Below are 55,084 nucleotides of genomic sequence, written 5' to 3'. Positions count from 1 at the left end.
AGTGTCCTCGCCGCGGGCGTGCTTCTCGAGCAGCTCGTTGAGGTCGCCGAGCATCTCGCTGATCGCCTGCCGGTCCTCGTCGGTGGCGTTCTCGAGCGCCTGCTTCATGCCGGCGAAGCGCTGGTCGAGCAGCTCGCGGCCGAGCAGGTCCTTGATCTGCTCGAACGCCTCGCGAGCCTCCCGCGACTGCCAGTCGTAGTCGCCGAGCTCGGTCACCGCGGCGGCCGGCGAGTCGGGCAGGCTCTGCAACCGCATCTCGCGGAAGGCACGGTCGCCGTCGTCCATCATGGCGTCGCGGGCGAGCTGCTTGCGCTCCTCCAGGACCGCCCTGTCGAGCAGCTCACGCACCTCGTTGAGCGTGCCGTCGAGGTGGTGTCGCTGCAGCAGGTCCCGGCGCCGCTCGGCGACGCGGCGGGCGAGATCGTCGAGGCCGGCCTGGTCGGCACCACCCCGGCGCAGGAACTCGCGCATCGCGCGCTCGGGGCTGTAGCCGGCCATCACGTCCTGACCGATGGCGTCGAGCGCCTCGGCGATGTCGACGGGCGGGGCGAGCGGGTCGCCGCCGTCGTACCTGCGGTAGCGGCTCACGTCAGCACCCGTCGTACGTCGGCGCCGGCGCGGATCGCCCGCGGGATCTCGGCGACCTCCTCGACCACCTCGAGCAGCAGCTGCACCGACTCGGACGGCGCGGGGCTGTCGAGGGTGATGGCGTAGGTGATGCCGGTCGACGTCCCCACGTCGTCGAATCCGCCGTCGGCGGTCACGGCGACCCCGTGGACCAGGACCTCCAGCCGTCGGGCCTCGCGGTAGGTGTCGTTGAGCACGCACAGCGCCACGGACAGGTGCAGTGCCTGCGCCCCGTTGGTGACCGGCGCGGCCAGCACCCCTGCCTCCGTCCACGCGTGCGGAAGCACCACGCCGTCCCCCTCGCGCAGGGAGCCGGACGCGACGCGCACGCCGAACGAGGACAGGTCAGCCATAGACCGTCTCGGATCCGTCGGAGTCCTTGCCGATCTTGCGGGCCAGGAAGAGCCCCTCGAGCGCGAGCTCGATGGCCGCGGCGCGCTCGCCGTCGGTGCGGCCGCCGCCCTCTGCCCCCGGAATCGAAGGACAGACCCGCTCGCAGACCTGGTCGTAGAGGTCGGACTCGCCGAGGACGGGCAGGCCTGACAGGACGTCGCGGGCAGTGACCTGGCCGCCGGTGACGACGGTGGCGCCCTCCTCGATCGCGTCGACGAGCAGCGCGAAGTCGAGACCGCGGAACCTCTCGCGGACGGTCTCGGCGGTCGCCGTCCGCAGCAGGTGGGTGAGGATCTCCGCCTCGCGCCCCTCCTCGCCGGACTCGAACTCGATCTTGCCCCCGAGCACGTCGACCGCCGTCTCCAGGTCGACGACCCGCGCCACGGCGCGATCCTCGCCCTGGATCGTGGCGCGCCGCAGTGCCGCGGCCGCGATCGTCTCGGCCCCGGCGATCGCGAACCGGGCCGAGACGCCGGAGCGCTGGTCGACCGCGCTGGACTCGCGCAGGTTGCGGGTGAAGCGGGCCAGGATCTCGACGAGGAAGTCGGGGACGTCGACCCGGTCGGGCAGGAGGTCCGCCTCCTGCCGGACGACGGCGATCTCGGCCTCGAGGGCCTTCGGGTAGTGGGTGCGGATCTCGGCACCGAAGCGGTCCTTGAGCGGGGTGATGATCCGACCGCGGTTGGTGTAGTCCTCGGGGTTCGCCGAGGCGACGACGAAGACGTCGAGCGGCAGCCGCAGGACGTAGCCGCGGATCTGGATGTCGCGCTCCTCCATCACGTTGAGCATGGCGACCTGGATCCGCTCGGCGAGGTCCGGCAGCTCGTTGATGGCGACGATGCCCCGGTGGGAGCGCGGGATCAGGCCGAAGTGGATGGTCTCGGGATCGCCCAGCGACCGGCCCTCGGCGACCTTCATCGGGTCGACGTCACCGATCAGGTCCGCCACGCTGGTGTCGGGCGTGGCCAGCTTCTCGGCGTACCGCTCCTCGCGGTGGCGCCAGGAGATCCGCAGGTCGTCGCCGTACGACGCCACGGCGGCCTTGGCCGTCACCGTGACCGGCTCGAAGGGGTGCTCCCCGAGCTCGGAGCCGGAGATCACCGGTGTCCACTCGTCGAGCAGGTCGACCAGGGTGCGCAGCAGCCGGGTCTTGCCCTGGCCGCGCTCGCCCAGCAGCACGACGTCATGGCCGGCGATGATCGCCCGCTCCAGCTGTGGGATGACGGTGTCCTCGAAGCCGTGCAGGCCGGGCCAGGGGTCCTCGCCGGCCGCCAGCCGGGCCAGCAGGTTGTCGCGGAGCTCGGCACGGAGGGTCTTGAGCCGGTGGCCGGAGGCGCGGAGCTGGCCGAGGGTGGAGATCGTCGGCGCGGTCGTGGAAGCCGGAGTGGTCACCGTCTCACGCTACTGCGACCCGCAAGAGGCGTGCTGGCCCTAGTCTGTCGAAGGTGGCGATCGTCGTCGGGGTCCTGGGCGTCCTGCTGCTCGGCCTGGTGCTGGCGTTCGCCCGCGACCGGGGACAGCTGCAGCGCCAGCTCGCCGACACCCGGGCGCACGTCGCCCAGCTCGAGGCCGACCTCGACGCCGCGCTGCGTCCCCCGCCGCCGAGCAACTCGGCCGAGCGCGCCGTGCGCCGGGTGATCCGGACCGCCTCGAAGGTGCGCTCCCACGGCATCGGCGGGCTGATCCAGAGCACGGTCGAGGACCTGCAGAGCTGGGCCAGCGACGACGAGCGGGCCGACATCCTCAACATGGCCGCCTCGGACGGCACGGTCACCCTGTTCTTCTCCGACATCGAGGACTCCACGCCGCTCAACGACCGGCTCGGCGACGCGACCTGGGTGCGCGTCCTCGCCGCCCACGACCGGGTGCTGCGCGGCCGGATCGAGCGGTACCGCGGGCAGGTCGTGAAGACCGCCGGCGACGGCTTCATGGTCGCCTTCCGCGATCCCGAGGCCGCCTGCCGGGCCGCCCTCGGCATCCAGCGCGACCTTCCTCGCGACGTGACGCTGCGCCGCTACGGCCCGATCCTGGTCCGGATCGGCATCCACACCGGGCAGGTCGTCGCCCGCGACGGCGACTACTTCGGCCGCAATGTCGCCATGGCCGCCCGCGTCGCCAGCCTCGCCCACGGCGGCGAGATCCTCGCCAGCGACGCGGTCAGCGCGGCCCTCGACGACGACGCGGCCCTCACCCTCGTGGAGCGCGAGGCCGTCGAGCTGAAGGGCCTCGCCGGCGAGCACGTGGTCTGGGAGATCCTGCCGCCAGGAGGGACTAGCGGCAGGAGGGACTAGCGGCAGGAGGCCGCGACGTCGCTCTGGGCGCTCGCCGCCGCGGCGGCGGCCGCCCTGGCGGCGGCCTTCGCCTTCTTGAGCCGCTTGGCGAGCTGGCGCGCCTGGGCCGCGCGATGGGCGGCGCGGGCCTTCTTCAGCGCCTTCTTCAGCTTCGCGACCCTCGCCTCGGCCGTCGCCAGCGCGGTCGCCGCGCCGGCGCTCGCCGACTGCGCGGTGAGGCAGGCCGGCGCGGCGAGTACCGCGCCCGTCGGGGCGGAGGTCGCGGTCGCGCTGGTGTGGTCCTTCTTCGCAGCCGTGACCCGCACCGCCAGCCGCCGGCCCACGTCCGCGGCGACGGGCGTGTACGACGCCGCGGTGGCCCCGGTGATCGGCTTGCCGTCGGCGAGCCACTGGAAGGTCCGGGTGGCGTCGGCCGGGCTCCACCGGCCACCGTCGTTGGACAGCTTCTGGCCGACCTGCGGGCTGCCCGTGATGACGGGCAGGGACGTGCTGGACACCACCGGCACGGGGACCTGCAGGGTGAGCTTGGCCGTGTCGACCGAGCCCGCCGAGTTGCTGGCGCGCACCACGAACGCATAGCTGCCGGGCTTGTTCGGAGTCCCGGAGAGGACGCCCTTCGAGCTCAGCGTCAGACCACCGGGCAGCGTCCCGCTCGCCTTGCTGAAGGTGGGCGCCGGCGTCCCCGACGCCTTGAAGGCGTAGCTGTAGGCCACACCGTAGGTCAGCCGCGTCGGCGGGGCCGCCGCGGTGAACCTCGGCTTGACGGCGGCCGCGCCGCAGGTGTCGGCCTTGATGGTGGTGCCGCTCCAGGTGCCGTTGCTCCACCCGCCGGTGCCGCTCGGTCCGCTGGCCTTCATGTCCGGCGCGCCGCAGATCCGGGTCTTGTTGACCGAGTCGAACGGGAGCTCGTACTGCGGCTGGCTCCAGGGGCAGTTGGGCTTGCTCCAGATCCCGAAATGGAGGTGGGCCACGCCGTTGTTGTTCACCGCGCCCGCGGCCGCCACCGTGCCGACCTTCTGACCAGCGGTGATCGTGCCCGAGGTCTTCGAGGCGTTGATGTGGGTCAGCGTGTAGCTGCGACCGCCGCTGATGTTGACGCAGAGGTTGCCGTGGCTGACCTGCCAGTAGGAGACGGTTCCCGAGAGCGGCGCGATCACCCCCGCGCCGGACGTCGAGGTCTTGCTCGTGCTCCGCGTCAGGTCGAGCGCGTAGCCACTGGCATGCGTGCCGGACCGGTAGCCCTGGTAGACGAACCAGCTCTCCCCGTTCGCGAACGGGGCCCTCATGTTGCCGGGCGCGGCGGCCGTCGCGGGCGAGGTGACTCCGACGACGGCCAGCGTCGCCAGCACCGTCAACAGCGCCGTCATCAGCACCGTCGCCGGCACGGACGAGATCCCGATCCTGGCGAGCCAGGAGCGGCGTCGGCGTGGAAGAAGCAGGTCCATGGCGGTCACCTCGTCGAACCAAGGAAGCGTTGGTCAGGTCGGTGTCACCCTAGGGACGCCACGCGCACCGCGATACCGATCTGCTGTCGAACGATCCGCGGACAGAACCCGTGCCGGCGCGGCCGATTCAGCGCGTCAGCACGACCGAGGAGCCGTGGCCGAAGAGCCCCTGGTTGGCGGTGATGCCGACCTTCGCGCCCTCGACCTGCCGGCCCTCCGCCCGGCCCTGGAGCTGCCAGGTGAGCTCGCAGACCTGGGCGATGGCCTGGGCGGGGACGGCCTCGCCGAAGCAGGCGAGGCCGCCGGACGGGTTGACCGGGATCCGGCCGCCGAGGGTGGTGTCACCGGCGCGGAGCAGGGCCTCGGCCTCACCGCGCTTGCACAGCTGCAGGTCCTCGATCCAGTCCAGCTCGAGCGCCGTCGAGAGGTCGTAGACCTCGGCGACGTCGACGTCGGAGGGGTCGATGCCCGCCTCCTCGTACGCCGCTCGGCCGATCGCCTCCTTGAAGGTCCGCTCCGGCACTCCGGTGACCGCCGACGAGTCGGTCGAGAGCAGCGGCATGTCGATCACGGTGTTCGGGAAGGTCGGCGTGACCGTCGAGACCGCGGCGACCGTCACCGGCGCCGTGATGCCGTGCCGCCGCGCGTAGTCGGCGCTGGTCAGCACGACCGCGGCCGCACCGTCGGAGGTCGCGCAGATGTCGAGCAGGTGCAGTGGGTCGGAGACCATCGGCGAGGCGAGGACCTCCTCGACCGACGACTCCTTGCGGAAGCGTGCGTAGGGGTTCTCCAGCCCGTGCCGCGCGTTCTTGACCTTGACCTGCGCGAAGTCCTCCGAGGTCGCGCCGTAGAGGTCCATCCGCCGGCGCGCGTAGAGCGCGAAGTAGGCCGGGTTGGTCATCCCGAGCAGCCGGAACCGCAGCCAGTCGGGGTCGTTCCAGCGCTCGCCGGCGTTGGGGGCGAGGAAGCCCTTGGGGGTGGTGTCGGCGCCGACCACCAGCGCCACCTCGCTCATCCCGGCGAGGATCCGGGCCCGCGCGGTGTCGATGGCCTGGGCGCCGGTCGCGCAGGCGGCGTACGACGTCGCGATCCGCGCGCCGTTCCAGCCGAGGGCCTGGGCGAAGGTGGAGCCGGCCACATAGCCGGCGTACCCGTTGCGGACCGTCTCGCCGCCGACGACCAGGTCGACATCGGCCCAGGCGACGCCGGCGTCGGCGAGGGCCTCCCGGGCGGCGTGCACGCCGTACTCGGTGAAGTCGCGGCCCCACTTGCCCCAGGGGTGCATGCCCGCACCCGCGATCACGACGCTCATGCCGTCGCCTCCTGTCCGGCGACCGGCCTCCAGCGGTAGATCGTGCGCTCCCCGGTCTCGTCGACGTTGAGCGTCTCGACGACCAGCTCGACCTCGGCACCGACCCTCAGGTCGCCCACCCCGAAGCCGTCGGCGACCTGGCCGAGCACCACGAGCCCCTCGGGCAGCTCGACCGCGGCCAGCGCGAACGGCCGGAACGGGTCGGAGGCCGGGAGGTACGGCGCGGGCGGCTGGTACTGCGCGTCGGTGTAGGACCACACCCGACCGCGGCGGGAGAGCTCGACGCTGTCGTGCTCCTGGCCGTCGCAGGCGGGATTGCGGCAGTAGAAGGCGGCAGCACCGGCGTCGGAGGACACCGGCGGGAACACCACGTTGCTGCACCGGGTGCACCGGGAGGCGAGCAGCCGGGGCTCGGCGCCGGTGGTGAACCAGCCTTCGATCACGGGGGTCATGGACGCATGCTACCAAGCAAGTGCTTGGTGTGTCGGACTCAGTCGCCCGGGTCGGGGTTCCCCTCGGCCGGCGGTTTCGGCTTCTCGCACTTCACCGTGTCCGACGGCGTGTAGACGGTGTGGAACTTCTCGGTGTGGTCGACGGCCGACTCGCCCTTCTTGCGGAAGATCCGCGTGACGTCGACCTGGAAGCCGGACCAGCCCGTGTGCGGCTCGCAGTCGGCGGTGGTCAGGGTGCGGGTCGCCGGCGGCACCTGGGCGTAGCGGTTCGACGTCGTGGAGTCGATGTCCCAGATCTTGGTGGACCACATCTGCACGGTCACCTTGCCCTGGCGCGACCAGGTGCTGGGGACCACCCAGGCGCGGACGAGGACGCCGTACTCGGTGTCGTTCTGGAAGCGCAGGTCGACGGTCGGCCAGGCGACGGTGGCCTCGCGGCCGACCGGGTAGCGGTCGATGTAGAAGGAGTGCGGCTTGTGCTGGATGTCCTTGAGTCCCGCGAAGAACATCGCGTTGAAGGCGGTGGTGGCCATCTGCGAGACGCCGCCGCCGAGGTCCTTGCGCAGGATGCCGTTGCTGATGATGTAGCCCTCGGTGAAGCCGTTCGCCGCGGTGCGCTCGCCGACGATGCCGTTGAGGGAGAACTCCTCGCCGGGCTTGAGCACCGTGCCGTCGATCAGCTCGGCGGCGCGGCCGATGTTGATATTGCGATAGTCGGCGTGCGGGTAGTAGGTCGAGAACTCCGACACCTTCTCGACGATCTTGAGGTTCTCGGCGTCCTGGGTCGTGAAGGCCGCGTCGACGACCTGCGCGGTGACCGGACCGCTGCGGGAGCCCTCCGGCGCGGTCAGCAGCCCGAGGAAGACCTGGGCGGCCTCGCCGGAGTCGAAGCTGACACCGGGCTTGGCCGGGACGACCTTCGGCCTGCCCTTCTTGTTCAGCTTCACCGTCGCGTCGACCGGCTGTCCGCTGGCGGTGGCGCCCTTGACCAGCTCGGCGAGGGCAGCCTCGTCGACGGCCGGGACCAGCGCGCCGTTCTCGGGCTTCATCGAGAGCACCGGAGCGAACCGGCGGGGCGTGAGCTTGACGTCGTTCTCGCCGAACTGGAGGGTCACGGCGTTCGCCATCGCCGGGTTCGCGAAGGCGTCGAGCGCCGCGGCGACGTCGGCGGCGTCGATGTCGGGCTGGGCCGGCGCGACCTCGAGCTCGACGGCCGTCTCGCCCGCGAGGAAGGCGTCGGTGATCGCGGCGCGGGCCTGGTCGCGGTCGACCGCCTGTCCGGCCTGCGGCTGGGTGGTCTGCACACCGTTGGCGGTGAAGGTGACGGTGCCGTCCTGCGGAGGGGTACCGAGCCCCTCGGAGAGCTCGGTGAGCTGCTCGTCGAGCAGTCGCTCGTCGACGTCCACGACCGCGTCGACGTCGTCGCCGCCGGTGAAGTACTCCCACTGGCGGGCCGGGCTCCACGAGTCGCCGGCCCCGGCCGCGTCCACCGACGCGGCGTAGTCGATGGCGAGGCCGATGTCCCCGGGCTCGACCTCGGCGTCGTTGGCCTTGCCGGTCTGTCCCTGATGCCCGACGCTGACGGTGATCGGGCGCTGGGCCCGGGGCCCGAAGGTCTCCTCGAGCTTGTCGATCGCCGCGTCGCGGGTCAGCCCGCCGACCGCCACACCGGAGATGGTGGTGCCGGTCGGCACCTTGTCGCCCGCCACCGCGTGCGCGGCGACGTACCCGCCTCCGGCGAGCAGCACGAGCAGGACGATGACGAGGACGACGAGCCTGCCGCCGGGGCGCTCGGCCTTGCCGCCCGGGTCCGCACCCGTGCCCCCGCCCGTGTCAGAGTCCCAGAAGGTCACACGCGTCATCCTAAGGAGGGGTTGCTCACCCGTCCGCATCCGCAGCCGCAGGCGCGGCGGCCGCGGGACGCGACACCAGCCCCACGAAGCCCGCGCCGAGCACGACGGCGCCGGTCGCCATCAGCAGGTACCCGGACGCGTCGCTGGAGATCACGTAGTCCCCCTCGGGTCGCTGGGCGGTCGCCACGCCGAGGATCGCGGTCCACCCGAGGGCGAACGCGAGACGGCGCCACCAGCCGCCCGGCAGGGCCACCAGGGTGGCCGCCGTCGCGGCGACGCCGAGGCCGAGACCCCAGCCGTAGCCGTGCAGCAGGACGGTCGCCAGACCGACGGCGGCGCCGAGGAGCAGGCAGGCGAGCGCGACCAGCGCGCGCACCGGACCCGCGCTCACCGCTCCGGTACGCCGGCGAAGAGGTCGCTCTCCCAGCCGGTCTCGGGGTCGAGCGGCCCGGCGGTGCCCTTGACCAGCCGGTACTGCTCGCGCCCGAACGCCTGCGCCCCCTGGTTGTTGGAGAGCGCGAAGAACGGGCCGTCGGTGGTGATCTGGGTGGCGTGCGCGCGCAGCGCGTCGAGCTTCTGCTCGACGTGGGCGCTGGCGTCGACCTCGCAGGAGATGTCCTCGTCGGGGCGGAACATCGGCGGCAGGTCGCCGTCGGGGTCCATCCCCTCGAAGGTCGTCGTGTCACCCGCCTCGCGGATCCGGCGCAGCCCCTCGCGGATCCGGCTCTCCGAGATGGCACCCCAGTAGATCTTGGCGATCTCGACGGGCTCGCCGAGGTCGCGCCGGTACGACGGCACGGCGGCCAGCTGGGCGGCGTACATCGCGACCCGGTGGGCCTGGATGTGGTCCGGGTGGCCGTAGCCGCCGAACTCGTCGTAGGTCACCAGCACCTGCGGGCGCACCTCGCGGATGACGGCGACCAGGTGGTCGGCGGCCTCGGTGAGGTCGGCGTTCCAGAAGGCGTTCTCGTGGATGGTGTCGCCCGCGACCGCGTGGCCGTCCTCGTGCCACTTCATGCCGGAGTCGCGGTAGGTGCCGAAGCCGCCCAGGAACCGGTGGTCGGTGACGCCGAGCGCCTTCATCGCGGCAGCCAACTCGCCGCGCCGGTGCTCCCCGAGCCCGTCCTCCTTGTCGGCGGCGAGGTGCTCGAGCTCGGGCACCAGGATCTCGCCCATCTCCCCCGCCGTACAGGTGACGAGCGTGACGCCCCGGCCCTCCGCGACGTACTTCGCCATGGTGGCGCCCTGGCCGATCGACTCGTCGTCGGGGTGGGCGTGCACGAGGAGCAGCCGGTGGGCGGCAGTTGCGGTCATGAGGACGAGCGTAATGATGGGCTCCATGCGGATCCGCTGGCGCCTGGCACCGGTCGCGGCCCTGGTCCCCCCGCTGGCCGGCGCCGCGCTGTCGGGCTGCGCCCTGCTCGACGGGAGCTCGCGGCTCGAGGAGGCGCTGGAGTACCTGCCCGCCGACGCCGCGACCGTCACCTTCCTGGACCACGCGGCCGGCACCGACCCGGCCTACCGGGCCGGGCCGGACACCGGCACGAGCGCCCTCGCGGACGCGGGGCTGACCGACGCCGACATCGCGTGGGAGGCATCGGCGACGAACGGCGGCGGACCGGGCCGACTCGACCGGGTGTGGAAGCTGTCCGACGACGTCGATGCCGAGGTTGTCGCCGCGGCACTCGGCGACGCGGGCTATGCGCGCAGCGGCCCGCGCGATCGGCCCACCTTCACCGCGGGCGAGATGCGCCTCGCCCTCGACCCCGACGAGCAGGTCCTCGTGTCCGGCTCCGACGTCGACGCACTGCTCGACGTCGTCGCCGACGACGCCGACTCCCTGGCCGACACCGGCCGGTTCGGCGACCTGCTCGACCACGCGGGCGACCAGGACGAGCTGGCGTACGCCGCGCTCTCCCTCGACGCCGCGTGCGACACCACCGCGACCGCCCTGTTCGTCCCGGACGACGGCCCGGTGCGCGCCGTCCTCGGGACCGGGGACGGCGACGCGCAGGTCGAGGACGACTTCGCTGAGCCGGCGGACGCCGTGCGGGCGTTCGTCCTGCGGGAGGAGCCGTTCGGCTGCGCGGGGACACCCCGCGGGGCATGATCGCCTCCCATGGCTCCCTCTCCCGGACAGGTGGTTGCCGCCTCGGCCACCCTCCTGGTTGTCACCCTGACCGGCTGTGCCAGCGACGACGCCGCTGACGGCGCACGGCCCGACGGTCCCCCGGGACCGCGCCTCGAGCACGCTCTGAGCTACGTGCCAGCCGACAGCCGGGCCGTGGTCTTCACCGACCGGGCGGCCATCGCCGACCGTCTCGATATGGAGCAGATCGAGACCGGTGCTTCCGAGGCCGACACCGCGCGGTGGGCTGACGCCTTCTGGGCCGAGGGCTACCGGATGGCGGTGAGTGTGCGGTCGACTGCCATGCGCAAGGCCGCGTTCAGCGAGCTCGACGTCGAATGGGAGGTGCTCGGCGGCCCCGACGGGGGCGGGATCGGCCTCTCGGCCAGGGACACCCACATCTGGCGGATGTCTGAGGACCTCGACCTCGCCGCCGTGGCCGACGATCTCGAAGATGCGGGACTGAAGCGGTCCGGCCCCGACGAGCGACCGGTGTTCGAGCCCGACTTCAGCGCGGTGGACGAACAGAACACCTATGGGGGTCGATATCCCATGGAACTGGGGCACCTCACTCTGGTTCCCGACGAGCACCTGATCCTGATCGGGCTCGAGACCGATGCGGTGCTCGACGTCATCGACGGCAAGGCCGACTCCCTCGCTCGCGCGGGCACGTTCGACGAGTTGCTCGCCCATACCGAACCGGACGGACTCGAGTTCGCACTCTTCGGCGTGGCCGGCCCGTGCACCCGCGCCGGCCGCGTCCCGGACGGTCGGGCCGCGGGCCTGTTCGTCCACCCCGACCAACCGGCCCGAACACTTCGTCTCTTCGGATCCGCAGAAAGTGCGCAGGCGGATGCCGCGCTACTCGAGCGGGAGCTCTCCGGCCGCCCCACGACCATCGGCGTGGAGGATGCAGCCGTTCATATCGACGTGCCCTTCGCCGACCGGGTCACCGCGGCGAAGACCTACCTCGGAACCGACGGCCCGACCGCCTGCCCCCGCTGATGGTCATTCCGGGCGCTTGATCCGCTTCGGCGCGTCCGGGAGCGGCAACACGAAGCCGGCCTTGGTGGGCGGTTGCGTCGCGACGGAGTCCTCGTCGTCGCGGTCCAGCCACCCGTCGTAGGTCTCGACGAGCATCTCGAGCTGCACCTCGGGGGCGTCGGTGACGACGGCCCACGGGTGATCCTCGTCGTCGTCCTCCCCCGCGAGCCGCTCGCGGAGCACCTCGGCCGAGAAGCCGCCGCGCACCAGCACCAGCGCGGCCGCCCGTGCGTCGTCCTCGTCGAAGAAGATGCCCCGCATGCGCCCATCCTTCCAGATCCGGACGCGCCGACAGCCCGCCAGGACGTGCGTCGGGCGGGTGCGGGGCGGGGTGGCTACTCGTCGGGTGGCGAGGTGGTCTGGATGGTTCTGATGGGGTGGGTGCCGCGGTGGTCGACCCGGAACCGGTGCCCGTTGGGGCTGGTCCACACATAGGTCGCCGCCATCGGGATGTCGTAACGCCAGGTCGAGTGGGTCTTCGCACGATGGTGCCGCCGGCACAACGCGACCTCGTTGCACGGACACGTGGGACCACCCTCGCCATACGGACGGGCATGATCGACATCGCAGGCTTGGGCCGGTCTCGTGCAGTGCGGGAACCGACACGTCTGGTCCCGCAGCACCACCCGGGTGCGATGGCGGTCGGGGATCTCATAGGACCCGACGGGGACATGGTCGGCCAGGTCGATCACCGGACGCACGATGATGGTCGTGTTCTTGGACTGCAGCCATTCCCGGATCTGCGCGGAGGTGATCGGACAGCGGCCCTCCTCCCACCGGCCGACCGGGTTCGCGAACGGGTTCTGGCCGGTCAAAGTGGTGTCGGTGACGTGGACGTTGAGGACCACCTTGCGACCAGGGACCGTGTCCACGATCTCTCCGGTGTCGGGTTCGGGGATCAGCAGGTCGAGGGCGAGGTCCTGCCTCGCGAGCTCGGCGGCGGCCTTCGACCGCCGCACATCCAGAGAACTGTCATCACCGAGTCGGCCCAGGACCTCCGCGCGTCGGGCGACGGCGAGGTTCAGGTCGTGTCCGTCGGCGGCGTCGAGGAGGCCGTCGAGGTGGACCAGGCCGTGCTCGTCGGTGTCGCTGATGTCGAAGTGCCGACCATCAGCAGCGGCCTGCCGTTCGGTCTCCGCCTTCTCCGGGTCGAACCGCACGATCGCTTCGGCGACGAGGCGTTCGAGTTGGGCCCAGCCGACGCCGGAGGCATCCCAGAGCTGCCGGTCCACGAACGCCGCTGCCTCAGCCGAGAGGGGACGGGTGAGGTCGGCGATCCGTTCGGCCCGCCACGGCGCCAACCGGCCCGAGGTGACGGCGTTGTAGACGTGGGGGAGTCGCCAGGCGCACTCGATCACCCGCCCGACATACGCCCGACCACCGTCCGGGGAGCGTCCGAGGACCGCGACCAGCTCCATCAACCCGAACTCCGACACCAACGGTGCACCGGGCCCGGCGATCGGGACGCCGGTGTCGAGGTAGCCCTCGGTGATGGTCGCGACCCCCTCGGAACCAGCGATCACATGCTCACTGGCCCATTCGACGATGCCGGACCACTCACGGACCAGGGAGGCTTCCCGACCTTCGACCTCGGCGCGCAGCCCGGACAGCAGCGAGGCTGTCGAACGGGCGTCGGTGGCGAGATCCATGACTGGATTCTCCCACCTGCCCACGACACTTCAAAGTGTCGCAAACCCGCCTGTGGACAGGCGAAACCCGATCCCGGGGGTGTGGAGAATCAACGTCACGATCGGTGACAGAGGGTGTGTCCGCGAACCGCAGCCCGACCGCCGAACCCAGCCCCCTCCCCCACCTCCTCGTCGCCGCCCTTTCGGAACCCGACCGACTACGCAACCGCAGCTTTCGGACAACGTCGACAGCTTCACCCCACCGGCGGATCGACGTACGCCGACCGACGAGGGTGGCCTCGGCTAACGTGGCCGCCGTGCCCGGACTGCACCTGACCCGCACTGCCGAGAACGGCGACGAGATCGAGGCGCTCGCCGCCGCCCTGTCCTCCGACGGCGGCGGCCGGGTCGGGCTCGCTGCCATGGCCCCGGACCTGCCGCTCCGGCTGCGCCCGACCTTCGCGCCGCACCCCCGGCTGCTCGGCCTGAAGGTCAGCCGCGCCTGGACCTGGGAGGCGGCCGACCGCCGCGACCGGAACTGGTATCCGCAGGGAATCACGACCTCGGCGCAGACCGGCTTCCGCGAGCGGCACGGCCACGACGTGCTGGTGACCTCGTGGTACGCCCGCAACGCCGGCGGCTCCCGGATCAGCGTCGTCGACCTCGCCCGGCGCCGCTACGGCCATGTGCTGCTCGTGGTGCCGACGCTGGAGGGCGGCCGACCCGGCTTCCGGCCGCTGCGGGTGCACGCCGGTGGGATCGTGTGGCACGGCGACCTCCTCCATGTCGCGGCGACCGGTGCCGGGCTGCACAGCGCCCGTGTCGGCGACGTACTGCGAGTGCCTGCCGGATCGCCGTTCCGCACCTTCGGGCACCGCTACGTGCTCCCGATCCGGTTCAGCCAGCAGGGCGGGCACGACGAGGGCGTCGAGCGGCTGCGCTACTCCTTCCTCACCCTCGACCGCAGCCAGGAGCACCCCGCCCTGCTCGTCGGCGAGTACGGGTCCGCGGCCCAGACCCGCCGGATGGCGCGGTTCGCGATCGACCCGACCAGCGGTCTGCCGCGCAACGCCGCCGACGGCCGCTCGGTCCCCGAGGTCGACGACCGCGGCGTCCCGCGGACGCAGGGGGTGGCCGCGATCGACGGCACCTACTACCTCACCCGCTCCCGCAGCAAGCACCGTCTGGGATCGGCGTACGTCGGCCTGCCGGGCGCCTTCCGCGAGCACCGCTGGGCGACACCGCCAGGCCCCGAGGACCTGGTCTGGTGGCCCGAGACCGGCTGCCTGTGGTCGGTCAGCGAGCACCCGCACCGGCGCTGGATCTTCGCGATGCGGCGCCAGGACCTGCCGGGCTGAGCCCCGGGCCGAGCCGGGCTAGCGGCCCATCTCCTCGCGCAGCGCGGCGAGGAAGGCGTCGACGTCCTCCTCCGTGGTGTCGAACGCGCACATCCAGCGCACGTCACCGGCGGCCTCGTCCCAGAAGTAGAAGCGATGCCGCTTCATCAGCCGCCGGCTGACGTCGTGGGGCAGCCGGGCGAAGACGCCGTTGGCCTCGACGGGGTACAGGATCTCGACGCCGTCGATCTCGCGGACGCCGACGGCGAGCCGCTGCGCCATCGCGTTGGCGTGGTCGGCGAGTCGCAGCCACAGCCCGTCGGCCAGCAGCGCCTCGAACTGGACCGAGACGAAGCGCATCTTGCTGGCCAGCTGCATCGAGAGCTTGCGCAGGTGCTTGAGGTGGCTGACGCCGGCGGGGTCGAGGACCACGACGGCCTCGCCACCGAGGGCGCCGTTCTTGGTCGCCCCGAAGGAGAGCACGTCGACACCGGCGTCGGAGGTGAACTCCCGGACGGGTACGCCGAGCGCGGCGGCGGCGTTGGCCAGCCGGGCGCCGTCCATGTGCAGCCGCATGCCGAGCTCGTGGGTGTGCTCGGCGAGGGCGCGGACCTCGTCCGGGGTGTACCGGGTGCCGACCTCGGTGGACTGGGTGATCGAGACGACCTGCGGCATCGCGCGGTGCTCGTCCTCGAAGCCCCACGCGTGCTTGTCGACCAGTGCGGGGGTGAGCTTGCCGTCGGGCGTCGCGACGGTGTGCAGCTTGAGCCCGCCCATCCGCTCCGGGGCGCCGCCCTCGTCGACGTTGATGTGGGCGCCCTCGGCGCAGATCACGGCGCCCCAGCGGTCGGTGAGCGCCTGCAGGCCGATGACGTTGGCACCGGTGCCGTTGAAGACCGGATAGGCCTCGACGCCCGCGCCGAAGAGTCCGGCCATCAGGTCCTGGAGATGCTCGGTGTAGGCGTCCTCGCCGTACGACACCTGGTGGCCGCCGTTGGCGAGCGCGAGCGCCGCCATCACCTCGGGGTGGACGCCCGCGTAGTTGTCGCTGGCGAACTGGCGTGCGTCGGGGTCGTGCCGGCGCTGTGCTGCGGTGTCGGCCACGGGTGATGTGCTCCGTTCGGTCAATCGGTCAGGCTGCGGCACGGATGCCGCGGGTCTCCGCGATGACGTTCTTGAGCTTCTTCGCCAGCGCCTCGAAGAACATACTCAACGGAAACTCGTCGGGGAGCACATCGTCGACGAGCTCGCGGGGCTGCTTGGTGAGGTCGAGGGCCTCGGCGCCGCGTGCCCACTTCGAGGCGGGGTGCGGGGCGAGATAGCGGCTGACCAGGGCGTAGCCGGCCTGCCAGTGCACCAGCTTGGGCCGGTCGATCCCGTCGCGGTAGAGCTGCTCGATCTCGGTGCACAACGCACCGGTCGCCTCCCGAGCCAGCTGCCAGTCGATCCGCAGCGTGTTGTCGGTCCAGCGGATCGCGTCATCGCGGTGCAGGTACGCGAAGAGCAGCTGGCCGCCGAGGCCGTCGTAGTTGCGGCTGCGCTCGCCGGTGACCGGGAAGCGGAACATCCGGTCGAGCAGGATCGCGTGCTGGACGTCGATCGCCTGTGCGACGCCCTCGGACTGGAGCTCGACCGCGGCCTTGAAGGCGGTCAGGTCGCAGCGCAGCTCCTCGAGGCCGTACATCCAGAACGGCTGGCGCTGCTTGATCATGAACGGGTCGAAGGGCAGGTCGCCGTGACTGTGCGCGCGGTCATGGATCAGGTCCCAGAGCACGAACGCGTCCTGGCTGCGCAGCTGGTCGTCCATCAGGCCACGGACCTCGTCGGGCAGGTCGACACCGAGCAGCTCGACCGCGGCCCGGCTGACCCGGCGGAAGCGGGCGGCCTCGCGGTCACAGAAGATCGCGCCCCAGCTGAACCGCTCGGGCACCTCGCGCACCGCGACGGTCTCGGGGAAGAGCACGGCCGAGTTGGTGTCGTAGCCGCTGGTGAAGTCCTCGAACGTGATGCCGCAGAACAGCGGGTTGTCGTAGCGGGTCGCCTCGAGCTCGGCCAGCCAGTCGGGCCAGACCATCCGGAAGACGACGGCCTCCAGGTTGCGGTCGGGGTTGCCGTTCTGGGTGTACATCGGGAAGACCACGAGGTGCTGGCGGCCGTCGGTGCGCTCACGCGCCGGCTCGAACGCCAACAGCGAGTCCAGGAAGTCCGGTACGCCGAAGCCGGCGTCGGCCCAGCGGCGGAGGTCGGCGACCAGCGCGCGGTGGTAGTCGGTGTCGTGCGGCAGCAGCGGGGACAGCTCCTCGACGGCGGCCGCGATGGCGCTCACCGCGGCCGCGACGCTCGCACGCGGGGGCGCACCGGCCGCGTCCAGATCGACGGAGCCGTCGGCGCGCTGCCAGGTGCGGATCTCCTCGACGGCGGCCTTCAGGCTGCGCCAGGCCGGCTGCGCCACGACGGGGGCGCCGCGGGAGTCGTTGCGGTCTGCGAGAGAAAGAACGTCCGTCATGACTCCCATTAGACAGGAAATATTCCTGTCCATCCAACCCGTGATCGACAGTCCTGGCTCACCATCAGCCCCGGGCGGCCTGTCGTCCGGCGACGAACGCGGCCACACAGCGGCGCACCTGGTCCTCGGTGTGGGCGGCGGAGAGCTGGACCCGGATCCGCGCCTCCCCGCGCGGCACGACAGGGAAGCTGAACGCGGTGACGTAGACGCCGTGCTTCTGCATCTCGTCGGCGATCCGGGCGGTCAGCGCGGCATCGCCGAACATGACCGGCACGATCGGGTGCTCGCCGGGCAGCAGGTCGAAGCCCTCGGCCGCCATCAGCTCCCGGAACAGTCGGGCGTTGGCCCGCAGCCGCTCGCGCAGCTCGCCGGAGCCCTCGACCAGGTCGAGTGCCCGCAGCGTGCCGGCGACGATGGCCGGAGCGAGGGTGTTGGAGAACAGGTAGGGCCGCGAGCGCTGGCGCAGCAGCGCGACGATCTCGCGGTGCGAGGCGACGTACCCGCCGGACGCGCCGCCGAGCGCCTTGCCGAAGGTGCCGGTGTAGATGTCGACCCGGTCGGCCACGCCGCACAGCTCCGGGGTGCCGCGGCCGCCGGCGCCGATGAAGCCGACGGCGTGGGAGTCGTCGACGAACACCAGCGCGTCGTACCTCTCGGCGAGGTCGCAGATCTCCCGCAGCGGCGCGAGATAGCCGTCCATCGAGAAGACGCCGTCGGTGACGACGACCCGGAAGCGCGCGTCGGCGGCGGCCTTCAGCTGCTCCTCCAGGTCCGCCATGTCCCGGTTGGCGTAGCGCAGCCGGCGGGCCTTGGAGAGCCGGATGCCGTCGATGATCGAGGCGTGGTTGAGGGCGTCGGAGATGATCGCGTCCTCGGGCCCGAAGAGCGTCTCGAAGACACCGCCGTTGGCGTCGAAGCAGGACGAGTAGAGGATCGTGTCGTCGGTGCCGAGGAAGTCCGAGAGCCGCCGCTCGAGCTCGAGGTGCTGCTCCTGGGTGCCGCAGATGAAGCGCACGCTGGCCATCCCGTAGCCCCAGGTGTCGAGCGCCCCGCGGGCGGCGTCGAGCAGCCGCGGGTCGTCGGCGAGCCCGAGGTAGTTGTTGGCGCAGAAGTTGAGCACCTCCGCGCCGTCCGCCACGATCTCGGCCTTCTGCGGGCCGCGGATGCCGCGCTCGCGCTTGGTCAGCCCGGCCTGCTCGATCCCGTCGAGCTCCGCGGTGAGATGGTTCCTGAAGTTCTGATACATCACAGCTCCGTCCAGTCCAGCACGACCTTGCCGACCCCGGCGGACGCCGCGATCTCGAATCCCCGCTCCCAGTCGCGGGCGGGCAGCCGGTCGGAGATGACCGACCCGATCGCGTCGCGCAGGGTGCCACTCGTCTGCAGCATCGCGCCCATCGCGTTCCAGGTCTCGAACATCTCCCGGCCGTAGATCCCCTTGAGGGTCAGCATGTGGGTGACGACCTTGCCCCAGTCGACGGCGAACGGCGAGCTGGGCAGCCCGAGCATGGCGATCCGGCCACCGTGGTTCATGTTGTCGATCATCTGCGGCAGTGCGGACGGCGCACCACTCATCTCGAAGCCGATGTCGAAGCCCTCGCGCATGTGCAGCGTGCGCTGCACGTCGGCGACCGATCCGGTCGTCACGTCGACGACGGCGTCCGCACCCATCCGCCGGGCCAGCTCCAGCCGGGCCGGGCTGACGTCCGTGCCGACGACGTACCGGGCGCCGACGTGACGGGCGATCGCGATCGCCATCAGCCCGATCGGCCCGCATCCGGCGACGAGGACGTCCTCGCCGACGAGCGGGAAGGCGAGCGCGGTGTGGACGGCGTTGCCGAGGGGGTCGAAGATCGCGCCGAGCTCGGGCTCGACGTCGGGATGGTGGACCCAGACGTTGCTGGCCGGGAGGCTGAGGTACTCCGCGAAGGCCCCGTCGCGCTGCACACCGAGCCCGATGGTGCGGATGCACATCTGACGACGGCCCGCGCGGCAGTTGCGGCAGGTGCCGCACACGATATGCCCCTCCCCGGAGACACGGTCGCCGACCGCGACATCGGTGACGAGCGGGCCGACCTCGACCACCTCGCCGTAGAACTCGTGCCCCGGGGTCAGCGGCGTCCGCACCGCTCCGGCCGCCCAGTCGTCCCAGCGCAGGATGTGCAGGTCGGTGCCGCAGATGCCCGTGCGCAGCACGCGGATGACCGCGTCCGCCGGTCCGCACACCGGATCCGGGCGCTCGACGAGCGCCAGCCCGGGACCGGCCTCGGCCTTGAAGAGCGCCTTCATGGCTCCATTGCAGCGCCCGCCGACCGTACAGAGCAACGGCCACTTCCTGCAGCGTCGGTTAAGTGATCACTTCACCGTAGTCTGGCCGGGTGGAGGTCCATCAGCTCACCATCCTGCGCGAGCTCGGCGCCCTCGGCAGCGTCACCGCGGTCGCCGAGGCGCTGCACGTCTCGCCGTCCGCGGTCTCGCAGCACCTGGCCGCGCTGCAGCGGCAGTTCGCGACGCCGCTGACCCGACGCGACGGACGGGTGCTCACCCTCACCGACGCCGGCCGGGTCCTGGCCCGCGCGGGTGCCGGTGTCATCGACGCGATGGCGGCGGCGCGCACGGCGGTCGAGGAGTTCGAGGACTCGCCGGGCGGCACGGTCACGCTGAGCAGCTTCCACAGTGCCGGGCAGGCGCTGTTCGGACCGTTGCTGCGGGAGCTCGGTGCCGGCCCCGGCCGGCCCGGCTCCCCCGACCTCCGGCTGACCGACGAGGACGTCGCCCAGCGCGACTTCCCGGCCCTCGCCGCCCAGTACGACCTCGTCCTCGCCCACCGGATGGAGCACAGTCCGCCCTGGCCCACCGACGACCTGCACGTCGTCACCCTGGCCCGCGAGCCCCTCGACGTCGCCCTCCCGGCCGGCCACCCGCTCGCCTCGCGCGAGCGGCTCCGTCCGCGCGACGTGGTCGGCGAGCGCTGGGTGACGAGCCGGGTCGGCTACTCCCCCGACGACGTCCTCACCGCCGTCGCCGCCCTCACCCGGCGCAGCGCCGACGTCGTCCACCGGGTCAACGACTACGGTGCCGTCGCCGCCCTGGTCGCCGCCGGCTCCGGCATCGGCCTGCTGCCCCGCTACACCTCCCCCCACCCGTACGACGACGTCGTCCTCCGCCCGCTGCACGGGCTCAGCACCAGCCGCACCATCGACGTACTCGCGCGGCCGGAGACCCTGCGCCGCCGCTCCGCGCAGCACGTCGTCCAGGCGCTGCGCCGGGTCATGGATCGGCTCGTTGCCTCGCAGGGAAGCGCCGCACGCGGTTGAATGGCGTCATGAGCGAGCATGCCTGGCTGGTGCGCGCCGTCGACCTGGCGACGAGCAGCGTCGCCGAGGGCGGCGGTCCGTTCGGCGCCGTCGTCGTCCGTGACGGGGCCGTGGTCGCCGAGGGCCAGAACCGCGTCACCCGCGACCTCGACCCGACCGCCCACGCGGAGGTGGTCGCGATCCGCGCGGCGTGTACCGCGCTGGCCTCCTTCGAGCTGCGTGGGTGCACGCTCTACACGTCGTGCGAGCCCTGCCCACTGTGTGTCTCGGCCTCGCTGTGGGCGCGTCTCGACCGGGTCGTCTACGCCGCCGACCGCGACGACGCCGCCCGAGGCGGCTTCGACGACCGCGCGTTCTACGAGCTCTTCGACCGACCCCGCACCGCGTGGGCCATGCCCGTGACGCAGGTGGTGACCGCCGAGGCCGCCGCGCCCTTCGACGCCTGGCTGGCGAACGCCGCCCGCACCGCCTACTGATCCGCGGGTCACCGGGTGGCGTACTGGCTGAGGTAGGCGTCGGCCATCCAGGTGTCCCGCTCGGTGCGCAGGGCGCTGCCGGTGAACTCCCCGTCGCGGATCATCAGGTACCGGGTGCCCGACGAGGCGGCCCACGGCCCGCCGGGGTCGTTCCAGGTCACGTCCACCGCGCGCCAGCTGTCGCCGATCTTGACCTTGTTCCACGCGTGACCGCCGCCGTCGGCCAGCTCCCCGGAGATGACGACCGACTCCAGGCCGGCCTCCTCCGCGACCGCGTGGAAGGCGTAGGCGTAGCTCATGCACACCCCCAGGGCGTTCACGAGGATGCCGTCGGTCTCCCACGCGTAGCGATAGTCGGCCGGGATGTCGGAGCGGTACTTCCCGGAGGCGGCGATCGCCGCGTCGTCGTAGTCGGCATGGTCGACCAGATACCGGTTGATGGCGCTGACCTTCTCGGAGACGCTCATCCCTGCCGAGATCTGGCTGTCCACGACCGCCTCGGCAGCGTCCGCGATCTTCGCCTGCCGGGCCTGCTTCTCGGCCGGCGGGTACGCCGCCTCGACGTGGATCACACTGCCGTCGAAGGAGAACTGGTCGAAGTAGGCCATCGCGTACGGGTTCTGGTAGACGGCCTCCTGGAGCGCGTCGTCGTAGGCGGGGATCCCCGGCTGGTCGAGGAACTCGGAGATGTCGATGGCCGTCGAGCCGGCGATCAGCTGGCCGGCGATGAACCGGGTGAGCTCGTTGCTGCCGAAGACCGGGTAGTCGGGCGGCGGCAGCTCCGGGCTGGGCTGCTGCGGCAGGTCGGTGCGGATCACGATGCCCGTCTCGCGCAAGCCGGCAGGCGGATAGTCGCGCTGCGCCCGCTCGTTGAACGTCGCGACCGCGGCGTCGATGTCGTCGACCGCCGCGGCGGGGATGAGGACCGGGTCCACCAGCCGGGTCCCCTGGCCCCGCAGCGGCACCACCCAGTCGGGTCCCTGGCGGCGCACCTCGGCCCGGTCGACGAAGGCACCGGTCGCCCGGGTCGAGCCCTCGATCGAGACGTACAGGAACCGGCTCGGCAGTGCCTCCAGGCCGCGACCGGCGATGTCCGCGCCGGCGTCCCACTTCCGGTCGGACCGGACGGGGAGCGCCTCCAGACCGCCGAAGTCGATCGGCGTCATCACCGACGCCTTCCGGTCCACGACGGCGATGACGCCGAGCCGGGCGTCGACCTTCTCGGCGACCAGCTGCGGCAGCCCGAGCATCGTCGACGCGTCGACGGTGGTCAGCTTCAGGAGGTCGTTCTGCGTGCAGGAGTGGTGGCACTTCTTCGTCACGGCCGAGGACCAGTTCGTGTCCGTCGTGCGCCCGACCACCTGGACCGTGTCGTTCAGGCTGCTGTCCTTGTGCTGCTGCAGGACGACGAGGTACTCCGTCGCGTCCGGGACCCGCGACCACTGCAGGAAGGCGTCCCCCTGGGGCGTCACCGACGACGTGATCTGCGCCGGGGCCGGCGTCTCGGCGGTGAAGTCGACCTGGGTCACGAGCGGCCGGACCCGCTTGCTGCCGTCCGGCTCGAGGTACTGCACGACGTACACGTGGGGGTTGAGGTTCCAGTACGTGCCGAGATCGGCGAGCGTGCCCTTCGCCCGGCCGTCGCGCCGCGTGATGTGCGACCGCTTGAGACCCAGCGGCGTGATCGCCAGGCGCGGGTCCGTGGTGGAGGAGGTCGGGTCCGGCAGGATGAGGATCGGCACCGGCCGGGTCAGCGCCTGGTCGGCGTACACCTCGATCTTGCCGGGGTCTCCCTGCCACGGATCCACGGCGTCCGCGTCGTAGGTCGCGGGGATGATCAGGTCGTCGTCGACACCGACGCCGCTGATCGGAGCGGTGTAGTCGTAGCCCGGGACCGCCTCCTCGGCCTGAGCGGTGGTCGGCAGCTCCGCACGCTCCCCCTCCAGAAGCCGCTCACGCAGCGCCTCCGACCTGCTCGGTCGGTCCTTCGATGGGTCGTCCTCGTCCAGCGCCAGGACCACGGTGACGCCGACGACGAGCACCAGGACCAGGGCGAGGGAGCCGAGCACCGCCAACCAGGGGAATCCACGCCGCCCGGGAGGTGCCGGCGGGTGCGGCGGGTACGGATGCTGCCCCGCCATCAGTCCTCGTCCATCCAGCTCGGGTGCTCCAGCGTCGGAGCGGTGACCCGCGGGACGGGCGCGTCGTCCTCACGCCGGGGCAGCACGTCCGCGCAGGCCTCGATGACGGCGCCCTGCGCGCGGGGGATCTCGCCCTGCTGCGCCGTGAGCTCGGCGGGCAACGTCGTCTCCGGCCTCTCCCCGCGACCCAGGGCGTCCATCATGGACTGCTTCCACTCACCGATCGCCCGGTAGTACGACACCACGACCGAGGCCTCCGCCGAGACCAGCTCCTCGATCTCGTCGTCGCGGATATCGGCGAGCGCCGCGTCGTACATCTCCTGCAGCTTCTCCGGGTCGAACTCGGTCGCCGCCCAGATCTCGCTGCTCCACACCACCTCGGCGTAGGTCTCGCACGACGCCTGCCGGTCGCCACCGCCCGCCTTGTCGTCCGAGTCCGCGGAGTCGCCACCACGGACCACGAGGGCGACGACGCCGATCACGGCCAGCACCAGCACCAGGCCCGCTGCCAGCCAGACGAGCGTGCGCCCCGTCCCCGATCCCCTCGGCGGGGGTCCCGCCGGCGGCGTCCAACCCTGCTGGTACGGCGGCTGACCGGGCGGGGGCGGCGGGTAGCCGCCCTGGCCGAACGGGGGCGTACCGGGAGGGGGTTGGTTCATCGGGGCGGGTCCTCATCTGCGCCGGGGCGCACTCACAGGCGGTGGAGCCAGACCAACTGGCCCGTGAACCCTTACCACGAAGCGGCAGGTTCACACCTGGTGTGACGAGCGGCGCACGAGCGCGACGGCCACCGCCAGCGCGATCGCGGCGGGCTCCTTGCCGGCGAGGCCGGGCGCCCCGATCGGCGTACGGACCCGCGCGATCGCATCCTGGTCATGGCCGAGCTCGGCGAGCCGGGTGCGGAAGCGTGCCCACTTGGCGCTGGAGCCGATCAGCCCGATCGACGCCGGCGCGTCGGAGCGGAGCAGCGCGTCGAGCAGGGCCAGGTCCTCGGCGTGGTCGTGGGTGAGGACGAGGACGTCGGTGCCGACGGGCAGGTCGGCGACCACGAGCTCGGGCAGGACCGGCACCCGGTGCGCCCGGACGTCGGCCGGGCCGGTCAGCAGCGGCGCGAGCCGGGCCTCGGCGAGCTGATCGGCCCGGGAGTCGACGAGGTGGAGCTCGAGATCGTGGCGGCTGAGCAGCAGGGCCAGCTCGAAGCCGACATGCCCCATGCCGAAGATCGCGACCGAGCGCCGGACCGGCACCGGCTCGTAGAGGAGCATCACCCGACCGCCGCAGCACTGCACGCCGTGCTCACCGGGCGCCCGGTCGGACAGATCGTGGCGCTCGGTCGCGGGTGCGGCGTCGGGGTCGTCGAGGAGCACCCGCGCCCGGCGGACGGCGGTCTCCTCGAGGTTGCCGCCGCCGATCGAGCCCCAGGTCTCCCGCGGGGCGACGACCAGCTTGGCGCCGGCCGCGCGCGGGGCGTGGCCGTGCACCTCGACGACGGTGACGAGCACCGCCGGCGTCCGCGTCGCGCGGAGGTGCTGGAGCGCACGCAGCCAGTCCATGCTCACCTGGTGCTCACCTCCGCACGCTCTCGATGGCCCACCAGACCGCCTCCGGGGTGGCCGGCGAGGCCAGCTCGACGGGTGTGCTGGGTGCGCCTGTCGGGACCTCGAAGGCGGCGACCGCGTCGCGCAGTGCCTCACGCACCGAGAACGCCAGCATCAGCGGCGGCTCGCCGACCGCCTTGGAGCCGTAGACGACGCCGTCCTCGGTGGCCCGTTCCAACAGCGCGACGCGCAGGTCGGCGGGCAGCTCCGACAGGCTCGGCAGCTTGTACGTCGACGCGGACTGCGTCGCGAGGCGCCCGCGGCCGGGCCCGTCCGAGCTGTCCCAGCGCAGGTCCTCGAGGGTCAGCCAGCCGACGCCCTGGAGGAAGCCGCCCTCGACCTGGCCGAGGTCGACGAGCGGGGAGAGGCTGTCACCGACGTCGTGGACGATGTCGACCCGGCGCACGGCGTAGGCACCGGTGAAGCCGTCGACCTCGACCTCGGCGGCCGCGACGCCGTAGGCGAAGTACTTGAACGGGTGCCCGGTCATCGTCGTCGCATCCCAGGACAGGCCCTCGGTGCGGTAGAAGCCGGCGGCCCAGAGCTGGATTCGGTCGAGGTACGCCGTGCGCACGATGTCCTCCCACGCGGCCTGCGACCCGAGGCGCTCACGCACGGGAACGAGCCGCGCGAGGATCTGGTCGCACGCGTCCTTGACCGCGGCGCCGTTGAGGTCGGCGCCGGAGCTCGCGGCCGTGGCGGAGGTGTTGGGCACCTTGTCCGTGCGGGTCGGGGCGAGCCGCACTCGCTCGATCGGCAGGTCGAGCGCGGTGGCGGCGACCTGGAGCATCTTGGTGTGCAGGCCCTGGCCCATCTCGGTGCCGCCGTGGTTGATGAGCACCGAGCCGTCCTTGTAGACGTGCACGAGCGCGCCGGCCTGATTGAAGGAGGTGAAGTTGAAGGAGATGCCGAACTTCACCGGCGTGATCGCCAGACCCCGCTTGGCATGGGGGGAGCCGGCATTGTGGCGGTCGATCTCCTTGCGCCGAACGGCGAACTCGCCGGTGTCGAGCACCTGCTGCCAGGCGCGGTCGAGGCGCGCGGCGTGCCGCACCGGCTGGCCGTACGGCGTCGCCTGGCCCTCGACGTAGAAGTTGCGGCGCCGCAGCTCCTCGGGCGCCAGCCCGAGCGCGGACGCGCAGCGGCCGAGGACGTCCTCGATGACGAGCATCCCCTGCGGGCCGCCGAAGCCGCGGAACGCGGTCTGGGAGGTGGTGTGGGTGCGGGCGATCCGGCCGCAGACCCGGACGTGCGGGATCCAGTACGCGTTGTCGATATGGCACAGGGCCCGCGAGAGCACCGGCTCGGAGAGGTCGAGGCTCCAGCCGCCGTCGGAGGTGAGGGTCGCGTCGAGCGCCTGCAGCCCGCCGCCGTCGTCGAAGCCGACCCGCCAGCTGGCGTGGAAGCCGTGCCGCTTCCCGCTCATCGTCAGGTCCTGCTGCCGGGTGAGCCGGACCCGGACCGGACGGCCGGTCAGGGTGGCGCCGAGGGCCGCCACGGCGGCGTACCCGTGGGGCTGCATCTCCTTGCCGCCGAACCCGCCGCCCATCCGCAGGCACTGCACCGTCACCTGGTGGCTGGCCAGGCCCAGCACGTGGGCGACGACCTCCTGGGTCTCGGTCGGGTGCTGGGTGCTCGACGACACGCTCACCTGGCCGTCGTCGTCGACCTGCGCGAAGGACGCGTGGGTCTCGAGATAGAAGTGCTCCTGCCCGGCGAGCTCGGTGACGCCCTCGAACACCCGCGTGCTGGCGGCGAATCCGGCCTCGATGTCGCCACGCTCCATCGTCGGTCGCGCGCCCTGGAAGGAGGCCGCGGCGATCGCGTCCGCGATGGTGACCAGCGACGGCAGGGGGTCGTACGCCACCGCGACGGCCGCCGCGCCCAGCCGGGCGGCCTCCAGCGTCTCGCCCAGCACCCAGGCCACCGCCTGGCCGTGGAACATCACCTCGTCGGGGAACAGTGGCTCGTCGTGCTTGGTGCCGGAGTCGTTGGTGCCGGGGACGTCGGCGGCGGTCAGGACCCGCACCACGCCGGGGACCGCGTAGGCCGGCGCGGGGTCGAGCCGCGTGATCCGGGCGTGCGCGTGCGGCGCCTGGACGGGGTGGGCGTGCAGCAGGCCGGTCGCCTGCAGCGCGAGGTCGTCGGTGTAGAGCGCCCGGCCGGTGACGTGCAGTGCCGCCGCCTCGTGGGGCCGGGCCTCGCCGACGCTCATGACGCCTTCCCTCCCGGCTGCTCGGCGAGCAGCCGCGGGAGCGCCTGCCCGAGCATCGCCGCACGGTACGCGGCACTCGCCCGGTGGTCGTCGAGCGGCGTGCCCGCGGCGGCCAGCGCGGCCGCGGCCGGGCCGATGCCCGCAGCCGTCCAGGCACGGCCGACGAGGGCCTGCTCCGCGGCCGTCGCGCGGATCGGCGTGGCCGCCACGCCCCCGAGCCCGATGGCCGCGCCGCGGACGACGCCGTCGACGACGTCGAGCGCGAAGGCGACCGCCACCGAGGAGATGTCGTCGAAGCGGCGCTTGGCGATCTTGTGGAACGCGGTGGTGGTGGCGAGCGGCAGCGGCACCCGGATCCGGGCGATCAGCTCGCCGGGCTCGCGGACGGAGCGGCGGTAGCCGGTGAAGAACGAGGTGAGCGGGACGGTCCGCTCACCGGCCGGGCCGACGAGCACCAGCTCGGCGTCGAGGGCGAGCAGCGCGGGCGGCAGGTCGCCGATCGGGGAGCCGGTGCCGAGGTTGCCGCCGAAGGTCGCGCCGTTGCGGATCAACCGCGACGCGAACTGCGGGAAGACCGCGTCCAGCAAGGGGATCCGTCCCGCCAGCCGCCGCTCGACCTCGCTGAGCGTCAGGGCCGCGCCGATCTCGACAGCATCGTCGCCGACGCTCAGGTCGCGCAACTCGTCGAGCCGGTCGACGGCCACGAGGAGAGCGGGCCGGGCACCACGCAGGTTGGCCTCGACGCCGAGGTCGGTCGACCCGGCGATGGCGACCGCGCCCGGCTCGCCGAGCAGGGCCAGCGCCTCGGCGAGGCTCGCCGGCCGCACCCAGCCGGGCAGCGTGTGGGGTGGCGCGGGCGGCGGCGGGGCCGTCGTACGGACGGCGAGGGGGTCGCCGGCGGCCGGGGCGCCGAGGGCCTCGGCCGCCTCGACGATCGGCCGGTAGCCGGTGCAGCGGCACAGGTTGCCCGACAGCGCGTGGGGGTCGAAGGTCTCGCGATCCGGGCGGTAGAACTCGGCGGCCATGCTGCACACGAAGCCGGGCGTGCAGTAGCCGCACTGCGATCCACCGTGGACGGCCAGCGCGTGCTGCACTGGGTGCAGCGCGGCGGGGGTGCCCAGGCCCTCCGCGGTGACGACCTCCTGGCCGGCCAGCGCGGCGGCGGGCAGCAGGCAGGCGTTGATCGCGGTCCACGCGGTGGGGACGCCGGATGCGGGGTCCGGTGCCGGCCGGGCGAGCAGGACGGCGCACGCACCGCACTCCCCCTCGGCACAGCCCTCCTTGGCGCCGGTGAGGCCGAGCCCGCGCAGCCAGTCGAGCGCGGTGAGCGGCGGCTGGGCGTCGACGAGCGCCCGGGCGGCTCCGTTGACCGTGACGGCGGCGCCCGGCCCGACGGCCGGCTCCGTACTCATCGCGACCAGCCTAGAGGAGTTCGGGCCGTCCGCTCAGCCGATCACCGCCAGGGCGAGCGCACGCGCCCGGTCGAGCGCGGTGTCGTCGCCGAAGAGCTGGCGCCGGGTGTCCGCGGCGGTGAGATAGGCGTCGATCCGGAAGGCGTCGTCGACGGGATCGGCGGCACCCGCCGTCGTCAGCTCGGTCTCCAGCAGGTCGAGCCACTCGCGCTTGAGCCGGCGCACGGCGTCGGCGACCGGGCCCCCGCGGTGACCGAACTCGACGGCGGTCGCGGTGACGAAGCAGCCGCCCGGGAAGACTCCCGCCCGCTGGTAGTCGACCCAGGAGTCGAGCAGGGCCCGCAGCCGCGCCCGCCCGGGCTCGGCGCCCCAGGCGGGCTCGATCACCGTCGCGGCGTACACGCGGCGAGCCTCGGCGACCGCCGCGACCTGGATCGCCTCGCGGGTACCGAAGACCGTGAGGATGCCGCTCTTGCTGAGCCCCGTGGCGGTCGCCAGCCCCCCGACCGAGATCGAGTCGAGTCCGTGGGTGGTGGCGAGATCCGCCGCGTGCCGCGCCGCGCGCCGCCGGGTCGCGTCGCCACGCGCCCGGCGCCCATCCACCGGAGCCGCCTCTCCTGCCATGGCCGACAGTTTATACGACCGACTGGACGTAAAGATCTCCGGCGACTACGGTGCCCATCAATGCGACCGACCGGTCGCACAGATCAACCGGGGAGGACCCATGGACCAGCAGCTCGAGGACTCGATCGCGATCGACGCGCCCCCGGCCCGGGTGTGGGCACTCGTCAGCGACGTGCGGCGGATGGCCGAGTGGAGCCCGCAGGTCACCTCGACCCGGCTGGCCGAGGGCGCCGAGCTCGGCGAGGGCGCGGCGTTCACGAACCGCAACCAGCACGGCGAGCTGGAGTGGACCACCCACGCCCGGATCGTCCGGTTCGCGCCCGAGGAGGAGATCGCCTTCCGGGTCGAGGAGAACTGGGCCGTCTGGTCCTTCCACCTCCGCGCCGAGGACGACGGCACCCTGCTCACGCAGCGCCGCAGCACGCCCGACGGCATCTCCGACCTGTCCCGCGAGCTCACCGAGGGCTTCCTCGGCGGCATGGACGTCTTCACCACGGCACTGCGCGAGGGCATGCGGCAGACGCTGACGGGGATCAAGGCCACCGCGGAGGCCTGACCGGCTCAGCGCAGCCCCGCGCGCGCCGCGCGGCGCACATCCTCGCTCAGCGCCACCAGTGCCGGGCTGTCGAGGCGCCAGCGCTGCCAGAAGAGCGGGACGACGACCGGGCGGGCGCCGGGCAGCCGGACCACCTCTCCCGCCGCGAGGCTGTCGGCGAGCTGCGGGTCGAGGAGCATCCCCCAGCCGAGGCCGGCCCGGATCGCCTCGTGGAAGGCGGCGGTGCTGGGCACCCGGTGCACGACGGCCGGTCGCCCCGCGCCGTGGGCGGCGAGCAGGTCGTCCTGAAGGTGGTCCTTCTCGTTGTAGACGACCAGCGGCATCGCCGCCCAGTCGACGCCCCGGCCCCGCCGGTGCCGCTCGACCAGCCGGGGCGCGGCCGCCGCGGTGTAGCGGATGCCCCCGATCCGCTCCACGATGCAGCCCTGCACCGGCCGCGGCTCCCCCGTCACGGCAGCCAGCACCTCGCCGCGCCGCAGCAGGTCGTCGGAGTAGGCCTGGTCCTCGAGGTGCAGCCGCAGCGCGGTGCCCGGCCGCCGCGCGACCGCGGCCAGCACCGGACGGAACCAGGTGGCCAGCGAGTCGGCGTTCACCGCGACCGCGAGGTCGACGACGTCATCGCCACCGAGACTCGCGGCCGCCTCGGTCCCGAGCAGCCGCAGTTGGCGGCCGAGCCGCACCAGCGGCTCCCCCGCCGGCGTCACGGTCGCGGGCGTCGTACGGCGCACCAGGACCTGGCCGGCCGCCTGCTCCAGTGCCCGCACCCGTTGGCTCACCGCGCTGGGCGTCACATGGAGGCGCCGGGCCGCGGCCTCGAAGGTCCCCTCCTCGGTGATCGCCACGAGCGTCTCCAGCTGGGCGGGGTCGAAGCGCATTCCCTCAGGTTAAGTGACGCTTAGGTTCCTGCAGGAACATTCGCTGGCCTTCACGTGGAGCCGATCCTAGGTTCGACCGTGTGCTCGCTCCCACCGTCGCCGGCCTGCTGACGACGGCGTCCCTCATCGTCGCGATCGGAGCCCAGAACGCCTACGTCCTACGCCAGGGGCTGCTCCGCTCCCACGTCGGGGTCGTCGTACTGATCTGCGCGGCGTCCGACGCGATCCTGATCGCGGCCGGCATCGCCGGCGTCGGTGCCCTCGTCGACCGGGCGGGCTGGGCGCTCGTGCTCGTGCGCTGGCTGGGCGTCGCCTTCCTGCTCGGGTACGCCGCCGGCTCGCTGCGCCGCGCCGCGCGGCCGGAGTCGCTGGCGGTGGTCACGGGCGAGGGCGGCGTCGAGAGCCGCCGCGGCGTGGTCACCCGCACGATCCTGCTCACCTGGCTCAACCCGCACGTATACCTCGACACCCTCCTCCTCATCGGCTCCGTCGCCGCCGCTCACGACGGCGGCGAGCCCGCCGGCCGCTGGTGGTTCGGGCTCGGGGCGGCGGCGGCGAGCGTGCTGTGGTTCTGCGGGCTCGGGTTCGGGGCCCGGCTGCTCGCCCCCCTCCTGGCGCGTCCGCGCGCGTGGCAGGTCGTGGAGCTGTGCATCGCGGCGACGATGGTCCTGGTCGCCGTGAGGCTCGCGCTGGGCTGAGCACTACATGTGCTCGGCCCCGGCCCTGATCGCGTCCCGGATCCGCGGGTAGGTGCCACACCGGCAGACGTTGCGGATCGAGTCGAGGTCGTCCTCGGTGATCGCGCGGCGCTCGGCCCGGACCCGCTCGACCAGCGCGACCGCCGCCATGATCTGCCCCGGCTGGCAGTAGCCGCACTGCGCGACGTCGTACTCCAGCCAGGCCTCCTGCATCGGGTGCAGCCCGGCACCGGGGGCGGTGTCGGCGAGACCCTCGATCGTGGTGATCTCGTCGTCCGGCCCGATCGCCCCGACCGGTACGGCGCACGGGTTGAACGCCTTGCCGTTGATGTGCGACGTGCAGGCCTTGCAGACGTTGATCCCGCAGCCGTACTTGGGTCCGGTCACGCCGAGGACGTCGCGCAGGACCCAGAGGATGCGGACGTCGTCCTCGACGTCGACCGTCACGGTCTCGCCGTTGAGCTGGAAGGTGTGCGTGGGCATGACGGCGACCTCAGGAGACGTGGTCGAGGCCGTTGACCGGCGACTCGGGAACGGAGGGGACGAACGGCTTCGGCTCGAAGTGGAGGGGGTCGTGGAAGTTGATCGGGAACTCCGTGGGCATCGTCCCGGTGGCCCGGGCGTAGGCGCAGGCCACCGCGGCCATCGACGCCGCGACGCCGGCCTCGCCGATACCGCCGGGCTCCCTGCGGTCGGAGTCGAGCACCTCACAGCGGAAGTCGAAGGGCGTGTTCCACTGCCGCGTGTAGGCCGAGTTGTCCCAGCTGGCCTCGAGGAAGTGGCCGTCGACGAGGTGGTTGCCGTAGCTCAGCGCCTGGGCCAGCCCGTCGGAGAAGCCGCCCATCATCTGGGCCTCGATGCCCAGCGGGTTGATGGCGAGTCCGCAGTCGACCACGACGGTCGCCCTCGTGACCCGCGGGCCGGTGACGGCGTCGCGCACCGTCCGGTTCACCGTCTCGGGCCGGCAGTCGATCTCGACCAGGACGGCGGTCGCCCCCTTGTACTCCTTGTGGATCGCGATCCCCTGCGCGGTGCCCGCGGGCATCGCGCGGCCCCACTCGCCCAGCTCGGCCGCCCGCCGCAGGACCCGCTTCACGATGCCGCTCTTCGCGTACCTCAGCCGGAACGCCACCGGGTCCAACTTCAGCTTGGCGGCCAGCCGGTCGACGATCAGCTCGTTGGCGCACCGCACGTCGGGTGAGTAGATGTTGCGCACGGAACTGGTGTTGAACCTGTCGACGTCGTAGTTCGACTCGTTGAGCAGCTGGGTGACGACCCCGAAGTCATAGGGCAGCTCCTGGCTCAGCAGGAACACGGTCTCGGAGAACCCGAGGTTGCCGAGCCCGGTGGGCAGGGCGGCGACCTCCGCGGTCAGCCGCTCGCCCAGGCCGTGGGTGAAGTCCGTCGACACCGAGGTGTGCCGCTGCTCGAAGCTGATGACGCTGCCCAGCAGGACCGTGGCCCGGATCCGCGAGGTGGCCATCGGGTGCACCCGGCCCTGCCGCGGCTCGTCGGCCCGGTGCCACATCAGTTTGACCGGCGCGCCGAACGCCTTCGAGGCGTGCGCCGCCTCGATCGCGGCGTCGCTGAACAGCTTCCGGCCGAACGAGCCGCCGCCCTGGACGACGTTGACGGTCACCCTGCCCTGCCCCATGCCGAGCGCCTTGGCGACCTTGGACTGCGCGTCGATCGGCGACTTGAGTCCGCCCCAGATGGTGGCGGAGTCGGCGCGCACGTCGGCGATCGCGCAGTTGGGCTCGAGCGCCGAACCGCTGCGGAAGTGGAAGACGAACTCGCCCTCGACGGTCGTCGCGCCGAGCTTGGGCACGGCGAGCGGCAGCTCGGCCCGGCGCAGCTGCTTGAGGATGTCGGCCGACGACCGGCCCGCGACCGTGCCGGCGTTCCACCCGACGTCGAGGGCGCGCACGGCGTCGATGCACTGCCCGAAGGTGCGCGCGCGGACGGCGACCCCGGTCGGGATGATCGCGACGTGGGTGACGCCCGGCATCGCCTCGACCGCCGCCTGGTTGCGGACCTCCTTCGCCGTGCCGTTGAGGTCTGGGGCACGACATACCATGGTCGGCAGCGCGCCCGGGACGTCGAGGTCCATGGCGAACCGCTTGCGGCCGGTGACCGCGTCCCGGGCGTCGACCCGCCGCTGCGGCGTACCGACGATCGCGTGCTCGGACTCCTCCTTGAGCTCGACCCGCACCTGGCGCGTGGTCTCCGGCGCGGCGAGGACCGACGCCTCGCCGTACGTCAGGGTGTTGCCGAGCAGGTCGGCGATCACCCCGCCCTTGACGGTCAGGGTCGTGACCAGCGCGCCGAGCTGGATCGCCGCCGCGTCGAGCAGCGCCTTGCGGGCCACGGCGGCGGCCACCCGGATCGGGGTGTACGTCGAGATCGTCGTGTTGGAACCGCCGGTCAGCTGGTTGAACAGCAGTTCCCGGCGCGCCGGGGCCAGCGTCACGTGCACGCGGTCGAGCGGCAGGTCGAGCTCGTCGGCGATGATCATCGCCGTCGAGGTCGTGATGCCCTGTCCGACCTCCATCCGCGGCAGCGCGAAGTGCGCGTCGCCCCGCTCGTCGATGTGGATCGCGATCAGCGCCGAGGTCGGCAGCGCGCAGTGGGTGAGGAAGTCGTTGAGGTCGTAGAGCTCCGGGACCTGCGGCACCGACGGGATCGGCAGGCCCGCGGCCTGCGCCGGCGCGGCGCCGAGCGCGAGGTCGGCGGCCACGACGAGGCCGGTCCCGCCCAGCACGTATCCGACGAAGGAGCGGCGGCCGATTCCGACAGTGGAGGGTGGTCCGGCGTTCGGTGGTGCGGGCGCGCCGGCAGGCCCGAGTGACTTCCCCATGACTGACTCTCCCGAGATGAGATGACGGTCACCCCAGGACAGCAGCAGAAGATTGGCCGAAGGTTGGTCCGCCCGGGTCGCCGAGTAGCCTGCAGGACGTGGACCAGGATCGCTACGGCGCGCGACCGCGCTGGCAGAAGCTGCTGCTCGGCCTGCCTCCGGCGGTCCTCCTGCTGCTGATCGGCGGCTACTGGACGCTGCTGTCGTGGGGCGTCATCGGCGACACGAAGTCCGAGACGTTCTCGGTCATCGGGCCGATCATCGCCGGGTTCGGCGTGGCCCTCGGCTGGGTCGTGCTGCAGCGCCGCCACTGACGGCGTCGAGGAACCGCGCGACGTCGCGGCGGGTGCGCAGCCGGTGCCAGGCCGGGCCCGTTCCCGTGGCCTCGCCCATCGCCGTGGCGTACCGCTCCCGGGTGCCGCGGTGCGTCGTCCAGGCCCACCACACGACGGAGTCCGCGCCGCGCCAGAACATCAGGCCACGCCAGGTCTCTCGGTTGCCCGACCACAGCTCCTGACCGGTGGCCGCACGGCGTGCGGTGCGACTGATCGACTGCCACATCGCCCGCCAGCGGGGCGGGTCCAGCCAGACCACGGTGTCGGCGCGCTCCCAGACCTGGGTGCCGAGCTTGCTCTGGTAGTTGCCGTCGACGACCCAGGCCTCACCGGCGGTGGCGAGCCGGGCGCGCTGCCGGAGCTGCTCGGCCGTGGCCGGCGTCCAGTCCGGTCCCCAGAACAGACTGTCGAGCTCGACGTACTCGACCTCGAGGGCCGCCGCGAGGCGGCGCGCGAGCGTCGACTTGCCGGACCCGGAGCTGCCGACGACGGAGACCCGGCGCATCAGCCGGCCCGCACGTGGGGCGTGATCAACGCGGTGCGCACCGATATGCCGAGATCCCGGTGTCGCAGGGTGGTGATCCGCCGGCCGGGCTGCACCGCGTCCTTCACCGGCGACGTCCGCCCACCGAGCAGCGCTGCCGCGGCCTCGATGTCCACCACCGTGTGGGTCAGGCCCCACAAGGTCGACGGTTCGTCTCCGGTCTCGTCGGGTGAGCCGACGACCTCGAGGATCACCTCGCCGAGACGGAGGAACAGCTGTCGCACCGGGGCCCCGGCGAGAAGGCCGTCCCGCTCCCGGCGTACGTCGAGCCCGATCGCCTCCAGTGCGGCCCGCGTCCGGGCGACATCGGGCGAGAGCAGGACGACGTGGTCGAGGTGCGTGACCCCGTTGGCGTGGGTCGCGGGCGTGGACGGTGGCGTCACCGAGGACGCCGTCGGAACGCCGTCCACGTCGGTCGCGGCCGCGTCGCCGGGCAGGTCGCGCAGGGACCAGCCCACGATCCCGGTGCCGCGCGCGCGGCCGACCAGGCGGATCCGGACGCTCCCGACCCGGCAGGTGCCGTCGTCGTCGACAGTGAACCCGGCGTCGCGCCAGGCGTGCGGAGGGTCGGCGACGTGGATCTCGTCGAGGGTCACGGCCACGCTCCGACCCTAGCGACGGCGCGGCCCGGTCAGGCCGAGACCGTGCGTGCGCTCACCCGTGGCGGCGGTCAGGCGGCGGTGTGGTCGAGGACGAAATGGGTGACCATGATGTCGGTGCGGGTGGGTGTGTCGTCACCGGTGGTGGGGGTGACCCGGCGGGTGCCGGTCGGGTCGATGAGGTAGTGGGCCCCGTAGGGATCGCGCCAGATCACGATCCCGGGGAACGGATGTCGCACCTGCCAACCGGCGTGGGTCTTGACCCGGTGATGGGTACGCGTCAACGGCCCCAGGTTGCCGATGCTGGTCGGCCCGCCCTCGCTGTAGGGGACCGCATGGTCCAGATCGACGTCGCGGGTGGTGTTCGCAGCGTAGGGGAACACGTCGGCGGGGTGGATCAGGTGCACCGCCTCACGCAGCCGGGCGGGGATCTCGTAGGCATCGACCGGTGCCTGGCCAGGTAGATCGATGACGGGGGTGATCCGGGTCCTGGCTCCCGCCTCACCGAGCAGTCGCATCATCCGGGCGATGGTGACCGGGCCATGGCCCTCCAACCGGGCGATCGGGGAATCGGCGTACAGGTGCAGGTACACCGTGGCCCGGACCTTCACCGGCCCGACCGAGAGGTCCAGGTCGGCGTGTGCGGTGGGATTGAGCAACAACGCAGCCGCGGCGACCCGACGGTCATTCACGGCCGCGTCCGGCTGCTGTTCTTTCAGTTTCTCCGCGACCGCGCTCACCGCGGCATCGATCCCCGCGATCGTGACCGCGTCCGCCTTGATGGTGAACGTCGCCATCCCGTGCCGGTTGACCCGCGACATGCGAGCACACCGCTCTTTCGCCGCAGCCTCCTCCCGGGCGCGGGCGAGCTCCGGCGCAGCGGCGGCGACCTTGCCGTCCACCACGGTCTCGAACCGGGCCCACGCCAACCGGCCGTCCGCGACCTCATGGACCTCGGCGTCGACCCAGGCTGCTTCCTCAGGAGTGAGGTCGCGGGTCGCGGCCGCGACGTGGCGGGCATGCGGCACCCGCACGGTGCCGGCCCGGACACCGGCCCACAGCCTCGGGAGGCGGAGGTGGAGGTCGACCGCATCCGCGATCAACCGGCGTGCACCATAGGGGCTGGTCTGGACCCGGGCCCCGAACGCCGCCGCGGCGTGCTCGGTGACCAGCGGCGTGCCAGCCCCACCCACACGACGAGCCCGCGACCGGCCCCGCCGATCATCGACCGGGAGCCGGTCGGGATGGTGCAGCACCGCCCACTGATACGCGGCCTCGAGGATGTCCCGCTCCGCCTGGAGGCGGGCAGCGTGACGGGTCGCGACGAACTCGAGAACCTCACCGGCCGACAAGTCGACCACCGCCCGATCACTGACCATGCCTCACCCCATCAGAGGGGTCCGACACAAAGCCCCGGCTCCCGTGCGGCAGGGTGATACCCGTGACCGGAGGCGCCGTCGAGATCCCCGTTCCCACGCTCGGGGAGAACCCGCAGGGGTTCACGACAGCGACGGTCCTGCTCGCCCCCGACACGCTGCTCACCTCCTGGGTCGAGGGCACCTCCGCGGTGCGCGTCGGCATCCTGGACCTCTCCGACCAGACCTGGCAGCTCCTGACGGGCGTGCGTGGCATGCTGCGCGGCGCCGTCGCGCTGCCCGGCCGGCGGGCCCTGCTGCTCACCGAGTACGGCCTGTTCGAGACGGATCTCCAGACACCCGCGGTGACGCGGAGGCTGACCGCGAGGATCGGCAAGCACAACGACGAGATCCGCCACCAGCACGACGGTCTGGTCGCGATCGGGCAGCAGGCCAAGACCACCGAGGCACTCGTGTCGATCGCGACACTGGAGTACGCCGGGCGGCAGCGCCGTACCCCGGCTCCGGGCCGGTCGATCGAGGTGGCCGCCGCCCGCGCCGGTGTCGCCCGCGTCCTCACCGAGCGCGGTGGGCTGCTGGTCGGCGCCACGAGTCCGCGCCCGGGCGAGCACGACCAGCGCCTCCTCGTCCTGGACGCCGCGCGCGAGGTCGTCGTGTCGGTGGCGATGCCGTGGGGTGTGGCGAGTGCTCATCTGTGGCGCGACGGGCTCGTCGCCGCTCCCCTACGCCTCGGGCGCGGGATCCCGCTCCTGGCGCTACCGGTGCTTCCGGGGCTTCCGGTCTAGGCGGGCCCCTCGCCGGCGGCGACGTGCTGGGCGAGGTACTGCTGGACGCCGACGCGGCCCATCGCGTCGATCTGGCTCTCGAACCAGTCCGCGTGCTTCTCCTCGTCGCGGACCATCTCCTCGAAGACCGCGGCGGTCCCGTGGTCCCCGAGCTGGTGGCACTCCTCGGCCGCCGCGTTGAACTGGGCGACCGCTGCGCGCTCACTGGCCAGGGCGAGGTCGAGCATCTCCTCGGCCGTCTCCCCTACCTGGATGGCATTGAGCCGCTGGACGTTGGGGTGGCCGTCGAACATCAGGATCCGGTTGATCAGGTCGTCGGCGTCGCGCATCTCGTCGATCGAGAGGTCGTAGAACACCTTCCCGAGCTTCGGCAGGCCCCAGTTGTCGAGCATGCGGGCATGCAGGAAGTAGGTGTTGGTGACCGTGAGCTCGAACGTGAGCGCCTCGTTGAGGAGCTCGACGACGCGGGGATCGACTGGCTGCATGACGCACCTCCGGGCGGGGATCCTGCCGCCGATGCTGGCACACGCCACCCGGGGTGAGGACAGACTCAGTTGGCCGGCCACGGCCGGTCCCGACCCTCGGACCCGTCGGTCAGCTCGCGGCGCCGTCCGCCCGCAGGTGCGCGCACTCGCGCTCGTGGTGCTGCTGCACCAGCGCCTTCACCGAGAAGATGCAGGACCCGCAGTCCTGGGCCGCACCCGTCGACCGGCACACCGCGCCGACCGACCGCGCGCCGTCCGCGAGGGCAGCATCGACGTCACGATCCGTGACGACGCGGCACTGGCAGACGATCATGGTTGTAGGTTAGCCGAACCTAAGTCCACTACCGAAGCCGCGTCTCACTCTGCGTCATCGGCCCCGTGGGCGTCGCGAGCGCGGCCCCATCCTTCATTCGGCCGTCCGGAGACGCTCGTCGCCCGTGTCGAAGAAGGTGTCGAGATAGTCGTCGGGATTGAGCTCACTGCTCCGCATCAACGAGAAGACCTCGGCACCCTCGCCGGGCGCGTCGTACATCTCGTAGGACTGGAACAGCGGCAGCACCTCGCCGCCGTCGAGACCCTCGACGTACTCCGCGGCCTCGGCCTCCGCCCTGGCGATCGCCGCTTCCGCGGGCGAACCAACTCATGAGCGGATCGTCGCAGGTCGCCCAAGGGGCCGCGGCCGGACCACGAAGACGCGATTTGTTATAACAACATGATGTAATGGAGCGGTGAGCAAGGACGCCCCTCTCTACGCGCAGGTCGAACGGTCCCTCGTCGCGCGACTCGGCGTGAGTCTCCATCCAGGCGATCGGCTCCCCACCGAAGACGAGCTGATCGCCGAGTTCGGCGTCAGCCGGATCACGGTGCGCCGGGCGATCCAGAACCTCGCCGCGCGCGACCTCGTCGTCACCCGGCGCGGACGGGGGACCTTCGTGACCTCCCCCAGCTTCAGGCAGCCCCTCACCGCCCTGACCGGCTTCGTCGAGGACATGGACGCGCACGGCCTGCCCGCGCGGGCACGCGTGGTCAGCATCGACGAGGTCGTCGCGCCCCCGGAGGCGCGTACGGCGCTGGAGTTGCCGCTCGGAGCGATGGCGACCCGCATCCAGCGCGTGCGCCTCGCGGTCGGGCGGCCGGTGTCCTTCGACGACACCTACCTGCCCGTCGATCTCGGCAGGCGCGTTGCGCAGGACGACCTGGAGAACGAGCAGATCTTCACCCTGCTGGAGTCCCGCCACGGCACGCCACTGGTCGAGGCCGCCTACGCACTCCGGGCGAGTACGGCGGACGCCGTCCTCGCCGATGCGCTGGAGGTCGCCGAGGGAAGCGCGATCTTCCGCGTCGAGCGGACGTCGTACACCCTCGGACAGCGGCCCGTGGACTACGAGGTGCTGCACTATCGCGGCGACGCGATCACCTTCACCACCCGCCTGCCTCGGGCACGCACACCGGGACGGGGGCAGTGAGCCTCGGGCTCTTCTCGGTCCTGTTCGCCGGATCGCTCGCGGCCGGTGCCCTCGGCGGTGCCCTCGGCATGGCCGGAGGCATCTTCGTCGTGCCGCTGCTGACCCTGGTGGCCGGCGCGTCCTTCCCCGACGCGGTGGCGGTCAGCCTCGTCTCGGTCGTGGCCTGCTCGTGCGCCAGCGCCCCTCAGTTCCTCGAGGCGGGCCTGACGAACCTGCGCCTGGCTGTCGTCCTCGAGGTGGCGACCGCCCTCGGGGCGCTGGTCGGCGTGACCCTGATCGGCGCGATCCCTCGCTCGGCGCTGTACGGGATCTTCGCGGTCGTCCTGTTCGGCTCCGCGCTGCAGATGGCGGCCGGCCGCAGCGATCACTCCCGGCCCGCGCCATCGCATCATCGACCTCGGCGTCTGGATGGCGGGTTCACCGAGCACGACGGAAGCGTGGTCACCTATCAGGTGGTCCGGCTGCCCTGGGGAGCGGCGCTGATGTTCGCCGCCGGATCGCTCTCGGCGCTGCTCGGGATCGGGAGCGGCGTCCTCAAGATCCCGGCGATGGACGCGGCCATGCGACTGCCCATCAAGGCCTCGTCGGCCACCGCGAACCTGATGATCGGCGTCACCGCGTGCGGCGCGGCGGCCGCCTACTTGCTCTCCGGCAGACTCGACCTCGACCTGTCGGCACCGGTCGTCCTCGGCTCACTCGCCGGATCGGTGCTCGGAGCCAGGTTCCTCGTCCGCACCGCCGCGCGGTGGCTGCGCGCCGTGTTCACGACCGTGCTGCTGGTCGTCGCCGTGCCCATGGCGGCGAACGCGTTCGGCCTGCACTGGGGAGTCTCGGCATGACCGCGGCTGCGGCGTCCGCCGCCGCGGACCAGGCCCTGGCCGGCCGGATCGCCACTCTGATGCGCGTAGGCACGGCCCTCGCCGCGACACTCCTCGTCGCCGGAGCCGGCCTCCGCCCGATAGGGGCGGCCGGGACCGCGACAGTCCTCCTCGGCAGCGGATGCGGTCTCCTGGTCCTGCTGCCGGTGCTCAGGCTGGTGCTGATGGCGGGCCACTTCGCCCGCCTCGCCGAGAGGTCCTACGCGACGATCAGCCTCGTCGTCCTCGCCCTGGTGATCGCAGCAGTCGTCGTCGGAGTCATGGCCTGAACAGACAGCCGCGCCTACAGATCCGCTACGACGCGGCACTCAACCGTCGGGGCCATCAGCGAGTCCGGGCTCAGCGACTCGCCGAACTGCACCGTGGTACCAGGTGGAATGGGGTCGGTGATCGTAGACGAGGAACCGCCGACGATCTTGTCGCCCCGCAGGTAGATGCAGTCCCACTCTGGGAGTTCAACGACGACCTCGGTGAGGTTCTTGACCTGGGCGGTCAGTTCGTTGCCGTACTCGCCCTTGTTGATCTTCCCACCGACGAAATCGAGGATCGCGCCTTCGCCGCCGAAGGCTCCCCGAGGTCCTTCGTCCTTGACGAACTCACCGACGACCTGGACCTGCAACTCGGCCGGCACCTCGGGTGCCTCGAAGCCGATCTGGAGAGGAGCAACTGGCACGGTCTCGCCCGGAGCCACGTAGTAGACGGTCTCCGACGTCGTGTCCAGGACGTCGCCGTTGGAGCCGACGAGGTTGAACAGCACCTGTACGTCGTAGGCGGCCAGATCCCTATTGGGATTGGTCAGTCGAGCGCCGGCGGACGTGTACCGGGTGCCGATGGAGTCCTCACCCGTCGTGAAGCCGCTGGTGACGACGAAGTCCTCGGCCTCCGCAGCGGCGCTGGCATCTTCCTTCGACGAGGAGTCACCGGAACCTCCGTCGGTTCCGATCACGCGCGAGCCTTCCCCGTCACCTGAGGAGCATCCGACGAGGGCACTGCTGAGAGCGGCGGCGAGCAGCCAGGTCAAAGAAGTGTGAACACGCATGCGCGGCACCGTATTGCACCCACGGGGCCAGCGTGGCCGGAAATCGACAGTCGGAACCGAGCTCACACGTTGAAGCGGAACTCCACCGAATGCTCGCATCGTGCATCACTTTGACCCATGAGCGCAAGCAGCCAGCGCCGCGGCGCGGCGATCTACCTGCGAATCTCCCTCGATCAGACGGGCGAGGGCCTGGCGATCGAGCGGCAGCGCCAGGAGTGTCACCGCATCGTGACCGAGCGCGGGTGGCGGGTCACCAAGGAGTACGTCGACCAGTCGATCACCGCGTCCGATGCCCGGAAGCGACGCCCGCAGTACGACGCCCTTGTCAGGGACTTCGAGGCAGGCCTGTACGACGCTCTCGTCTGCTATGACCTCGACCGCCTCACCCGACAGCCGCGCCAGCTCGAGGACTGGATCGACGCGGCCGAGGGACGGGGACTGGCGATCGTGACGGCCAACGGCGAGGCCGACCTGACGACCGATGCCGGTCGGCTGTTCGCCCGGATCAAGGCTGCGGTCGCGCGGGCTGAGGTTGAGCGCAAGTCGGCACGCCAGACTGCGGCGGCCCGGCAGCGCGCGGCTCTCGGGCGTCCGCCTCTTGGCGTGCGGCTCACCGGCTACCTCCCGACAGGGGAAGTCGTTAAGGAAGAGGCGGCCGTCGTGCGGCGGATCTTCGCGCTGTTCCACGGTGGCGAGTCGCTGCGAGGGATCGTCCAGACGCTCGCGACGGAGGGCATCTCTGCCCGGAACGGCCGGCCATGGAACCCGTCTACGATCCGCGGCATTCTCAGCAATCCCCGCTATGCCGGGCGCGCGGTCTACCGCGGCGCGGAGACGGGCGAGCTCGGCAGTTGGGAGCCTCTCGTCAGCGAGGACGTGTTCCGCGTCGTCAACGCCCGCCTGGCCGATCCCCGCCGCAAGACCGTGCGGCTCGGGACCGACCGCAAGCACCTGGGCTCGGGTCTCTACGCCTGCGGCGTCTGCGAGGGCCCAATCCAGGCATGGTCGGGCGAGCGCTACCGATGCCGCGACGGATGCATCACGCGGTCCATGGTGCCGATCGACTCCCTCGTCCTGGCGGTCATCGCGGAGCGCCTGCGCCGGCCGGACATGGCGGACCTGCTCGCCGCACCTCCGGAAGACGCTACGAACGCCATGGATGCCGTGACGGCCGCTCAGAACCGCGTCGACGCGATCGCGGCCGACTACGACGGCGGCCTGATCGACGGCACCCGGTTCGCCGTGGCGACAGCAAAGGCCAAGGCCGAGCTCAAGACCGCCGAGGGCAGGTTGGCGCAACTGGCACCCAACGAAGCGCTGGCAACCGTGCTCGCGGCACCCGATCCTGCCGAAGCGTTTCTAGGCTCGTCACTCATGGCCCAGCGCGCGGTGATCGGGACGCTGACAACAGTGCACCTTGACCGGGGCACGCGCTACACCAGGACCTTCGATCCGGAGACAGTGCGGATCGGCTGGCGGACGGGAGCGAGCTCGTGAAGGGCGACGAGGTGCTGTTCTCCGTGCTGATCTTCTGCCGCGGTCGCGACGACGACCACGGCAAACGGAACCTCATCACCTTCCACTATGGACGACCCAGCCACGGCCACATCGGACCGGAGAAGCCGGGCCAGATCACCGCACCAGAGCCGATCTGGTGGAGCGAGGACCGCGTGAAGAACGAGCGGCCGATGCGCCTGGGCGAGAGTCGGATCGACAGCCGGCACGGATCGTTGCCGATCGACACCGGTCGACTGTGGTGGCGAGGCACTGATGGGTCCGGCGGTTGGCATCCCGACCAGGTCACGGCCGAGCATCGCGCTTCGGCACATCGTGTCTGGCGTGCCGAGTGCCCCGTCTGCCGGCTGGCCGCGAAGGTGCGCGACGACAAGCTGCTCCCGGTCCTCGAAGTACTACGAGCAGGGACCACGACACGCCGAGTCGCTGAGCTCTCCGTGCTGGCGCTCCGCACTAACCTGCCGAAGCAGCGATCCTAGGTAGGCAGCCTCGCCCGTTCCCAACAGAGGCAGGCGGCCTGTCTGGGGACCGAGACGCGACAGGCGCCCGTGGTACGGCGGTTGATCTGTCCTGCCCACGTGCAGGGCATCTCCGTGAGGACACCGCCCCATGGTCGCTATCTCCGGCGGCACCGCTGCCACCAACGCGCGCGCACGCATCGCTGCCCTCTCTCGGTCCCGGGAGGCCGACGACCCCGAGCTGCTCGACGCGCGTCGGGACCTCCGCACCGCGCAACTCGAAGCGCACATCCGCAAGGTGGTGGACAGCGCTCCCCCGTTGACTACCGAGCAGCGGCAGCGGCTCGCCCTCATCCTCGCCGGCACGAGCCGTGGGTGAGCCCGATCCGGCGACCTGCGACCACAGGAAGTCACCGTGACGGCCCGGACGGACGAGACATACGTCCAGGTGCCGCGGGCCCTGCTGCGGAGCACGTCCTCACCGCTCGACGTAGCTGTGTGGTGCGTCATCGCGTCCTACCGCAAGTGGCGGACGAACGCGACCAGCGAGGCCTACCCGAGCCGTGCGCGGGTCATGGAACGGATCGGCCGCGAGGGCATCGACCCAATGCCGATCAGCCGTGCCACGGATCGGCTGCAACGAGCAGGTCAGCTCAGCAAGCGCCGGGCGTACGTCAACGGAAAGTGGCGGACCTACTACCGGCTACCCAGGCCTGAGCAGTACGTCGAACTGCCCACCGATGTGCTCGACCTCCTACGCGCGAACAACGCGCGGCGGATCACGCCCGAGCTTCTGCGATCGCAGCTCCGCTGGATGGACCTGTGCGGAGGCTCGGGCTGGACCAGGGACAGCCTGAGCCAGTTCGCAGAGACCTTCCCTGGAGCGTCCACGCGGACGGCAAAGGCACACCGAAGCGCCCTCGTGCGGCACGAGCTCCTGCAGGTGGAGACCTGGCCCGGAAAGCGGACTGTGACCCGTGTTCCCTGGCTCTTCACAACCGGGGCAGAATCCCGCTCCCTTGCGGCGTACCCAACGGCAGTGACCGGGGAAGCAATGCGCTCCCGACCGGGGCAGAATCCCGCTCCCGACCGGGGCAGGATTCCGCTCTCAGCCGGGGCAGAATCCGGCTCCGAACCGGGGCAGGATCCTGCTCAAGGAACGACCTCCCGAGGAACGACCTCCCGAGGAACGACCTCCCAGGACCAATCTCCCGTCGATCCAGCCAGCCACCCATCCATTCATGCATCGTCACCTTCCGTATCGGGAGACATCTGCAGATCACCCACTCACTCAGCGTCCAGTTCCGTAACGCGTGGGAGCCGCGAACGATGGCTGGCTGGCGATGAGATGAATGACGGAGACGCGGAGAACCGCCAACTGACGACTGCCGCGACTTCCACCACGACGGCCGGTGGAGGCGAGCAATGCAATGCGCCAACGGAACTGAACGAAGCGCCCACACGGAAGCCGGCGCGCTCCCTGTCCGGGCTGCAGGCCTATCTCCAACGCCTCGACCCCGATGGATGGATGGACGTCTGCGAAGTCGTCGGCCGGGCCCAACACCTTCCCCCCGGCCAGCGGAGAGACCTGAGGGCACTGGAGCTGGTCGTGGCCCAGCTGCCGCAGAGGAACCATGCCCACGCAACCGATGACCAACTGACTGATGCGCTCACGAGCGTCTACGTCGCCGAGGCGCAGTCGCTCCAGGCAACCGATGAGAGGAACAGCGCGTGAAGAAGTACCCATGCGAGCAGTGCAAGCAGCCGTGGACCACGCACACCATCACCAAGAGGTCCAAGGGCGTCGAGTGGGTCTGCCCGCAACCTGACCGGCTGGCCGGACCAAGCAGCAACGATCGGCTGCGTGGCTGACTGGATGCGAGCCGCCGGCGACGGGCGCCGGCTCACCCACGCGGCGGTCCCGCCCACGCGGCGCGCATGGGCACGAGCCAGCCGGCCAAGAAGCTCCTGCGGCGGGCGAGCTCCGACCAGCGCCCACGCGCGCCGACGCACGAGCAGCCCGCCACGAAGTCGACCACCGCGACCACCGCGACGAGCAGCCGGCGGACGAGCAGCTGGGGAACGACCATCGCAACGACGACCAGCCGGCGATGCGCACTCCTCGAGATCGGGCCAGGCCGTCTCTAAAGGCGCTCGACTTCGCCGCGTCCCTTCCTGCGCCATCTCGTGCCCTCGATCTCGAAGGTCATCTCCGTCGTCTCAATGCAGTCGTCCGGGGTGTCTGTGGGGTCGGGGAGGACGAGGCGGAACTCGTGATTCCCGCCGGAAGGGACGCCGCCGGACTCGCCAACGACGAGCCTCCCGAGAAAGGGATGGTCATACACCGGCCGAACAGAGGTGATGGGCATGGAGCCGGTGTTCTGGACGCCGAAGTAGAGCATCGACGGCAGGTCGTGGTGGTACTCGCAGATTCAACCCCTGATCTGGACCGCCCTGGCGGCGGCTCGTAGCCGGGATTCGTGCGCCGCCTCGTCTCGGGCGTGCGCAGCCAGCACGTCGAGACGCGACTGCTCTCCTGAGCGGATGGTGACGACGGCCGCGAGGACCGCAAGGATCGTGCCGACCGCGCCGACCCAGGTTCCGGCTGCCTCGACGGCAGCGATGTCGACGTCACAGCTGCTCGCATCAGCCGAGCATGAGGCCGCCGAGCGCGGCGAAGCCCGCCGTGATGATCGGATGAGAAGCGGCGAGGGCGCCCAGCCGACGGATGCTGGAGGGACGGTCGGGGACGTTACTCACGAGGGGTGAGGCTAGCGGCCCCACCTCGCCGCGAGTCTGGCGTTTTTCGGCAGAGTTCCCGATAGTGAGCGGGGCCGTATCCCCAGCTGTTCGCCGGGGCCGCGCCCCACTCAGAACGGAGTGTAGGCCGGCGTCGGCTCACAGAGGGCTGTCCACTCGACATGCCCCTGAACTCTCGGCGGACGTCGACGGGTCATGCCACCATCGGTCGGCATGAGTGACGGATTGGGGCCGAGCCCGCATTCTCAGGCCATCTTGCGTCTCCTGCGGCGCGGAGACGTCGTTGCGGAGTGGCGGCGGGAGCGCTTCGAACGCGAGGAGCGCCGGGCCGACAAGCTGCAGGAGGCGATCGAGCGCAGGGTCGCGATGGGCGACCTCCTCAACGCGGTGAGGGAGGACGAGCGGCTGGAAGAAATGTTCCGCGTGGCTGTCGACGCAGCGGTCTCGTCGACCTCGGACTTGAAGATCAAACTCCTCGGCGGGGCCGTGGCATCGGGCGCGCTCGTCGACGACACGGCCAAGGTCGATGAGTCGGTCATCCTGCTGCGCCTGGCCACTGAGCTCGAGGTGCTGGACCTGCGCGCGATCGTTGCGATGAGCCGCGCCTCCCGCGAGGAGCGGCACGAGTTGGGTGCTCGACCGGTGAGGTTTCTCGCGGACACGCTCGGGATCGGTCCAGCGATCGCGCGACCGATCCTGAGTCGTCTCGAGCAGCTTGGATTGGTCGAGCGTGTGCCGATCGGCTCGGTCTCCGATGCGTCGCAGGACGGCCGCGAGTACGACACGATCGAGGTCGACTACGACTGGAACCTGACCGACACGGCTGGGGAGCTACTCGACCTCCTGCACGACCAGTAGCCCCATCGAGGCGACCAATCGCCTCCTACATCGCTAGGCCCATCGTCGCTGCGGTCTCGACGACCTCGGCCACTGCGACCGACGACAAGTAGCGCGGCCACTCGGCCACCAGGCGACGAGCAGCCGGGGACGACCACGCCGACCGGGGCCGAACAGCCCGGTCACGGGCACACGCTCACCCACGCGTTGCCCGGCCACGGGCACACGCTCACCCACGCGTTGCCCGGCCACGGGCACACGCTCACCCACGCGTTGCCCGGCCACGAGTTCGACCACGACGGCGCCGAGCAGCCGGCGACGGCGGCGGTGGTGGTCGATGACCTCGGCCACTGCAACGGACGACGAGCTGCCCAGCCACTTGCTCGACTTCGGCGACGGGCGACGTCGGAGAGCGTGCAGTCTCCACGGTTCTCGGGCACGTCCCTTGGCGGGAACGGCGCGGCCAACCTCGCCTCGCCACAGGGCGGAGAGGCGTACTCACGGCGGCGAGTGTCGCCCTAGATCTAGGGCATAGCGGCGCGGCGACCTGGAAGGATCCTCACGTGCATGACTTCTTGAAGAGCGTCCCTGACGTCGCATGGGCCGCCATCGTCACGGGCCTGTTCCTCTTCATACAGAACGTCTTGAACACTCGGCGGGAGGACCGACGTCGCAGGGAGGACGCCGACGAGCGGGAGGCTGACCGCGAGTTCCAGTTGCAGCAAGCCAACCAGGCCAGGACCGATGCGCGTTCCGAAGTCTGGCGCGAAGCGCGACAGGAAGCCCACGAAGCACTTGTCGCAGAACTGCGGAAGGCCAGATGGATGGTCACGTGGCGGCTTCTGAACTTCTCGGAGACCACAGGAAGTTACACCGGCAATCCGGAGGACTTCACCGATGAACTGCTCAGCGAAGACGAGCGGGACGCCTTGGACAACGCCGGCGCTCGGGTCGAAATCATCGGATCGGAGAAGTCGAAGCAGGTGGCGGCGGACGCGCAGTCGGTCATCGCAGCGTTGTATCTCGAGTTCGTTCGGCTGACCTCGATCTTCGACGGCGACCGTGACGGTGATCTTGAAGAGCGGAAGAAGATTCTCGCGGGGATGAAGACGATGACCAGTGATTTGAGGGACAGCATCGAGGTGTACGTCAGCGCGGTCCGTATCGATCTGGGCACGGCTGACTAGGCATCGTCCCGACGCGAGCTCGACCACGGCGACGATCAGCCCGCCCCGAGCAGCCCGCGCAAACTCGACCACGCCACGACCACCGCGACGGACCACGCGCAACCCGGCCAGAGCTCGACTACCGCCACCGGGGGCATCTCCGGGCCGCGAACGGACAGCCAGGATCAGCCGGCCGAACGCTCACGAACTCTGCCAGGAGCATGGAGACCGTCGACGAGCTGCTGACGATGGCGGACCCGGCGAGTACCCCGAGAGGAGGACCGCGACGAGGACCAGGGCAAGCCCGAGCAGCCCCGGCCACGAGCTGGCACGACAAGCCTCGGCACGAGCACCGTGGCTGGCGGCACGCCACCGCATTAGACCCCGCGAACCTCGAGCGGTTCGGCATGAGCCGAGTACGGCACTTCCGGGCGCTCGACTCCAAGCCGCTCGATCACTCGGCCGGGTGGCGTAGGACGCGGTTCCGCGAACCGGCTACGTTGCCTTCAGGAGGACCGCCGCGCCGTGCCACCGGGCCTGGGTTCGACCCACCGAAATCGCAGTGTGACTTTGGCTTGAATATTTTTCACGCCAATGTCACACTAGGGCTATGGAGGCAATGCACCGTCTCGCCGACGAGATCCGCGAGGTGTTCAGCGACCGCGGACACAACATCGACAAGGCCACCAGCCTCGACCCCGCCTTCCGGCGCAGTCGTGGCCCTCAGTCTGCCCTATCTCGCAACCTCGTGCTCGACACGATTGAGGAGACCGCGGGCCGGTTCGGCATCGGCGTAATCCCGGTGTCTGGCGGCGGCTGCGACCTCCAGTTGCTGGTGGACGACGCCGACCGGCGGTTCCGGGTCCGCAAGGCCACCAAGGTCGTCGACGAGGAGACCGAGACCGAGACCTTCGACGTCATCGTCGACTCCCCCGCCATCCTCGACATCACCGACGCCGAGATCGAGTCCCTTTGGCGCCACGAGCGGTGGATCTTCGGCTACACCACCGACGACGGCGGCATCGTCGACGACATCTTCGCGGCCCGCGCCGTACGCGTGACTGGCGACGTGATCTTCAAGCTCGTACTGGCCGACGTGACCCTTCTGGGCCTGGCGGGCTTCTCGCCCGACGGCGACCGGTTCATCCCGGACGACGAGGACGACCTGCCCGGCTTCGACTCCGACCGCGACGACGACACCGGCTTCGCGGCCGGTGGGACCGGAGCATGAGCACCGCGACCACGATCAGCGTCAACGGCGAGCGCCTGCAGCGCATGCGCACCGCCGCCGGCTACTCCCGCACCGAGCTCGCCACCATGGTGGACGTCAGCGCCAGCGCGTTGACTCGGCTCGAAGCGGGGCAGCACGACGTTGACGCTGGCGTCATCGAGAACCTCGCCCGGGTGCTGCACTGCGCGCCCCAACTTCTCGCGCGGCCGCTCCCGGACGTGCTGTTCACCCGTCCATGGCTGCGCGCGTACGCTGACGCGCCGAAGAAGGTCGTCGACCAGCACATCGCGGACACCTTGCTCGCCATCGAGGCGTTCAAGGGTCTCGGGCTGCGACTCGTTCCGGACTCACTGCCGATCTTCCGCGGTGACCTCAACGACGAAGAGGCAATCGACGATTTCGCCGCGACGGTCCGCGAGGCCGCGAGCATCGACATCGACACTCCGATCCCGAACGTCACTCGCGCAGCCGAGCGACTCGGCTGCGTGGTCCTACCGCTGGAGTCCGAGCTCGGGAAGCACCTCGGGATGTCGATGTACGTCGACGGCATCCCCGTGCTTCGAGTCGCCAGGCCTTCCGGCAACGACGGCGTGCCGGGTGATCGACAGCGGTTCACGCTTGCCCATGAGCTTGCCCACCTGACGCTTCACGCCTCGCATCCGGCACCCGACACCACCGAGGAAGCAAAGGCGATCGAGAAGCAGGCGCACCGCTTCGCTGGCGCCTTCCTGCTTCCAGGCGATGCCTTCCTCGCGCACCTCGACGAACTCGGTGGCCGCGCAACTCTCTCGACGCTGACGAAGATGAAGGGACGGTGGGGCGTCGCGATCAAGGCGATGGTGATCCGGCTTCAGCAACTTCATCGGATCGACTCCGACCAGGCACGCAGCCTGTACAAGCAGATCTCGTCACGTGGCATGAACAAGCGTGAGCCGGTCGAGGTCGTGAACGAGCGCGCGATCTGGTTCGCCCGCAGCGCTCGCGATCGGATGGGCGACGGGTTCGAGAGCGCTGCCTCGGAAGCCGCTTTGCTCGACACGATCTTCATCACCTCGTGGATGGCGTGGGAGCCGGTAGCGGAGTCCGCGCCAGTCATCGACCTGGCAGCCCGCCGGGTAAACCGTCGAGGAGCGGCCATCTAGGCCCGAGCCGCTCAACGCTCCGGGCGTGGGAGCACCAGGAACCTCCTGATCGCCGACGGCGTAGAAGTCGGCCTTCACCCGCGTCGTCGTCGCCCTGGTCCCCGGTGGACCGCCCGGAGAACCTCGGGAACCGGGCGTCGGCGTTCTTGCGTCGCCCGGCCCGGTTCTGCACTGTCGGGGACGAGCAGCGGGCGGACGGCGTATGAGCAGCCGCAAAATGCTCGGCCAGGAACCATCCCCGGTGGCTCCTCCCGCGCGTCCGCCTCGGAGACAGGGACGATCCGCCTGGGCTGCTGCGATGCTGGATCCATGTCCGCACACGACGACTACCTAGCTCGACAGGCCATCCGAAGCATCAGCGACCGCACCCGTCTCACCTCCTGCGCTGCGGCCGAGCGCCCGGACCTGTGGGCGCTGCCTTCTGTGCTGGGCCCAACCATCTCGAACACTCGCGCGCTGCTCGTCGTCGACCCGAACGCGTTTCCGAGTCGACCCGAGGAGTATCGGCTCTTGATCGTCGCGGACGATCTCGAGCTGGAGGACGTGAGCAAGTACATGGCAGCTGCCCAGGAGATCCTGGACCGAGAGGTAGAGCAGGGTCACCCAAGTGGGGTCCTGTGGAGGTACCTGCCCGACGATCGCAGGATCGTGGTGTTCTCTCGGCGATAGCGCCATTGGCGCCCAGCCCGTGGCCGGCCGTCTTCAGCATGCTTCGGCGCGCGATACGGTCCGGGACCATGAACGTGGAGCGAAAGAGTCAGACCAGCGGCTTCCAGTGTGCGACCTGCGGCGCGCCCGTCGACTTCGTCAAGGAGATCCGTCGCACCGCACAGCGCGACATCGTCCTCAACAGTTACCAGTGCTCGACCGACTCGAGTCATCACGTCGGCGAGCTCGTCATACCTGGCGCCGACGAGGAGTAGTCCGCAGGCTCATAAACGAAGGACTCGGCGGCCACACCTCTGCGAGGAGGGCAGCTACGAGGACCAGGGCGAGCAACGAGCTGGCACGAGCATCCGTCAACGGGCGGCCGGTCCCCCGCGCATTGCCGGCCCGCGGTCCACGGTGCAGCGAGCAGCAGCCCCAGGCCACGTCCTCGACCAGCGCTCGGAGGGCAAGGACCCGCTCTGGCCACACGAGCTCGACATTCCTGCACCTCTGGGCAACCAGGCGCACGTGACGCGCCGAATGGATGCCCGGACGCGGCGGGCAGACGGCCGATACTGCCCGTCATGGCCGACGATGACCTGAGCGAAGACCAGATGGACAAGCTCGCCGATCTGGAGCTTGAGCTGATCGACAGCCAGCTGCGCGTCAAGGAGCTGAGGCAACAGCTGGTCGACGAGCTCCGCCGACGCAACCGGCTGATCACGCAGGGGCTCGACTGGTACGGACGCACTGAACGATGGGCAGTCGACGTCGCCGACATCTCGCGGTCCACGGTGCAGCGGGCGCTCGCTGACGCGTCGATTCATGAGGGGTAACTCCCCGACACGCCGATTGTCACCTTCCCGTTGAGCGCGTGCTCCCGCGAGCGTTCACCGCATGCCGACTGACAATCGACCACAGCCACGCGGGTGCCAGACACGAGGGACGTGCGCCAACGGCCACGTCACAGAGACGCGAGCAGCGCCCGGGCGGGTCACATGGACGGGGCCGTGCCAGCACGACGGGTGCTCCCTGTTCATGCTGGCACGGCGCATTCCGTCACGCAGGCGTGACCTTCGGCAGGACGTCGTCGGCCAGGCGAAGGAGTAGGCGCGCGAGCGCCCGCATCTCGTGGGCGTTGGCGTCGACCTCGAGTGCGGTCCGGCCGCGGCCGATGAGTACGAGCTGCGGCGGGTGCAGCACGACCGGGCCTACAGCACCCTCCGCGGACTCCCGCTGCGATAGGGACACGTGGAAGGCGCCAACCTGCACGGCCACCTCGTGATCACGAGCAGGTCCGTCACCGAGCTGCGCGTCCTCGTACGAGTGGCCGTGTGGCAACCTGCACCAGGTGGGGCACTCGACATCCGAAGGCAGCTCCAGCCACCCCAGGCGGTTGGTCGTCAGCACGGCGCTCACTCCCCCGCCCCGACGACCGCGGCGAGGAGCGCGCCGTCGGCAACCGCCGCGTAGCGCGCCGTCGTCTCGGGCATCGCGTGTCCCAGCAGCTCTTGCACTGCTCGCAGGTCTCGCGTGGCGCCGTACGCGCGCGTGGCGAACCGGTGTCGCAACTGGTGCGCGGTCACGTCGCCGGGCAGGGCCCCACGCATGAGCTTGCCGACATGTGGCCCGGTCAGGTGCCCTCCCTGCGAGGACGGGAACACCCACGTGCCCACGTCGTACGACGCGTCGCTCTCAGACCACCTCGCGTGCTCGCCGCGCTCCTGCCGGCGGCGTGCGGCTGCGAGCGCCGTGGAGAGCGTGCTGCCGGCGGCGATCGGCACCAGCCTCGTGTGTCCGCCCTTGCCCGTCACGATGAGGCGCGTCGTGGTCACGTTCGACCAGACGAGTCCGGCAATCTCGCTCACCCTCAGTCCCGCGTGCGCACCCAGGAGCAGCATGAGGCGGATCCGCTCGTCTGCGCCGGCCAGTGCCTCCCGCACGGTCGCGTCGTTCGCCGGCCGCGGCAGGCCGCGAGGTACGCGCACCGGCTCGATCGGGTCGGCTGGCGATGCGTCGATCAGACCTTCGCGGACCGACCAGCGGTAGAACTCCCGGACCTGGGTCCGGGCGGACTTCTTGGTTGCGGGGCCCCACTCTGGATTGGCGAGCCAAGCCTCCAGCTGCGTCGTTGTGACCCGCCACGGATCGGCGGACACCTCGGCCAGCATCGTCAGGTAGTGCCGGCGCACCTCGACGCTCCCGGGTCGCATGGCGCGGGCGCGGCACGACGTCAGGTGCTGCTCGATCGACGGCCACCAGCCAACCGCGGCCCTCTTCGGCGTGGGTCCCGGGCGCCGTGGCTGAGACCGGGGCACGCCTGCCGTCGGCGCCCATTCGAGGTGACCGGCGCCGACAGCCCAGGCGTAGAAGGCACGGAGGGAGACCAGCACCTTGCGCCGCGTCACCTCAGACCAAGACTGCGCACCGACCCACTCACCGATGTGGAGGGACGTGACGGACCACGGCGTGCCGACACCTACTCCGAGTCCGACCGCGACGGCGAGCCACTCGACATGCAGGAGGTAGCCGGCAACGGTGCTCTCCGCGAGCTCCTTGCGGTGCAGGTGCTCCCGCCAGCCGTCGATCGCGCGAACCCACACGGGCGGCAGCGGCGTGCGCTGACTCTCCCGGCGGGTCACCGGTCAGCACCGATCGTCGTCATGGTGAGAACCGGCACCAGACCGAGCGCCGTCAGGTCGGAGACCTCACGCTCGATGTGGTCCTGACACGACCACGTGTAGTGGCCGGCGCCGCCGCACCAGCACTGACCGCGGCACACGTCGTGCTTCCAGACGACCAGCACTCGCGGCGCTCCCGCGGTGCTGTCGTGGGTCGGGCACCAGCTGCAGACGGGCGTCGGCCCTGTCTCACGGCGGGTCACCGCTTGCGCAGCGACCTCGTTGAGTGCGATGTTCATGGGTGGTGAGCCTCCTGCGCTCCGTTGCTCGGTCTGAGCCACGGAGCCAGGGGGTCACCGGCTACTTCTTACTAGAAGTTGTTGCTCCGTGTCGGAACTCGACCACGTCACCGTCAGCCATGACGTAGTCCTTGCCCTCCATCCGGACCTTGCCGGCCTCCTTGGCCTTGGTCATCGACCCGGCGGCGACGAGGTCGTCGAAGGACACCACTTCGGCCTTGATGAAGCCCTTCTGGAAGTCGGTGTGGATGACGCCGGCGGCCTCGGGGGCGGTGGCGCCCTTGGCGATGGTCCAGGCGCGCGACTCCTTGGGGCCCGCGGTGAGGTAGGTCTGCAGGCCGAGGGTGTCGAAGCCGACCCGGGCCAGCACCTCCAGACCGGGCTCGGTGACACCGGCCTCGGCGAGGAACTCGGCGGCCTCCTCGTCGTCGAGCTCGATCAGCTCGGACTCGAACTTCGCGTCGAGGAAGATCGCCTCGGCGGGGGCGACGAGCTCGCGCATCGACGCCTTGAGGGGCTCGTCGGAGAGCTCGTCGGCGTCGCAGTTGAAGACGTAGATGAACGGCTTGGCGGTCAGCAGCGAGAGCTCACGCAGCAGGGCGCGGTCGATGGAGGTGGCGATGATCGGCGTACCCGCCTCGAGCGCTTCCTTCGCCTCGCGAGCAGCCTCCAGGTTGGCGGCGAGCTCCTTGACCTTGCGCGCCTCCTTCTCCAGCCGGACGACGGCCTTCTCCACCGTCTCGAGGTCCGCGAGGATCAGCTCGGTCTGGATGGTGGAGATGTCGTTGCCGGGGTTGACCTCGCCGTCGACGTGGGTGACGTCCTCGTCGCGGAAGACCCGGGTCACCTGGCAGATGGCCGCCGACTCGCGGATGTGGGCGAGGAACTTGTTGCCCAGGCCCTCGCCCTGCGAGGCCCCGCGAACGATGCCGGCGATGTCGACGAACTCGACAGTCGCGGGCAGCTGCCGCTCGGACCCGAAGATCTCGGCGAGCTTGCCGAGCCGCGGGTCAGGCACGCCTACCACGCCCACATTGGGCTCGATGGTGGCGAACGGGTAGTTCGCCGCGAGGACGTCGTTCTTGGTCAGCGCGTTGAAGAGCGTCGACTTGCCT

61 protein-coding genes (2 of these 61 running past the window's edge) are annotated in these 55,084 nt (G+C 71.1%); 24 read left to right on the top strand and 37 right to left on the bottom strand.

Annotated elements, in window-relative coordinates; all coding sequences use genetic code 11:
- The 3 genes in view from QJ852_06715 to QJ852_06705 are tightly spaced (each overlapping or abutting the next) and all read right to left on the bottom strand, a layout consistent with a single transcriptional unit that may run on beyond the window.
- A protein-coding gene (locus QJ852_06715) for a VWA domain-containing protein (GenBank protein WGX98129.1) crosses the window boundary here: on the bottom strand, positions 1-588 show its start. The gene continues 1,431 nt to the left of window position 1, outside the view; the window shows 588 of its 2,019 coding nt (coding positions 1-588); the start codon lies at positions 586-588; its stop codon lies beyond the left edge, outside the window.
- On the bottom strand, positions 585-980 hold the full coding sequence (locus QJ852_06710) for an OsmC family peroxiredoxin (protein WGX98128.1): 396 nt from the start codon (positions 978-980) through the stop codon (positions 585-587). The genes QJ852_06715 and QJ852_06710 overlap by 4 nt, the downstream gene beginning before the upstream one ends.
- Positions 973-2,412, bottom strand: coding sequence for an AAA family ATPase (locus QJ852_06705; GenBank protein WGX98127.1), 1,440 nt, complete (start codon positions 2,410-2,412; stop codon positions 973-975). The genes QJ852_06710 and QJ852_06705 overlap by 8 nt, the downstream gene beginning before the upstream one ends.
- Positions 2,413-2,465: 53 nt before the next feature.
- On the opposite strand from QJ852_06705, the gene QJ852_06700 reads away from it, so the two are divergent.
- Positions 2,466-3,311 carry an adenylate/guanylate cyclase domain-containing protein gene (locus tag QJ852_06700; protein ID WGX98126.1) on the top strand — a complete coding sequence of 282 codons (846 nt, stop codon included), beginning with the start codon at positions 2,466-2,468 and terminating at the stop codon, positions 3,309-3,311.
- Here QJ852_06700 and QJ852_06695 read toward each other — a convergent pair.
- From QJ852_06695 to mshB, 6 genes are all read right to left on the bottom strand, one after another.
- Positions 3,308-4,756, bottom strand: a complete 1,449-nt coding sequence (locus tag QJ852_06695) for a putative Ig domain-containing protein (protein ID WGX98125.1) — start codon at positions 4,754-4,756, stop codon at positions 3,308-3,310. The two genes, QJ852_06700 and QJ852_06695, sit on opposite strands and share 4 nt — an antisense overlap.
- Positions 4,757-4,883: 127 nt before the next feature.
- Entirely contained in the window at positions 4,884-6,068 is a 1,185-nt protein-coding gene (locus tag QJ852_06690) for a lipid-transfer protein (protein ID WGX98124.1), read from the bottom strand.
- Positions 6,065-6,520 (bottom strand): OB-fold domain-containing protein, encoded by a 456-nt coding sequence (locus tag QJ852_06685; protein ID WGX98123.1) that lies wholly within the window; start codon positions 6,518-6,520, stop codon positions 6,065-6,067. Before QJ852_06685 ends, QJ852_06690 begins: the two co-directional genes overlap by 4 nt.
- Positions 6,521-6,558: 38 nt before the next feature.
- The gene (locus tag QJ852_06680; GenBank protein WGX98122.1) at positions 6,559-8,373 is read right to left on the bottom strand and encodes a VanW family protein; all 1,815 of its coding nucleotides are present in this window, start codon (positions 8,371-8,373) and stop codon (positions 6,559-6,561) included.
- A 25-nt stretch (positions 8,374-8,398) separates the two neighbouring features.
- A complete protein-coding gene (locus QJ852_06675; GenBank protein ID WGX98121.1) occupies positions 8,399-8,764 on the bottom strand; it encodes a hypothetical protein in 366 nt (121 codons plus the stop codon).
- Positions 8,761-9,687: an N-acetyl-1-D-myo-inositol-2-amino-2-deoxy-alpha-D-glucopyranoside deacetylase gene (mshB, locus tag QJ852_06670; protein WGX98120.1), complete on the bottom strand. Its 927-nt coding sequence runs from the start codon at positions 9,685-9,687 to the stop codon at positions 8,761-8,763. Before mshB ends, QJ852_06675 begins: the two co-directional genes overlap by 4 nt.
- On the opposite strand from mshB, the gene QJ852_06665 reads away from it, so the two are divergent.
- Together QJ852_06665 and QJ852_06660 are read left to right on the top strand one after the other, a co-directional pair.
- Positions 9,686-10,483 (top strand): hypothetical protein, encoded by a 798-nt coding sequence (locus QJ852_06665; protein WGX98119.1) that lies wholly within the window; start codon positions 9,686-9,688, stop codon positions 10,481-10,483. The genes mshB and QJ852_06665 overlap by 2 nt on opposite strands.
- A 174-nt stretch (positions 10,484-10,657) precedes the next feature.
- A complete protein-coding gene (locus QJ852_06660; protein WGX98118.1) occupies positions 10,658-11,506 on the top strand; it encodes a hypothetical protein in 849 nt (282 codons plus the stop codon).
- Between the two features lie 3 nt (positions 11,507-11,509).
- Here QJ852_06660 and QJ852_06655 read toward each other — a convergent pair whose 3' ends face one another.
- The gene (locus tag QJ852_06655; protein WGX98117.1) at positions 11,510-11,806 is read right to left on the bottom strand and encodes a hypothetical protein; all 297 of its coding nucleotides are present in this window, start codon (positions 11,804-11,806) and stop codon (positions 11,510-11,512) included.
- Between the two features lie 74 nt (positions 11,807-11,880).
- Entirely contained in the window at positions 11,881-13,194 is a 1,314-nt protein-coding gene (locus QJ852_06650) for an HNH endonuclease (GenBank protein ID WGX98116.1), read from the bottom strand.
- Between the two features lie 296 nt (positions 13,195-13,490).
- Here QJ852_06650 and QJ852_06645 point away from each other — a divergent pair, with 296 nt between their 5' ends.
- Positions 13,491-14,531, top strand: a complete 1,041-nt coding sequence (locus tag QJ852_06645; protein ID WGX98115.1) for a hypothetical protein — start codon at positions 13,491-13,493, stop codon at positions 14,529-14,531.
- Positions 14,532-14,549: 18 nt separating this feature from the next.
- Here QJ852_06645 and QJ852_06640 read toward each other — a convergent pair whose 3' ends face one another.
- From QJ852_06640 to tdh, 4 genes are all read right to left on the bottom strand, one after another.
- The gene (locus QJ852_06640) at positions 14,550-15,614 is read right to left on the bottom strand and encodes a low specificity L-threonine aldolase (GenBank protein ID WGX98114.1); all 1,065 of its coding nucleotides are present in this window, start codon (positions 15,612-15,614) and stop codon (positions 14,550-14,552) included.
- 28 nt (positions 15,615-15,642) lie between these two features.
- Positions 15,643-17,016, bottom strand: coding sequence for a DUF6421 family protein (locus QJ852_06635; protein ID WGX98113.1), 1,374 nt, complete (start codon positions 17,014-17,016; stop codon positions 15,643-15,645).
- 64 nt (positions 17,017-17,080) lie between these two features.
- Positions 17,081-18,262: a glycine C-acetyltransferase gene (locus QJ852_06630; protein ID WGX98112.1), complete on the bottom strand. Its 1,182-nt coding sequence runs from the start codon at positions 18,260-18,262 to the stop codon at positions 17,081-17,083.
- A complete protein-coding gene (gene tdh, locus QJ852_06625; protein WGX98111.1) occupies positions 18,262-19,305 on the bottom strand; it encodes an L-threonine 3-dehydrogenase in 1,044 nt (347 codons plus the stop codon). The genes QJ852_06630 and tdh overlap by 1 nt, the downstream gene beginning before the upstream one ends.
- A gap of 89 nt (positions 19,306-19,394) precedes the next feature.
- On the opposite strand from tdh, the gene QJ852_06620 reads away from it, so the two are divergent.
- Both QJ852_06620 and QJ852_06615 read left to right on the top strand, forming a co-directional pair.
- Positions 19,395-20,333 carry a LysR family transcriptional regulator gene (locus QJ852_06620; protein ID WGX98110.1) on the top strand — a complete coding sequence of 313 codons (939 nt, stop codon included), beginning with the start codon at positions 19,395-19,397 and terminating at the stop codon, positions 20,331-20,333.
- Positions 20,334-20,341: 8 nt separating this feature from the next.
- Positions 20,342-20,809, top strand: coding sequence for a nucleoside deaminase (locus QJ852_06615; GenBank protein WGX98109.1), 468 nt, complete (start codon positions 20,342-20,344; stop codon positions 20,807-20,809).
- Between the two features lie 8 nt (positions 20,810-20,817).
- Here the strand turns inward: QJ852_06615 and QJ852_06610 are convergent, their stop codons facing one another.
- From QJ852_06610 to QJ852_06585, 6 genes are all read right to left on the bottom strand, one after another.
- A complete protein-coding gene (locus QJ852_06610; GenBank protein ID WGX98108.1) occupies positions 20,818-22,950 on the bottom strand; it encodes a transglutaminase domain-containing protein in 2,133 nt (710 codons plus the stop codon).
- Positions 22,950-23,609, bottom strand: a complete 660-nt coding sequence (locus QJ852_06605; protein WGX98107.1) for a hypothetical protein — start codon at positions 23,607-23,609, stop codon at positions 22,950-22,952. Before QJ852_06605 ends, QJ852_06610 begins: the two co-directional genes overlap by 1 nt.
- Before the next feature lie 90 nt (positions 23,610-23,699).
- Complete coding sequence (gene xdhC / locus QJ852_06600) at positions 23,700-24,503, bottom strand: xanthine dehydrogenase accessory protein XdhC (GenBank protein WGX99539.1); 804 nt, start codon at positions 24,501-24,503, stop codon at positions 23,700-23,702.
- 13 nt (positions 24,504-24,516) lie between these two features.
- Positions 24,517-26,763 carry a xanthine dehydrogenase molybdopterin binding subunit gene (xdhB, locus tag QJ852_06595; GenBank protein ID WGX98106.1) on the bottom strand — a complete coding sequence of 749 codons (2,247 nt, stop codon included), beginning with the start codon at positions 26,761-26,763 and terminating at the stop codon, positions 24,517-24,519.
- The gene (locus QJ852_06590; GenBank protein ID WGX98105.1) at positions 26,760-28,175 is read right to left on the bottom strand and encodes an FAD binding domain-containing protein; all 1,416 of its coding nucleotides are present in this window, start codon (positions 28,173-28,175) and stop codon (positions 26,760-26,762) included. Before QJ852_06590 ends, xdhB begins: the two co-directional genes overlap by 4 nt.
- Positions 28,176-28,208: 33 nt before the next feature.
- Positions 28,209-28,799: a TetR/AcrR family transcriptional regulator gene (locus tag QJ852_06585; protein ID WGX98104.1), complete on the bottom strand. Its 591-nt coding sequence runs from the start codon at positions 28,797-28,799 to the stop codon at positions 28,209-28,211.
- 100 nt (positions 28,800-28,899) lie between these two features.
- Between QJ852_06585 and QJ852_06580 the strand changes: the two genes are divergently transcribed.
- Positions 28,900-29,355: an SRPBCC family protein gene (locus QJ852_06580; protein WGX98103.1), complete on the top strand. Its 456-nt coding sequence runs from the start codon at positions 28,900-28,902 to the stop codon at positions 29,353-29,355.
- A gap of 5 nt (positions 29,356-29,360) precedes the next feature.
- On the opposite strand, the gene QJ852_06575 is transcribed toward QJ852_06580, so the two are convergent.
- Entirely contained in the window at positions 29,361-30,230 is an 870-nt protein-coding gene (locus QJ852_06575; GenBank protein ID WGX98102.1) for a LysR family transcriptional regulator ArgP, read from the bottom strand.
- Between the two features lie 80 nt (positions 30,231-30,310).
- On the opposite strand from QJ852_06575, the gene QJ852_06570 reads away from it, so the two are divergent.
- Positions 30,311-30,928 (top strand): LysE/ArgO family amino acid transporter, encoded by a 618-nt coding sequence (locus QJ852_06570; protein WGX98101.1) that lies wholly within the window; start codon positions 30,311-30,313, stop codon positions 30,926-30,928.
- 3 nt (positions 30,929-30,931) lie between these two features.
- Here the strand turns inward: QJ852_06570 and QJ852_06565 are convergent, their stop codons facing one another.
- Entirely contained in the window at positions 30,932-31,411 is a 480-nt protein-coding gene (locus QJ852_06565; GenBank protein WGX98100.1) for a (2Fe-2S)-binding protein, read from the bottom strand.
- A 10-nt stretch (positions 31,412-31,421) separates the two neighbouring features.
- On the bottom strand, positions 31,422-33,785 hold the full coding sequence (locus tag QJ852_06560) for a molybdopterin-dependent oxidoreductase (protein ID WGX98099.1): 2,364 nt from the start codon (positions 33,783-33,785) through the stop codon (positions 31,422-31,424).
- A gap of 98 nt (positions 33,786-33,883) precedes the next feature.
- On the opposite strand from QJ852_06560, the gene QJ852_06555 reads away from it, so the two are divergent.
- On the top strand, positions 33,884-34,099 hold the full coding sequence (locus QJ852_06555) for a hypothetical protein (GenBank protein WGX98098.1): 216 nt from the start codon (positions 33,884-33,886) through the stop codon (positions 34,097-34,099).
- Here the strand turns inward: QJ852_06555 and QJ852_06550 are convergent.
- From QJ852_06550 to QJ852_06540, 3 genes are all read right to left on the bottom strand, one after another.
- Entirely contained in the window at positions 34,044-34,625 is a 582-nt protein-coding gene (locus QJ852_06550; GenBank protein ID WGX98097.1) for an AAA family ATPase, read from the bottom strand. The genes QJ852_06555 and QJ852_06550 overlap by 56 nt on opposite strands.
- Positions 34,625-35,266 (bottom strand): hypothetical protein, encoded by a 642-nt coding sequence (locus QJ852_06545; protein ID WGX98096.1) that lies wholly within the window; start codon positions 35,264-35,266, stop codon positions 34,625-34,627. The genes QJ852_06550 and QJ852_06545 overlap by 1 nt, the downstream gene beginning before the upstream one ends.
- Positions 35,267-35,334: 68 nt before the next feature.
- Positions 35,335-36,642 carry a DUF222 domain-containing protein gene (locus tag QJ852_06540; GenBank protein ID WGX98095.1) on the bottom strand — a complete coding sequence of 436 codons (1,308 nt, stop codon included), beginning with the start codon at positions 36,640-36,642 and terminating at the stop codon, positions 35,335-35,337.
- Positions 36,643-36,704: 62 nt separating this feature from the next.
- Between QJ852_06540 and QJ852_06535 the strand changes: the two genes are divergently transcribed.
- A complete protein-coding gene (locus QJ852_06535) occupies positions 36,705-37,424 on the top strand; it encodes a hypothetical protein (protein WGX98094.1) in 720 nt (239 codons plus the stop codon).
- Here QJ852_06535 and bfr read toward each other — a convergent pair.
- From bfr to QJ852_06520, 3 genes are all read right to left on the bottom strand, one after another.
- Positions 37,421-37,909 carry a bacterioferritin gene (gene bfr / locus QJ852_06530; protein ID WGX98093.1) on the bottom strand — a complete coding sequence of 163 codons (489 nt, stop codon included), beginning with the start codon at positions 37,907-37,909 and terminating at the stop codon, positions 37,421-37,423. The genes QJ852_06535 and bfr overlap by 4 nt on opposite strands.
- 109 nt (positions 37,910-38,018) lie before the next feature.
- Positions 38,019-38,222 carry a (2Fe-2S)-binding protein gene (locus QJ852_06525; protein WGX98092.1) on the bottom strand — a complete coding sequence of 68 codons (204 nt, stop codon included), beginning with the start codon at positions 38,220-38,222 and terminating at the stop codon, positions 38,019-38,021.
- Positions 38,223-38,315: 93 nt separating this feature from the next.
- Positions 38,316-38,468 carry a hypothetical protein gene (locus QJ852_06520; protein ID WGX98091.1) on the bottom strand — a complete coding sequence of 51 codons (153 nt, stop codon included), beginning with the start codon at positions 38,466-38,468 and terminating at the stop codon, positions 38,316-38,318.
- A 169-nt stretch (positions 38,469-38,637) separates the two neighbouring features.
- Between QJ852_06520 and QJ852_06515 the strand changes: the two genes are divergently transcribed.
- Genes QJ852_06515 through QJ852_06505 form a run of 3 tightly spaced genes read left to right on the top strand, consistent with a single transcriptional unit; the run spans position 38,638 to position 40,522 of the window.
- Positions 38,638-39,375 carry a GntR family transcriptional regulator gene (locus QJ852_06515; GenBank protein WGX98090.1) on the top strand — a complete coding sequence of 246 codons (738 nt, stop codon included), beginning with the start codon at positions 38,638-38,640 and terminating at the stop codon, positions 39,373-39,375.
- Positions 39,372-40,214, top strand: coding sequence for a sulfite exporter TauE/SafE family protein (locus tag QJ852_06510; GenBank protein WGX98089.1), 843 nt, complete (start codon positions 39,372-39,374; stop codon positions 40,212-40,214). Before QJ852_06515 ends, QJ852_06510 begins: the two co-directional genes overlap by 4 nt.
- The gene (locus QJ852_06505; protein ID WGX98088.1) at positions 40,211-40,522 is read left to right on the top strand and encodes a hypothetical protein; all 312 of its coding nucleotides are present in this window, start codon (positions 40,211-40,213) and stop codon (positions 40,520-40,522) included. Before QJ852_06510 ends, QJ852_06505 begins: the two co-directional genes overlap by 4 nt.
- 14 nt (positions 40,523-40,536) lie before the next feature.
- Here the strand turns inward: QJ852_06505 and QJ852_06500 are convergent, their stop codons facing one another.
- Positions 40,537-41,292, bottom strand: coding sequence for a hypothetical protein (locus QJ852_06500; GenBank protein ID WGX98087.1), 756 nt, complete (start codon positions 41,290-41,292; stop codon positions 40,537-40,539).
- Between the two features lie 117 nt (positions 41,293-41,409).
- Between QJ852_06500 and QJ852_06495 the strand changes: the two genes are divergently transcribed.
- The 4 genes from QJ852_06495 (at position 41,410) to QJ852_06480 (ending at position 45,000) form a co-directional block, all read left to right on the top strand.
- Positions 41,410-42,789: a recombinase family protein gene (locus QJ852_06495; GenBank protein WGX98086.1), complete on the top strand. Its 1,380-nt coding sequence runs from the start codon at positions 41,410-41,412 to the stop codon at positions 42,787-42,789.
- A complete protein-coding gene (locus tag QJ852_06490) occupies positions 42,786-43,286 on the top strand; it encodes a hypothetical protein (GenBank protein WGX98085.1) in 501 nt (166 codons plus the stop codon). Before QJ852_06495 ends, QJ852_06490 begins: the two co-directional genes overlap by 4 nt.
- A gap of 130 nt (positions 43,287-43,416) precedes the next feature.
- Positions 43,417-43,644, top strand: coding sequence for a hypothetical protein (locus tag QJ852_06485; GenBank protein ID WGX98084.1), 228 nt, complete (start codon positions 43,417-43,419; stop codon positions 43,642-43,644).
- A 969-nt stretch (positions 43,645-44,613) separates the two neighbouring features.
- Positions 44,614-45,000, top strand: a complete 387-nt coding sequence (locus tag QJ852_06480; GenBank protein WGX98083.1) for a hypothetical protein — start codon at positions 44,614-44,616, stop codon at positions 44,998-45,000.
- Between the two features lie 169 nt (positions 45,001-45,169).
- On the opposite strand, the gene QJ852_06475 is transcribed toward QJ852_06480, so the two are convergent.
- Positions 45,170-45,355 carry a hypothetical protein gene (locus QJ852_06475; protein ID WGX98082.1) on the bottom strand — a complete coding sequence of 62 codons (186 nt, stop codon included), beginning with the start codon at positions 45,353-45,355 and terminating at the stop codon, positions 45,170-45,172.
- Between the two features lie 54 nt (positions 45,356-45,409).
- On the bottom strand, positions 45,410-45,667 hold the full coding sequence (locus QJ852_06470) for a hypothetical protein (GenBank protein ID WGX98081.1): 258 nt from the start codon (positions 45,665-45,667) through the stop codon (positions 45,410-45,412).
- Positions 45,668-46,238: 571 nt separating this feature from the next.
- Here QJ852_06470 and QJ852_06465 point away from each other — a divergent pair.
- From QJ852_06465 to QJ852_06435, 7 genes are all read left to right on the top strand, one after another.
- Positions 46,239-46,883: a hypothetical protein gene (locus tag QJ852_06465; GenBank protein WGX98080.1), complete on the top strand. Its 645-nt coding sequence runs from the start codon at positions 46,239-46,241 to the stop codon at positions 46,881-46,883.
- Positions 46,884-47,425: 542 nt separating this feature from the next.
- Positions 47,426-48,049, top strand: a complete 624-nt coding sequence (locus QJ852_06460; GenBank protein WGX98079.1) for a hypothetical protein — start codon at positions 47,426-47,428, stop codon at positions 48,047-48,049.
- A 589-nt stretch (positions 48,050-48,638) separates the two neighbouring features.
- Positions 48,639-49,259, top strand: a complete 621-nt coding sequence (locus tag QJ852_06455; protein ID WGX98078.1) for a hypothetical protein — start codon at positions 48,639-48,641, stop codon at positions 49,257-49,259.
- Positions 49,256-50,401: an XRE family transcriptional regulator gene (locus QJ852_06450; protein ID WGX98077.1), complete on the top strand. Its 1,146-nt coding sequence runs from the start codon at positions 49,256-49,258 to the stop codon at positions 50,399-50,401. The genes QJ852_06455 and QJ852_06450 overlap by 4 nt, the downstream gene beginning before the upstream one ends.
- Positions 50,402-50,710: 309 nt before the next feature.
- Positions 50,711-51,070 carry a hypothetical protein gene (locus tag QJ852_06445; GenBank protein WGX98076.1) on the top strand — a complete coding sequence of 120 codons (360 nt, stop codon included), beginning with the start codon at positions 50,711-50,713 and terminating at the stop codon, positions 51,068-51,070.
- Positions 51,071-51,138: 68 nt separating this feature from the next.
- Positions 51,139-51,324, top strand: a complete 186-nt coding sequence (locus tag QJ852_06440) for a hypothetical protein (protein WGX98075.1) — start codon at positions 51,139-51,141, stop codon at positions 51,322-51,324.
- 309 nt (positions 51,325-51,633) lie between these two features.
- Positions 51,634-51,885, top strand: coding sequence for a hypothetical protein (locus QJ852_06435; GenBank protein WGX98074.1), 252 nt, complete (start codon positions 51,634-51,636; stop codon positions 51,883-51,885).
- A gap of 223 nt (positions 51,886-52,108) precedes the next feature.
- Here the strand turns inward: QJ852_06435 and QJ852_06430 are convergent, their stop codons facing one another.
- The 4 genes from QJ852_06430 to ychF form a co-directional block, all read right to left on the bottom strand.
- A complete protein-coding gene (locus tag QJ852_06430) occupies positions 52,109-52,327 on the bottom strand; it encodes a hypothetical protein (GenBank protein WGX98073.1) in 219 nt (72 codons plus the stop codon).
- A 137-nt stretch (positions 52,328-52,464) separates the two neighbouring features.
- Entirely contained in the window at positions 52,465-53,691 is a 1,227-nt protein-coding gene (locus QJ852_06425) for a tyrosine-type recombinase/integrase (GenBank protein ID WGX98072.1), read from the bottom strand.
- Positions 53,688-53,969, bottom strand: a complete 282-nt coding sequence (locus QJ852_06420) for a hypothetical protein (GenBank protein ID WGX98071.1) — start codon at positions 53,967-53,969, stop codon at positions 53,688-53,690. The genes QJ852_06425 and QJ852_06420 overlap by 4 nt, the downstream gene beginning before the upstream one ends.
- Before the next feature lie 61 nt (positions 53,970-54,030).
- Positions 54,031-55,084, bottom strand: partial view of a redox-regulated ATPase YchF gene (ychF, locus tag QJ852_06415; protein ID WGX98070.1) — the 3' portion only. 38 nt of this gene lie beyond the right edge of the window; the window shows 1,054 of its 1,092 coding nt (coding positions 39-1,092); the start codon falls outside the window, past its right edge; it ends in the stop codon at positions 54,031-54,033.

Origin of the sequence: Nocardioides sp. L-11A (assembly GCA_029961745.1) — a bacterium.
GTDB lineage: Bacteria > Actinomycetota > Actinomycetes > Propionibacteriales > Nocardioidaceae > Nocardioides.
This window is presented reverse-complemented; position numbering and strand designations above follow the sequence as displayed.

What these genes read in the sequence shown, in the direction of transcription:
- QJ852_06565 (WGX98100.1), bottom strand. Translation starts at nt 31,411, where the DNA reads ATGCCCACGCACACCTTCCAGCTCAACGGCGAGACCGTGACGGTCGAC.
- QJ852_06470 (WGX98081.1), bottom strand. Translation starts at nt 45,667, where the DNA reads ATGCTCTACTTCGGCGTCCAGAACACCGGCTCCATGCCCATCACCTCT.
- QJ852_06665 (WGX98119.1), top strand. Translation starts at nt 9,686, where the DNA reads ATGAGGACGAGCGTAATGATGGGCTCCATGCGGATCCGCTGGCGCCTG.
- QJ852_06630 (WGX98112.1), bottom strand. Translation starts at nt 18,262, where the DNA reads ATGTATCAGAACTTCAGGAACCATCTCACCGCGGAGCTCGACGGGATC.
- xdhC (WGX99539.1), bottom strand. Translation starts at nt 24,503, where the DNA reads ATGGACTGGCTGCGTGCGCTCCAGCACCTCCGCGCGACGCGGACGCCG.
- QJ852_06445 (WGX98076.1), top strand. Translation starts at nt 50,711, where the DNA reads ATGTCCGCACACGACGACTACCTAGCTCGACAGGCCATCCGAAGCATC.
- QJ852_06635 (WGX98113.1), bottom strand. Translation starts at nt 17,016, where the DNA reads ATGACGGACGTTCTTTCTCTCGCAGACCGCAACGACTCCCGCGGCGCC.
- QJ852_06655 (WGX98117.1), bottom strand. Translation starts at nt 11,806, where the DNA reads ATGCGGGGCATCTTCTTCGACGAGGACGACGCACGGGCGGCCGCGCTG.
- QJ852_06435 (WGX98074.1), top strand. Translation starts at nt 51,634, where the DNA reads ATGGCCGACGATGACCTGAGCGAAGACCAGATGGACAAGCTCGCCGAT.
- mshB (WGX98120.1), bottom strand. Translation starts at nt 9,687, where the DNA reads ATGACCGCAACTGCCGCCCACCGGCTGCTCCTCGTGCACGCCCACCCC.
- QJ852_06560 (WGX98099.1), bottom strand. Translation starts at nt 33,785, where the DNA reads ATGGGGAAGTCACTCGGGCCTGCCGGCGCGCCCGCACCACCGAACGCC.
- tdh (WGX98111.1), bottom strand. Translation starts at nt 19,305, where the DNA reads ATGAAGGCGCTCTTCAAGGCCGAGGCCGGTCCCGGGCTGGCGCTCGTC.
- QJ852_06550 (WGX98097.1), bottom strand. Translation starts at nt 34,625, where the DNA reads ATGCGCCGGGTCTCCGTCGTCGGCAGCTCCGGGTCCGGCAAGTCGACG.
- QJ852_06685 (WGX98123.1), bottom strand. Translation starts at nt 6,520, where the DNA reads ATGACCCCCGTGATCGAAGGCTGGTTCACCACCGGCGCCGAGCCCCGG.
- QJ852_06650 (WGX98116.1), bottom strand. Translation starts at nt 13,194, where the DNA reads ATGGATCTCGCCACCGACGCCCGTTCGACAGCCTCGCTGCTGTCCGGG.
- xdhB (WGX98106.1), bottom strand. Translation starts at nt 26,763, where the DNA reads ATGAGCGTCGGCGAGGCCCGGCCCCACGAGGCGGCGGCACTGCACGTC.
- QJ852_06475 (WGX98082.1), bottom strand. Translation starts at nt 45,355, where the DNA reads ATGGTCGTTCCCCAGCTGCTCGTCCGCCGGCTGCTCGTCGCGGTGGTC.
- QJ852_06450 (WGX98077.1), top strand. Translation starts at nt 49,256, where the DNA reads ATGAGCACCGCGACCACGATCAGCGTCAACGGCGAGCGCCTGCAGCGC.
- QJ852_06580 (WGX98103.1), top strand. Translation starts at nt 28,900, where the DNA reads ATGGACCAGCAGCTCGAGGACTCGATCGCGATCGACGCGCCCCCGGCC.
- QJ852_06695 (WGX98125.1), bottom strand. Translation starts at nt 4,756, where the DNA reads ATGGACCTGCTTCTTCCACGCCGACGCCGCTCCTGGCTCGCCAGGATC.
- QJ852_06420 (WGX98071.1), bottom strand. Translation starts at nt 53,969, where the DNA reads ATGAACATCGCACTCAACGAGGTCGCTGCGCAAGCGGTGACCCGCCGT.
- QJ852_06440 (WGX98075.1), top strand. Translation starts at nt 51,139, where the DNA reads ATGAACGTGGAGCGAAAGAGTCAGACCAGCGGCTTCCAGTGTGCGACC.
- QJ852_06710 (WGX98128.1), bottom strand. Translation starts at nt 980, where the DNA reads ATGGCTGACCTGTCCTCGTTCGGCGTGCGCGTCGCGTCCGGCTCCCTG.
- QJ852_06480 (WGX98083.1), top strand. Translation starts at nt 44,614, where the DNA reads ATGAATGACGGAGACGCGGAGAACCGCCAACTGACGACTGCCGCGACT.
- QJ852_06575 (WGX98102.1), bottom strand. Translation starts at nt 30,230, where the DNA reads ATGCGCTTCGACCCCGCCCAGCTGGAGACGCTCGTGGCGATCACCGAG.
- QJ852_06505 (WGX98088.1), top strand. Translation starts at nt 40,211, where the DNA reads ATGACCGCGGCTGCGGCGTCCGCCGCCGCGGACCAGGCCCTGGCCGGC.
- QJ852_06590 (WGX98105.1), bottom strand. Translation starts at nt 28,175, where the DNA reads ATGAGTACGGAGCCGGCCGTCGGGCCGGGCGCCGCCGTCACGGTCAAC.
- QJ852_06585 (WGX98104.1), bottom strand. Translation starts at nt 28,799, where the DNA reads ATGGCAGGAGAGGCGGCTCCGGTGGATGGGCGCCGGGCGCGTGGCGAC.
- QJ852_06615 (WGX98109.1), top strand. Translation starts at nt 20,342, where the DNA reads ATGAGCGAGCATGCCTGGCTGGTGCGCGCCGTCGACCTGGCGACGAGC.
- QJ852_06500 (WGX98087.1), bottom strand. Translation starts at nt 41,292, where the DNA reads ATGCGTGTTCACACTTCTTTGACCTGGCTGCTCGCCGCCGCTCTCAGC.
- QJ852_06465 (WGX98080.1), top strand. Translation starts at nt 46,239, where the DNA reads ATGAGTGACGGATTGGGGCCGAGCCCGCATTCTCAGGCCATCTTGCGT.
- QJ852_06690 (WGX98124.1), bottom strand. Translation starts at nt 6,068, where the DNA reads ATGAGCGTCGTGATCGCGGGTGCGGGCATGCACCCCTGGGGCAAGTGG.
- QJ852_06540 (WGX98095.1), bottom strand. Translation starts at nt 36,642, where the DNA reads ATGGTCAGTGATCGGGCGGTGGTCGACTTGTCGGCCGGTGAGGTTCTC.
- QJ852_06495 (WGX98086.1), top strand. Translation starts at nt 41,410, where the DNA reads ATGAGCGCAAGCAGCCAGCGCCGCGGCGCGGCGATCTACCTGCGAATC.
- QJ852_06525 (WGX98092.1), bottom strand. Translation starts at nt 38,222, where the DNA reads ATGATCGTCTGCCAGTGCCGCGTCGTCACGGATCGTGACGTCGATGCT.
- QJ852_06610 (WGX98108.1), bottom strand. Translation starts at nt 22,950, where the DNA reads ATGGCGGGGCAGCATCCGTACCCGCCGCACCCGCCGGCACCTCCCGGG.
- QJ852_06605 (WGX98107.1), bottom strand. Translation starts at nt 23,609, where the DNA reads ATGAACCAACCCCCTCCCGGTACGCCCCCGTTCGGCCAGGGCGGCTAC.
- QJ852_06455 (WGX98078.1), top strand. Translation starts at nt 48,639, where the DNA reads ATGGAGGCAATGCACCGTCTCGCCGACGAGATCCGCGAGGTGTTCAGC.
- bfr (WGX98093.1), bottom strand. Translation starts at nt 37,909, where the DNA reads ATGCAGCCAGTCGATCCCCGCGTCGTCGAGCTCCTCAACGAGGCGCTC.
- QJ852_06485 (WGX98084.1), top strand. Translation starts at nt 43,417, where the DNA reads ATGGTCGCTATCTCCGGCGGCACCGCTGCCACCAACGCGCGCGCACGC.